The 57,671-nt window shown below is 60.3% G+C and carries 47 protein-coding genes and 1 pseudogene (2 of these 48 cut by a window edge); 33 read left to right on the top strand and 15 right to left on the bottom strand.

Annotated features, from left to right (window positions below; all coding sequences use genetic code 11):
• A protein-coding gene (gene ftrA, locus AC07ZE_RS11525; RefSeq protein WP_207264542.1) for a transcriptional regulator FtrA crosses the window boundary here: on the top strand, nucleotides 1-675 show its 3' portion. It extends 300 nt beyond the left edge of the window; only the last 675 of its 975 coding nucleotides appear in the window; its start codon lies beyond the left edge, outside the window; its stop codon occupies nucleotides 673-675.
• Between the two features lie 29 nt (nucleotides 676-704).
• On the opposite strand, the gene cobF is transcribed toward ftrA, so the two are convergent.
• Together cobF and AC07ZE_RS11515 are read right to left on the bottom strand one after the other, a co-directional pair.
• Entirely contained in the window at nucleotides 705-1,460 is a 756-nt protein-coding gene (gene cobF, locus AC07ZE_RS11520; protein WP_207264540.1) for a precorrin-6A synthase (deacetylating), read from the bottom strand.
• The gene (locus tag AC07ZE_RS11515; RefSeq protein ID WP_207264537.1) at nucleotides 1,460-2,032 is read right to left on the bottom strand and encodes a histidine phosphatase family protein; all 573 of its coding nucleotides are present in this window, start codon (nucleotides 2,030-2,032) and stop codon (nucleotides 1,460-1,462) included. The genes cobF and AC07ZE_RS11515 overlap by 1 nt, the downstream gene beginning before the upstream one ends.
• Nucleotides 2,033-2,607: 575 nt before the next feature.
• Between AC07ZE_RS11515 and AC07ZE_RS11510 the strand changes: the two genes are divergently transcribed.
• The 6 genes from AC07ZE_RS11510 to hglS all read left to right on the top strand — a co-directional run bounded on the left by AC07ZE_RS11510 (nucleotide 2,608) and on the right by hglS (nucleotide 10,350).
• Nucleotides 2,608-3,624, top strand: coding sequence for an arginine N-succinyltransferase (locus tag AC07ZE_RS11510; RefSeq protein ID WP_207264535.1), 1,017 nt, complete (start codon nucleotides 2,608-2,610; stop codon nucleotides 3,622-3,624).
• A gap of 61 nt (nucleotides 3,625-3,685) precedes the next feature.
• Nucleotides 3,686-4,720, top strand: coding sequence for an arginine N-succinyltransferase (gene astA / locus AC07ZE_RS11505; RefSeq protein WP_207264533.1), 1,035 nt, complete (start codon nucleotides 3,686-3,688; stop codon nucleotides 4,718-4,720).
• A 136-nt stretch (nucleotides 4,721-4,856) separates the two neighbouring features.
• On the top strand, nucleotides 4,857-5,726 hold the full coding sequence (locus tag AC07ZE_RS11500) for an isocitrate lyase/PEP mutase family protein (protein WP_095193476.1): 870 nt from the start codon (nucleotides 4,857-4,859) through the stop codon (nucleotides 5,724-5,726).
• Nucleotides 5,727-6,428: 702 nt separating this feature from the next.
• Nucleotides 6,429-7,880 (top strand): flavin-containing monooxygenase, encoded by a 1,452-nt coding sequence (locus tag AC07ZE_RS11495; RefSeq protein ID WP_207264530.1) that lies wholly within the window; start codon nucleotides 6,429-6,431, stop codon nucleotides 7,878-7,880.
• 22 nt (nucleotides 7,881-7,902) lie between these two features.
• Nucleotides 7,903-8,859 (top strand): alpha/beta fold hydrolase, encoded by a 957-nt coding sequence (locus AC07ZE_RS11490; protein ID WP_207264528.1) that lies wholly within the window; start codon nucleotides 7,903-7,905, stop codon nucleotides 8,857-8,859.
• A 111-nt stretch (nucleotides 8,860-8,970) separates the two neighbouring features.
• Complete coding sequence (gene hglS / locus AC07ZE_RS11485) at nucleotides 8,971-10,350, top strand: 2-oxoadipate dioxygenase/decarboxylase HglS (protein WP_207264517.1); 1,380 nt, start codon at nucleotides 8,971-8,973, stop codon at nucleotides 10,348-10,350.
• Between the two features lie 96 nt (nucleotides 10,351-10,446).
• On the opposite strand, the gene AC07ZE_RS11480 is transcribed toward hglS, so the two are convergent.
• Nucleotides 10,447-11,124 (bottom strand): type 1 glutamine amidotransferase domain-containing protein, encoded by a 678-nt coding sequence (locus AC07ZE_RS11480; RefSeq protein ID WP_207264514.1) that lies wholly within the window; start codon nucleotides 11,122-11,124, stop codon nucleotides 10,447-10,449.
• A gap of 338 nt (nucleotides 11,125-11,462) precedes the next feature.
• Here AC07ZE_RS11480 and AC07ZE_RS11475 point away from each other — a divergent pair, with 338 nt between their 5' ends.
• Nucleotides 11,463-11,981 carry an Hcp family type VI secretion system effector gene (locus AC07ZE_RS11475; RefSeq protein ID WP_207264511.1) on the top strand — a complete coding sequence of 173 codons (519 nt, stop codon included), beginning with the start codon at nucleotides 11,463-11,465 and terminating at the stop codon, nucleotides 11,979-11,981.
• Between the two features lie 377 nt (nucleotides 11,982-12,358).
• Here the strand turns inward: AC07ZE_RS11475 and AC07ZE_RS11470 are convergent, their stop codons facing one another.
• From AC07ZE_RS11470 to AC07ZE_RS11460, 3 genes are all read right to left on the bottom strand, one after another.
• On the bottom strand, nucleotides 12,359-12,943 hold the full coding sequence (locus tag AC07ZE_RS11470; RefSeq protein ID WP_207264507.1) for a hypothetical protein: 585 nt from the start codon (nucleotides 12,941-12,943) through the stop codon (nucleotides 12,359-12,361).
• An 86-nt stretch (nucleotides 12,944-13,029) separates the two neighbouring features.
• Entirely contained in the window at nucleotides 13,030-13,197 is a 168-nt protein-coding gene (locus tag AC07ZE_RS11465) for a hypothetical protein (RefSeq protein WP_207264503.1), read from the bottom strand.
• A gap of 11 nt (nucleotides 13,198-13,208) precedes the next feature.
• Nucleotides 13,209-13,451: a hypothetical protein gene (locus AC07ZE_RS11460; RefSeq protein ID WP_207264495.1), complete on the bottom strand. Its 243-nt coding sequence runs from the start codon at nucleotides 13,449-13,451 to the stop codon at nucleotides 13,209-13,211.
• Nucleotides 13,452-13,709: 258 nt separating this feature from the next.
• Here AC07ZE_RS11460 and AC07ZE_RS11455 point away from each other — a divergent pair.
• The 7 genes and pseudogenes from AC07ZE_RS11455 to AC07ZE_RS11425 form a co-directional block, all read left to right on the top strand.
• A pseudogene (locus tag AC07ZE_RS11455) lies at nucleotides 13,710-16,034 on the top strand (type VI secretion system Vgr family protein); the annotation flags it as partial.
• Nucleotides 16,035-17,095: 1,061 nt separating this feature from the next.
• On the top strand, nucleotides 17,096-17,635 hold the full coding sequence (locus tag AC07ZE_RS11450) for a hypothetical protein (protein ID WP_207264486.1): 540 nt from the start codon (nucleotides 17,096-17,098) through the stop codon (nucleotides 17,633-17,635).
• A 60-nt stretch (nucleotides 17,636-17,695) separates the two neighbouring features.
• A complete protein-coding gene (locus AC07ZE_RS11445) occupies nucleotides 17,696-19,738 on the top strand; it encodes a lipase family protein (RefSeq protein WP_207264484.1) in 2,043 nt (680 codons plus the stop codon).
• 28 nt (nucleotides 19,739-19,766) lie between these two features.
• Entirely contained in the window at nucleotides 19,767-20,801 is a 1,035-nt protein-coding gene (locus tag AC07ZE_RS11440; RefSeq protein WP_259331948.1) for a hypothetical protein, read from the top strand.
• Between the two features lie 121 nt (nucleotides 20,802-20,922).
• The gene (locus AC07ZE_RS11435; protein WP_207264482.1) at nucleotides 20,923-21,189 is read left to right on the top strand and encodes a PAAR domain-containing protein; all 267 of its coding nucleotides are present in this window, start codon (nucleotides 20,923-20,925) and stop codon (nucleotides 21,187-21,189) included.
• Nucleotides 21,190-21,192: 3 nt separating this feature from the next.
• The gene (locus AC07ZE_RS11430; protein ID WP_259331947.1) at nucleotides 21,193-22,350 is read left to right on the top strand and encodes a KPHS_23130 family T6SS system protein; all 1,158 of its coding nucleotides are present in this window, start codon (nucleotides 21,193-21,195) and stop codon (nucleotides 22,348-22,350) included.
• 299 nt (nucleotides 22,351-22,649) lie between these two features.
• A complete protein-coding gene (locus tag AC07ZE_RS11425; protein WP_259332019.1) occupies nucleotides 22,650-25,664 on the top strand; it encodes an ImcF-related family protein in 3,015 nt (1,004 codons plus the stop codon).
• A 20-nt stretch (nucleotides 25,665-25,684) separates the two neighbouring features.
• Here AC07ZE_RS11425 and AC07ZE_RS11420 read toward each other — a convergent pair whose 3' ends face one another.
• The 4 genes from AC07ZE_RS11420 to AC07ZE_RS11405 all read right to left on the bottom strand — a co-directional run bounded on the left by AC07ZE_RS11420 (nucleotide 25,685) and on the right by AC07ZE_RS11405 (nucleotide 31,725).
• Nucleotides 25,685-26,755 (bottom strand): lipocalin-like domain-containing protein, encoded by a 1,071-nt coding sequence (locus AC07ZE_RS11420; protein ID WP_207264478.1) that lies wholly within the window; start codon nucleotides 26,753-26,755, stop codon nucleotides 25,685-25,687.
• A complete protein-coding gene (locus AC07ZE_RS11415) occupies nucleotides 26,745-29,216 on the bottom strand; it encodes an FtsX-like permease family protein (RefSeq protein WP_207264475.1) in 2,472 nt (823 codons plus the stop codon). The genes AC07ZE_RS11420 and AC07ZE_RS11415 overlap by 11 nt, the downstream gene beginning before the upstream one ends.
• Before the next feature lies 1 nt (nucleotide 29,217).
• Nucleotides 29,218-29,886, bottom strand: a complete 669-nt coding sequence (locus tag AC07ZE_RS11410; protein WP_207264472.1) for an ABC transporter ATP-binding protein — start codon at nucleotides 29,884-29,886, stop codon at nucleotides 29,218-29,220.
• 141 nt (nucleotides 29,887-30,027) lie between these two features.
• Nucleotides 30,028-31,725, bottom strand: coding sequence for a sulfatase-like hydrolase/transferase (locus AC07ZE_RS11405; protein WP_207264469.1), 1,698 nt, complete (start codon nucleotides 31,723-31,725; stop codon nucleotides 30,028-30,030).
• Between the two features lie 390 nt (nucleotides 31,726-32,115).
• Here AC07ZE_RS11405 and AC07ZE_RS11400 point away from each other — a divergent pair, with 390 nt between their 5' ends.
• From AC07ZE_RS11400 to AC07ZE_RS11320, 17 genes are all read left to right on the top strand, one after another.
• Nucleotides 32,116-33,468: a UDP-glucose dehydrogenase family protein gene (locus AC07ZE_RS11400; protein ID WP_207264466.1), complete on the top strand. Its 1,353-nt coding sequence runs from the start codon at nucleotides 32,116-32,118 to the stop codon at nucleotides 33,466-33,468.
• The gene (locus tag AC07ZE_RS11395; RefSeq protein ID WP_207264464.1) at nucleotides 33,465-34,526 is read left to right on the top strand and encodes an NAD-dependent epimerase; all 1,062 of its coding nucleotides are present in this window, start codon (nucleotides 33,465-33,467) and stop codon (nucleotides 34,524-34,526) included. Before AC07ZE_RS11400 ends, AC07ZE_RS11395 begins: the two co-directional genes overlap by 4 nt.
• Entirely contained in the window at nucleotides 34,523-35,269 is a 747-nt protein-coding gene (locus tag AC07ZE_RS11390) for a sugar transferase (protein ID WP_207264461.1), read from the top strand. The genes AC07ZE_RS11395 and AC07ZE_RS11390 overlap by 4 nt, the downstream gene beginning before the upstream one ends.
• Nucleotides 35,269-35,916, top strand: a complete 648-nt coding sequence (locus AC07ZE_RS11385) for a CpsD/CapB family tyrosine-protein kinase (protein ID WP_207264457.1) — start codon at nucleotides 35,269-35,271, stop codon at nucleotides 35,914-35,916. The genes AC07ZE_RS11390 and AC07ZE_RS11385 overlap by 1 nt, the downstream gene beginning before the upstream one ends.
• A gap of 24 nt (nucleotides 35,917-35,940) precedes the next feature.
• Complete coding sequence (locus AC07ZE_RS11380) at nucleotides 35,941-36,966, top strand: polysaccharide biosynthesis/export family protein (RefSeq protein ID WP_207264454.1); 1,026 nt, start codon at nucleotides 35,941-35,943, stop codon at nucleotides 36,964-36,966.
• A gap of 17 nt (nucleotides 36,967-36,983) precedes the next feature.
• Nucleotides 36,984-38,576 (top strand): GumC family protein, encoded by a 1,593-nt coding sequence (locus AC07ZE_RS11375; protein WP_207264451.1) that lies wholly within the window; start codon nucleotides 36,984-36,986, stop codon nucleotides 38,574-38,576.
• Nucleotides 38,561-39,673, top strand: a complete 1,113-nt coding sequence (locus tag AC07ZE_RS11370) for a glycosyltransferase family 4 protein (RefSeq protein ID WP_404940865.1) — start codon at nucleotides 38,561-38,563, stop codon at nucleotides 39,671-39,673. The genes AC07ZE_RS11375 and AC07ZE_RS11370 overlap by 16 nt, the downstream gene beginning before the upstream one ends.
• Nucleotides 39,670-41,037 carry an O-antigen ligase family protein gene (locus AC07ZE_RS11365; protein WP_207264445.1) on the top strand — a complete coding sequence of 456 codons (1,368 nt, stop codon included), beginning with the start codon at nucleotides 39,670-39,672 and terminating at the stop codon, nucleotides 41,035-41,037. Before AC07ZE_RS11370 ends, AC07ZE_RS11365 begins: the two co-directional genes overlap by 4 nt.
• A complete protein-coding gene (locus tag AC07ZE_RS11360) occupies nucleotides 41,034-42,002 on the top strand; it encodes a glycosyltransferase (protein WP_207264442.1) in 969 nt (322 codons plus the stop codon). The genes AC07ZE_RS11365 and AC07ZE_RS11360 overlap by 4 nt, the downstream gene beginning before the upstream one ends.
• On the top strand, nucleotides 41,995-43,131 hold the full coding sequence (locus AC07ZE_RS11355) for a glycosyltransferase (RefSeq protein WP_207264439.1): 1,137 nt from the start codon (nucleotides 41,995-41,997) through the stop codon (nucleotides 43,129-43,131). Before AC07ZE_RS11360 ends, AC07ZE_RS11355 begins: the two co-directional genes overlap by 8 nt.
• 12 nt (nucleotides 43,132-43,143) lie before the next feature.
• Nucleotides 43,144-44,145 (top strand): polysaccharide deacetylase family protein, encoded by a 1,002-nt coding sequence (locus tag AC07ZE_RS11350; RefSeq protein WP_207264436.1) that lies wholly within the window; start codon nucleotides 43,144-43,146, stop codon nucleotides 44,143-44,145.
• Nucleotides 44,142-45,461, top strand: a complete 1,320-nt coding sequence (locus tag AC07ZE_RS11345; protein WP_207264422.1) for a lipopolysaccharide biosynthesis protein — start codon at nucleotides 44,142-44,144, stop codon at nucleotides 45,459-45,461. Before AC07ZE_RS11350 ends, AC07ZE_RS11345 begins: the two co-directional genes overlap by 4 nt.
• Nucleotides 45,458-47,377: a hypothetical protein gene (locus AC07ZE_RS11340; RefSeq protein ID WP_207264419.1), complete on the top strand. Its 1,920-nt coding sequence runs from the start codon at nucleotides 45,458-45,460 to the stop codon at nucleotides 47,375-47,377. Before AC07ZE_RS11345 ends, AC07ZE_RS11340 begins: the two co-directional genes overlap by 4 nt.
• An 89-nt stretch (nucleotides 47,378-47,466) precedes the next feature.
• A complete protein-coding gene (locus AC07ZE_RS11335; protein ID WP_207264415.1) occupies nucleotides 47,467-48,156 on the top strand; it encodes a GNAT family N-acetyltransferase in 690 nt (229 codons plus the stop codon).
• Between the two features lie 4 nt (nucleotides 48,157-48,160).
• Complete coding sequence (locus AC07ZE_RS11330; RefSeq protein WP_207264413.1) at nucleotides 48,161-49,387, top strand: GNAT family N-acetyltransferase; 1,227 nt, start codon at nucleotides 48,161-48,163, stop codon at nucleotides 49,385-49,387.
• Nucleotides 49,359-50,153, top strand: coding sequence for a ChbG/HpnK family deacetylase (locus AC07ZE_RS11325; protein WP_207264410.1), 795 nt, complete (start codon nucleotides 49,359-49,361; stop codon nucleotides 50,151-50,153). The genes AC07ZE_RS11330 and AC07ZE_RS11325 overlap by 29 nt, the downstream gene beginning before the upstream one ends.
• A gap of 204 nt (nucleotides 50,154-50,357) precedes the next feature.
• The gene (locus tag AC07ZE_RS11320; protein ID WP_207264407.1) at nucleotides 50,358-51,050 is read left to right on the top strand and encodes a GNAT family N-acetyltransferase; all 693 of its coding nucleotides are present in this window, start codon (nucleotides 50,358-50,360) and stop codon (nucleotides 51,048-51,050) included.
• 153 nt (nucleotides 51,051-51,203) lie between these two features.
• Here AC07ZE_RS11320 and AC07ZE_RS11315 read toward each other — a convergent pair whose 3' ends face one another.
• Entirely contained in the window at nucleotides 51,204-52,010 is an 807-nt protein-coding gene (locus tag AC07ZE_RS11315) for a class I SAM-dependent methyltransferase (protein WP_207264404.1), read from the bottom strand.
• 128 nt (nucleotides 52,011-52,138) lie between these two features.
• Here AC07ZE_RS11315 and AC07ZE_RS11310 point away from each other — a divergent pair, with 128 nt between their 5' ends.
• Entirely contained in the window at nucleotides 52,139-52,522 is a 384-nt protein-coding gene (locus tag AC07ZE_RS11310) for a hypothetical protein (protein WP_207264401.1), read from the top strand.
• A gap of 46 nt (nucleotides 52,523-52,568) precedes the next feature.
• Here the strand turns inward: AC07ZE_RS11310 and AC07ZE_RS11305 are convergent, their stop codons facing one another.
• From AC07ZE_RS11305 to AC07ZE_RS11290, 4 genes are all read right to left on the bottom strand, one after another.
• Complete coding sequence (locus AC07ZE_RS11305; RefSeq protein WP_207264398.1) at nucleotides 52,569-53,999, bottom strand: sigma-54-dependent transcriptional regulator; 1,431 nt, start codon at nucleotides 53,997-53,999, stop codon at nucleotides 52,569-52,571.
• Nucleotides 53,968-55,461, bottom strand: a complete 1,494-nt coding sequence (locus tag AC07ZE_RS11300) for a sensor histidine kinase (protein ID WP_207264396.1) — start codon at nucleotides 55,459-55,461, stop codon at nucleotides 53,968-53,970. The genes AC07ZE_RS11305 and AC07ZE_RS11300 overlap by 32 nt, the downstream gene beginning before the upstream one ends.
• Nucleotides 55,462-55,564: 103 nt before the next feature.
• Complete coding sequence (locus AC07ZE_RS11295; protein ID WP_207264395.1) at nucleotides 55,565-56,671, bottom strand: SCO family protein; 1,107 nt, start codon at nucleotides 56,669-56,671, stop codon at nucleotides 55,565-55,567.
• Between the two features lie 286 nt (nucleotides 56,672-56,957).
• Nucleotides 56,958-57,671, bottom strand: the end of a protein-coding gene (locus tag AC07ZE_RS11290) for an ATP-binding protein (RefSeq protein ID WP_207264385.1). The gene runs 735 nt beyond the window's last position; only the last 714 of its 1,449 coding nucleotides appear in the window; its start codon lies beyond the right edge, outside the window — the gene reads right to left on this strand; its stop codon occupies nucleotides 56,958-56,960.

Below are 57,671 nucleotides of genomic sequence, written 5' to 3'. Positions count from 1 at the left end.
CAGGGCGCGCGGTTATTGTCGATCTGCTCAGGGGTATTCGTGCTGGCTGCCACCGGCTTGCTCAATGGTCACGGCGCCACGACGCACTGGCGCTACGCCACGGAACTGGCCGAACGTTTTCCCGACATTCTGGTGGATCCGGACGTGTTGTATGTCGATTCGGGTCAGTTGATCACATCAGCCGGCAGCGCCGCCGGCATCGACGCCTGCCTGCATCTGGTGGCACGGGATTTCGGCACCCAGGTGGCCAACACCGTGGCGCGGCGACTGGTAATGTCGCCGCAACGCACCGGTGGTCAGGCGCAGTTCATTCCAACACCGGTCAGTCCTACACCGCGCAGCGATCTTTCCCGCGTCATGCAGTGGGCGCGTGAGCGCCTTCATGAACCGCTGGAAGTGCGCGACCTGGCCAGCGAAGCAGCCATGAGCGAACGCACATTTCTGCGGCGTTTCAGCGAAGCCAGTGGCCAGTCGCCCAAGACGTGGCTGCAGCACGAACGCCTGGGTCGCGCCCGCGAACTACTGGAAAGCACGAACCAGAACACCGAGCAGATTGCCCTGCGCTGCGGTTATCGGTCAGTGGAGAGCTTCCGGGTGGCATTTCGCAGTGTGGTCGGGGTGCCGCCGTCGGTCTATCGGGAGCGGTTTGGGCGTGGGGTCAAGGCCATTTATTGAGGTGGCCTATAGGCCAGACACCCCCTATCTCAAGGCTTTCGCAGCAGATAGGTATCCATGATCCAGCCATTGGCCAACCGCGCCGCCTTGCGCACCTGCTCGATCTCATCCGCTACATCCCTGAGCTTGCCGCTGATCAGGATCTCATCCGGCGTCCCCAGATAAGCGCCCCAGAAAATCTCGGTGTCCTGATCCTCTACTTGATGGTAGGCATCTTGCGCATCGAGCATTACCACCAGGCTGTCGGCATCACTCACTTGCCCCGCTGCCAGGCGCCGGCCGGTGGTGATCTCGACCGAGCGACCAATCTGATTGAGTGTCACCTTGTGCTGCGCCGCCAGTGCCTGGACGCTGGTAATACCGGGGATGACCTCGAACTCGAACACACAGGCGCCTGACGCCAGTATCGCCTGCAGGATGCGAAGGGTGCTGTCGTACAACGCCGGATCGCCCCACACCAGGAAACCGCCGCACTGGCCGTCGGATATTTCTTCGCTGATCAGCCGCTCAAAGGTGCGTTGTTTGGCCAGGTTCAGATCATCGACACTGGCGGTGTAGTCCACATCGCCACGCTCGCGCTCCGGACTTTGCGCTTCGACAAAGCGGTAGTCACCCTCAGTAATGTAGCGCTCGCAGATTTCCCGGCGCAGATCGATCAGCTTGTCCTTGCTCTGGCCCTTGTCCATGAGGAAAAACACGTCGACCCGATTCAACGCCTTCACCGCCTGCATTGTGATGTAGTCGGGGTTGCCGGCGCCGATGCCGATGACCAAGAGTTTTTTCATCACTGCATTCCTTCGGGCTCGCTGCCCGGCAAGCGTAGCCGCCAGCAACCATTGAACCTCAACTCAATGGCCGATAACGGTTCGACATCTATCAGGTTGAACGCCGAACCTTGCAACACGGTTGTCAGCGCGGCGCGGATGATGAACGGATGAGTCATGGCAACGACATGACCGGGTGTCGCCTGCAGCGTCGCCAGCCACGCGGCCACCCGCTCGATGACCTGCGTCACGGATTCTCCACCGTGGGGCGCCGACGCCGGGTCCGCGAGCCAGCGCTCCAGCTGTCCAGGCTCGTCTTTTTGCAGATCATTTATACGAAGCCCGTTCCAGCGACCGAAATCGCAGTCCCTGAGTGCTTCGACAATCTCCACGGTAGTGCCGAACAATTCGGCGGTTTGCCGGGTCCGCAGCTCCGGAGCGCACATCAGCCTTGGCGAATCCTTGTATCGGGCGCTGAGCGAACCCTTTGCCGATTGCCAATCCATCTCCAGTGGCTCATTTGTAGGAAAACGCGCCAATTTCTGTGCGATGGTTCGAGCATGGCACATCAAGGTCAAACGGGTCGCCTGCACGAAAAATCTCTCGGTCGATAAAAGGGAAAAACGGCGTCTTGCCGTGGAATATCGCGCAATTGTGCCGTAACAAGGGTGATTGGGGGTGTTTCGTTTGAACCAATGATATAGGCTCGCGCTGGCATTTCATCGCCCACAAACAGCCTTCTCCGACACTCTTATAGGCCACGCCCTACAAGGTCGATCGACATCCGCGTAGCCACCATCCCATGAGCATGCGGTCCACGACCAGGCGCTCTGAACAGCGCGAAAATTAACTAGACATGTAACGCGCCTTAAATAAATACTGGTTTCAACGGACTATCGTTCCCATCCAGCAGGAGCCCGGATGCCCTCATTCAATGACCCGATCGTCGACTCTGGTCTGGACCTTGCACCGTCCGAACGCAAATCCCTATGTCACTCGCTGCCTCTGCACCCGTTGCATGAGTCGAGTCGGGTAGCGTTATACGAATAACGACTGATAAAAAAAGAGCGGCGCCTGCCAAGGTGACCGCCGCTTCAACGCGTGGAAACCGACAGTGATAGTCAGGTCCGGTGCCAGTCAACGGGCCCTTTGATACAGGAGTGCATCCATGCTGGTCTTGCGTCCAGTGCAGTTAACCGACCTGCCCCAGTTGCAGCGACTTGCCCGCGAAAGCCTGGTGGGCGTCACGTCCTTGCCAGACGACAGTGAACGCCTGCGCGATAAAATTCTCGATTCCTGCACGTCGTTCGAGCAAGACGTGCACAGCCCCGGCCCCGAGAACTACTTCTTCGTGCTGGAAGACCTGACGACCCAGCGCCTGGCGGGGTGTTCGGAAATTCTCGCGACGGCCGGTTTCAGCGAGCCGTTCTACAGCCTGCGCAATCGCCATTTCAACAGCGTCTCGCGGGAGCTGAACATCGAACACGACGTGCCGGCGCTATCGGTGTGCCATGACCTCAGTGGCCACACCTTGCTGCGAGGGTTCCATATCGATGCTGCGTTGGAACGCACGGCATTCTCGGAACTGTTGTCCCGGGCGAGACTGCTGTTCATTGCCGCCCATGCCCGGCGTTTTTCCGATGCGGTGATTACCGAGATCGTCGGTTACAGCAGCGACGAGGGCCAATCGCCATTCTGGGATGCCGTGGGCAAACACTTCTTCGATCTGCCCTACGTCGAGGCTGAACGACTGTGCGGCCTGGAAAGCCGCACCTTTCTCGCCGAATTGATACCGCAATACCCGATCTACGTGCCGATGCTGCCAAAGGCCGCACAAGACTGCATCGGCAGAATTCATCCCGACGGCCAGGAAGCCTTCGATATCCTGGAACGCGAGGGGTTTGAAACCAACAGCTATGTCGATCTGTTCGACGGCGGCCCTACCCTGTTTGCGCGCACCGGCGGCATCCGTTCCATCGCCCGCAGCCACACTGCTTCGGCCAAACCCGGCTCATCCATCGACGCCCGTGGTTGCTATCTGGTGAGCAACGACTCGCTGGAAAACTTTCGGGCCATCGTCGCGGAACTGGATTACATCGCCGGGCAACCTGTGATTCTGGACGCCGGCATGTGCGCAGCGTTGAAGGTCAGCGAAGGCAGCCCGGTCCGGCTGATCGCCCTGTGAGCATCCAACGGCCCGGTATCCAACGACGACGCCCGATCTGGCGCGAACAAGGAGTAGCAGCATGATTGTCCGTCCGGTCCAGGTCACCGACCTGCCCGCCTTGCTCGCGCTGGTCCGGCAAGCGGGCCGCGGATTGAGCAACCTGCCGGCCAACGAGGAGCGCCTGACCCATCGTTTGCGCTGGGCGAAACGAACCTTCGCCGAACAGGTCGAGCGCGCCGATGCCGATTACCTGTTCGTCCTTGAGGACGACGATCAGCAAGTCGTCGGCGTCAGTGCCCTGACCGGAGCTGTCGGCCTGCGCGAACCCTGGTACAACTACCGGGTCGGACTGACAGTCAGCTCATCAGCGGACCTGGGCATCAGTCGGCATATTCCGACCTTGTTCCTGAACAACGAAATGACCGGCCAATCGGAACTGTGCTCGCTGTTTCTGCGCCCCGATCAACGCCTGGGCGGTCACGGTCGACTGCTCTCCCTGGCGCGCCTGTTGTTTGTCGCAGAGTTTCCGCACCTGTTCGGCGACAAGCTTATTGCCGAACTGCGCGGGCGCGCTGACGAACAAGGTTGCTCCCCCTTTTGGGACAGCGTGGGCCGTCACTTTTTCCAAATGGATTTCAGCCATGCCGATCATTTGTCGTGGCTGGGCAACAAGTCGTTCATCGCCGAACTGATGCCACGCCAACCGCTTTACACCTGCCTGCTCACCGAACAGGCCCAGGCCGTGATCGGCAAACCTCATCCGAACAGCGAACCGGCAATGAAAATCCTTACCGTCGAGGGTTTTGCCAACCAGGGTTACATCGACATCTTCGACGCCGGCCCGGTCATCGAGGCCCCGGTGTCGAATATCCGTACCGTGCGCGACAGCCAATTGCTGGAGTTGTCCATCGGCACTCCGGACAACCAGGCGCCGATATGGCTGATCCACAATCGTCGCCTGGAAAACTGCCGGATTACCACTGCCCCGGCGCGGCAGGTCGGCAATTGCCTGGTAGTCGACCGTCTCACCGCCAAACGGCTGCAACTGCAACCCGGTGACGGGGTGCGCGGGGTACCAATGCTCAAGCAACAGGCACGGGCAGTGGCGGCTTGATCGGCAGTCACCCGAACAAAAGGCAGTAATCACGTTAAATTCGTCATCATTCCTAACATGCACCCGTGATAGCCTCTAACACTTTCGGCGTTGACACTTTTGCTCAAGCCCTTCCATTTCCATTGGTGGAACTCATATGTCCAGGCTGTCTCATCAAGATTTGCGCCGCAATTTTCGTCAACTGTTCGCTTCCAACACCTGCTACCACACCGCATCGGTCTTCGATCCGATGTCGGCACGCATTGCCGCCGATCTGGGCTTTGAAGTGGGCATCCTGGGTGGTTCGGTCGCGTCGTTACAGGTACTGGGTGCCCCTGACTTTGCCTTGATCACCCTCAGCGAATTCGCCGAGCAGGCCACCCGCATCGGCCGTGTCGCCCAATTGCCAGTGATTGCCGACGCCGACCATGGCTACGGCAACGCACTCAACGTCATGCGCACCATCGTCGAGCTCGAACGAGCCGGCGTCGCGGCCCTGACCATCGAAGACACCTTGCTGCCGGCGCAATTCGGCCGCAAATCCACCGACCTGATCACTGTCGCCGAAGGCGTCGGCAAGATTCGCGCGGCACTGGAAGCCCGGTGTGATTCAGAAATGGCCATCATCGCCCGCACCCACGCAGGGATCCTGCCGGTCCAGGAAATCATCAGCCGGACCAAGCAATACCAGGCCGCCGGCGCAGACGGCATTTGCATGGTGGGCGTGAAAGATTTCGACCATCTGGAACAGATCGCCGAACACCTGAGCGTACCGCTGATGCTGGTGACCTACGGCAACCCGGCCCTGCGCGACGACAAACGCCTGGCCGAACTGGGCGTGCGCGTCACCATCGATGGCCACGGCGCCTACTTCGCCGCGATCAAGGCGACCTACGACAGCCTGCGCGAACAGCGCCAGATCTTTACCCAGGCCTCGGATTTGAACGCGACCGAACTGACGCATACCTATACCCAGCCCGAGGAATACATCCGTTGGGCGGAAGAGTTCATGAGCGTCAAGGAGTGATGGGCAGCCGGTATGGCATCGTCGCCTGACACACCGCCTTCGCCTGAATCACCTCCACCACCGCACAACCTTCGCGCATGAGCAGATGCACGGCGCGAGTCACCCGCATGATCCCCGTTGGAAGCGGACTTGCTTGCGAAGAAGGTGTGTCAGCCAATATTTATGCTGAATGAGACACCGCCTTCGCGAGCAGGCTCGCTCCCATAATGGGTCGACGTACACCCTCTGCCTTTCACCACTCATCAGGCCGAGCGTTAGCTCGCCTTCAGCTCTTGATCTTGATCCACCCGCCCCATCGGAAGGCTGAGTGGAGGCGTTCATCCGGGGATTGGCGCGCAGCGTCGTTCGACGCAGTCGAACCCATTGCATGCAGGTGCAGCGAAGCCAACCGGAGGGCGATGCCCCCGGATGAATGCCGGAGCGAAGGAACCCCGAGCCTCAGCGAGGGGCCGGACGCCGGGGCGAGCGTTTTTTGGGTTACTTTTTTTAGGCGCTTGTAAAAAAAGTGACTCGCCGTAAGGGCGAAACCGCCAGTCGCCGTTACCGAAGGAATGGATATGTACCCAGTCAACAAAAGACAGGTCGGCTATCAGACCGCCTTCGCGGGCAAGCCTCGCGCCTACAAAAGCAAAAGCAAAAAGCGCCACAAAAACGGCTATACATGAAGATAGGGTTGGCCCCATAACGGCAAACAGGAGCCCCATGCAGACCTTTCAGGTACTGATCATCGGCAGCGGCTTTGGCGGGCAGTGTGCAGCGGTCAATTTGCTCAAGGCCGGCATCACCGACTTTCGCCTGCTGGAACGACGGGATTTCTTCGGTGGCACCTGGTGCCAGAACACCTATCCCGGCGCGGCGGTCGACGTGCCCTCGCCGCTCTACTCGTTGTCCTTCGCCCCTTACCGCTGGACGCAGATGTTCGCCGAACAGGCCGAATTGCATCGCTACACCCGTTATGTGGTGGAGCGCTTCGGCCTGCGCGACCGGGTGGAATTGCACGCCAATGTCGAGTGCGTGGAATGGAACGATGAGGGCAAACGCTGGGCGGTACACACCAGCAAAGGCACGTTTCATGCGCAGTTCCTGATCAATGCCACCGGGCCGCTGAGTCAACCGGTGGTGCCACGCTTCAAGGGCCAGGAACGCTTTCAGGGCAAGACCTTTCACACCAATAACTGGGACCATTCCTACGATTACCGGCAAAAACGCGTGGCCATCGTCGGTAGCGGTGCCAGCGCGGCCCAGGTGATTCCGGCGATTGCCCCTAACGTCGGGCACTTGCATGTATTCCAACGCACACCGCATTGGGTGCTGCCCCGGGCGGACCGCACTTTCGGCCGCTTCCAGCGCTGGCTGCTCGGGCTCAAGCCAGCCTACAAGCTGCTGCGCTGGATGATCTATTGGCAATTCGAAACCCGGGTGATTGCCTTCAAATACTCGAAACCGGCGGTGCGCATGGTCCAGCATCAGGCCCTGCGCTTCATCAAACGCCAGGTACCGGACGCCGAACTGCGTCGAAAACTCACGCCGGACTACACCATTGGCTGCAAACGGGTGATTCTGTCCAGTACGCTGTATCCGGCGTTGGCTCGCCCCAACGTGACACTGCACAGCCGCGAACAAGGGATCGCCGAGATCGACGAAACCGGCATCGTCATGCAGGACGGCCAGCACATCGACCTGGACCTGATTGTCTGGTCCACCGGTTATGACGCCACCGACGGGGTGATTTCCTACCCGGTCACCGGAAAAAATGGCACACAATTGCGAAATGTCTGGGCCGAGTACCCCCGAGCCTACCTCGGCACCAGCCTGCCGGACTTTCCCAACCTGTTCATCGTTACCGGCCCGAACACCGGGATCGGCCACACATCGGCGCTGTTCATCATCGAATCGCAGATGAATTACATCCTCGACTGCATTCGCACGTTAAAAGCACGAGGTTTGCGCAGCATCGAAGTACGCCCCGAGGCAGAACATACCTACACTGAAATGATCCATAGAGAAATGGAACGCACGGTGTGGAAGTCCGGAGGCTGCCACAGTTGGTATCAAAGCAAGAGCGGTCATGTGATTGCCATGTTTCCCGGGTTCAGTTTCAGCTTTCACCGCTTGACCCGAGCCCTGAAACCCGCCGATCACATATTGTCCTGATCCAGCATAAGGAAGACGCCTGATGCTTTTACTGGTTGTCGCTATCGCGGTTTTTGCGGCCTGGAGCTGGTTGAGCTACCCGGCCATCGGGTACTGGCTGTACGACTTGAGCGTGGCCGCCGAGGCCAGGTTGTACAAGTTGCACAAGATTGTGGTGCCCATCAGCGAAATGACCGTCTCGACCTGGCAAGGCGGGCCGTACGAGGCATCCAGCAATGTGCTGATGCTTCATGGCTACAGCGCCGACAAGAATATCTGGCTGCGCTTTGCCCGGTACTTTGTCGGCAATTACCGGGTGATCATCCCCGACATTGCCGGCCACGGCGAAACCGGCTTCAAGGCCGGTGGCGGCTATGACATCCCGCTGCAGGCCAAGCGCATGATCCAACTGCTGGATGTGTGCGGGGTCGAGAAGGTCCATGTGATCGGCAACTCGATGGGCGGCTATATCGCGGCCTGGCTGGCAGCCACCTATCCGGAACGCATTGCGTCGGTCGCCCTGTTTGACCCGGCGGGCGTCGCCTCGCCCGAGCCCAGTGATCTGGAGCACCATTTATACCGGGGCCACAACCCGTTCCTGATCAACTCGCGGGAAGAATTCAAATATTTTTATGCCATGACCATGGCCGATCCGCCGTGGGTGCCACGGGTGGTGCTGGATGCCATCGCCCATCGCTATCAACAGACGCGGGACGAACTGGAAGAAATCTTCCGCGAATTCCGCGCCAGCCCGCCGATGGAGCCGAAACTTCCGTCGATCAAGGCCCCGGCACTGTTGTTGTGGGGGCGCAAGGATCGCTTGATCGATGTCAGCAGCGTCGCCATCTGGAGCAAGGGCATCGCTGATTTGCGCGTGGAAATCTGGGAAGGCATCGGCCATATGCCCATGGTCGAAGCGCCGGCCGGCTCGGCACGCCTGTATCGGGAGTTTTTGGCATCGCTGCGCTCGGAAAGCCCTCAGGATCAACGATTGCATTGAGGATGCAGTCCTTTGCAGAATGAAGTTCGTCAGAAACTTCGTTTGTCGGCATCGCTGAAGGCTGCGATCTTTTCTCCCATCCTTCACGTCATCGCGCCAGGAACCCTGTTCATGAACCACCCGAACTTCGTCAGCCCCGACCTGATCCGCCAACGCTTCTCCAAAGCGATGTCCGACATGTACCGCGAAGAGGTGCCGCTGTACGGCGCCCTGATGGAGCTGGTGGAACAGACCAATCGTCATGTCCTGGACAGCGATCCGCAAGTGGCCCGCCAGTTGAACAGCACCGGCGAAATCGAGCGCCTGGACCTGGAGCGCCATGGCGCGATCCGGGTCGGCACGGCCGCAGAACTGGCGACCCTCGCCCGTCTGTTCGCGGTGATGGGCATGCAGCCGGTGGGTTATTACGACCTGACCCCGGCCGGCGTGCCGGTGCATTCCACGGCGTTTCGCGCGGTGCATGAAGCCTCGTTGCAAGTCAGCCCGTTCCGCGTGTTCACCTCGTTGCTACGCCTGGAGCTGATCGAAGACCCGGAACTGCGGGCATTCGCCCAGTCGGTGCTGGACAAGCGGTCGATCTTCACCCCTGCTGCGCTGACGCTCATCGATCGCGCCGAAGCCCAGGGTGGCCTCAGCGAACAGGAGGCCGGGGAATTCGTCAAACAGGCGCTGGAAACCTTCCGCTGGCACCACAGCGCCACCGTCACCGCCGAGCAATACCAGACACTCAGCGCCCAGCACCGGCTGATTGCCGATGTGGTGGCGTTCAAGGGCCCGCATATCAATCACCTGACCCCGCGCACCCTGGACATCGACATCGTCCAGGCGCAAATGCCGGTGCATGGCATCACCCCCAAGGCGGTGATCGAAGGCCCGCCCCGCCGCCAGTGCCCGATCCTGCTGCGCCAGACCAGTTTCAAGGCGCTGGACGAACCGGTCGCGTTCACTGATCAAGCCGAGTCCCGTGGCAGCCACAGCGCCCGTTTCGGTGAAATCGAACAACGCGGCGCCGCCCTCACCCCCAAAGGCCGGGCGCTGTACGATCGTTTGCTCAATGCTGCCCGGGACGAACTCAAGGATTTCCCCAATGAAGCCAACGCGGCCCGTTACAACGCGTTGATGACGCAGCACTTCAGCGAATTTCCCGACACCTACGAAGGCATGCGCCAACAGGACCTGGCGTACTTTCGCTATTTCGTGACGGAAAAAGGCCTGGCGGCGGCCGAACTGAAAACCTTGCCACTCGAGGATCTGGTCAGCGGCGGCTATCTGCGGGTTGAACCCTTGGTCTACGAGGATTTCCTGCCGGTCAGCGCGGCGGGGATTTTTCAGTCAAACCTGGGCGACGCGGCGCAAACCCACTATGGCGTGCACTCCAATCAACAAGCGTTCGAAGCAGCACTGGGACGTCCGACCATTGATGAGTTGGGCTTGTATGCACAGACGCAGCGGCGTTCGATCGAGCAGTGTTTTGCTGCGCTGAATCACTAAAAATCCGCACGGCAAAAAAGATCGCAGCCTGCGCTAGCTCCTACCGGATTCACATTCTCATGTAGGAGCTGCCGCAGGCTGCGATCTTTTGCTCTTCTATTTCAATTTCGCCAACAACGCTTCAGCCGTCGCCTGCGACGACGCCGGATTCTGCCCCGTCAACAACAGGCCGTCGGTGAGCACATAGCTCGCCCAATCAGGCCCCTTGGAAAAAATCCCGCCCTTGGCCTTGAGCTCGTCTTCCACCAGGAACGGCACGACATCCGTCAGTTGCACGGCGTCTTCTTCGCTGTTGGTGAAGCCCGTGACCTTCTTGCCCTTGACCAATGGCTGACCGTCCGCGCCTTTGGCATGGCGCAACACCCCCGGCGCATGGCAGACCGCCGCGACCGGTTTTCCGGCGTTGTAGAAAGCTTCGATCAGGGCTATCGACTGCTTGTCCTCGGCCAGGTCCCAAAGCGGTCCATGGCCGCCGGGATAAAAGATTGCATCATAGTCGCCGGCCCTCACCGAGCCGAGCAAGGCAGTGGAGGCCAACGCGGACTGTGCGGCCGGGTCCTTGCGAAACCGCTCGGTGGCTTCGGTTTGCGCGTCGGGCTCGTCGCTTTTCGGGTCCAGCGGTGGCTGGCCGCCCTTGGGCGAGGCCAGGGTCAACTGCGCGCCGGCATCCTTGAAGGCGTAATAGGGTGCCGCGAACTCTTCCAGCCAGAAGCCGGTTTTCTTGCCGGTGTTACCCAATTGATCGTGGGACGTTAAAACCATCAGGATTTTCATGTCTTCACTCCATCTCGGGATTGCGGGGGGGGGGGGTGTGGCCGATAGCCGTGATGCGCAAGAAGCTGCGCGTGGATCCTGGTGTAAGACCCTGGTGCGAGGCTGATCGTTCGGTCACAAAGACCTTTCAACAAAGTGCGCCAAACGCTGCCATGAGCTGCACAACTTTCCGCGCAACTTTCGGGGGGAGCATGGGATCAACCCCTTCCAAATGTCCCTCAACCAGCCGATTTATATGACCTCTCGATTCATGGCACGGACCTTGTTAACCGTCATGGCCCCCGCCAGGTGATAAAGCCTTTCGGGCGCCTCAATTTACTCTAGCAAGGAGAGCATCCATGGCTATACCTGCGTACATGTCTGTCATTGGTAAAGATTCAGGTCTGATGACTCAAGGCGCGTTCACCGCTGAATCCGTAGGTAATACTTTTCAGGAAGGTCACGAAGATGAGGTCATGGTTCAAGCATTCAGCCATGAAGTGACTATCCCGTGTGATCCTCAGTCTGGCCAACCTACAGGGCTACGCAGACACCAACCGATGGTGGTTACCAAGGTATTCGACAAAGCTTCGCCATTACTGCTGGCGGCACTTTGTTCGGGCGAGGAAATTACGTCGGTTGAAATCAAGTGGTACCGTACCTCCGCTAATGGCAAGCAAGAGCATTACTACACCACCAAACTTGAGGACGCAAAAATCGTTCATATCAAAGACTACATGCACAATTGCCAGGATAAATCGACCGAACACTACACTCACCTGCAAGACGTACATTTCAGCTATCGTCAAATCAGTTGGTCCCATGAGTCTGCGGCTACGTCTGGTACTGATGATTGGCGCAATCAGAAATCCGGTTAAATACGAACATTGCCTTATGTGGACCCGGACCAAGGCAGTCGATGTGAAATAAAAAAGGGTGATCACATGATCACCCTTTCTTCCAAAGTACTGCTAAGCGTTCGTATTACACTACGCAAAGGAGTTCGCCCAGTGCAATGGCCTCGGCAATCCATGCACTGGTAAAGAGCCGTGACACTGGGCGAACGGGGCGTATTTTAATTGATATGGATGAATATGTCCGCGCCTGCAAACATGAAATTTACAGATACAGATCTTATCAAATGTCGATTCAAATATTATTCAGATCGATACTTGAAACTCACCAGTTCGTCCATAAAAGTGATTATTCCTATACAAGAAGCTGTACAGGAATAATCAAAAAATAGAGCTGACACTCAACTTCCGCGCTTACTCGTCACTGTCAGTATATCGGTGTAGACAACGTTAACGCTTTGCCCAACTTTCAGATCCTTCAACTTGGCTTGAACTTCCGGCCGTTCGATATCAAGGGTTTTGCTTTGCCCGGCCGGGTTCTCGAGGGTCACTTGATTTTTCTTCAGATCGATATGGGTGATTTTCAGCTGCACCTGCACCTGGCGATAGGCCTCACCTCCAGGATTGGCGCTGCCGGGGGCCGCCCGGACTTCGCCGGTGCGCTCGATGGTGCCAGGCAAGCCCTTGTCGACATCGGTGTCGAGATAAGCCGCCACGGCGCGGGTGACCTTGACGTCGACCTGGTCGCCGACTTTCAGGTTGTCGAGGTTTTTTGCCTTCTCGGTCAGTTGCACGTGCACCTGGCGACCTTCCGGCCCTTCAAGGACGACTTGACGGCTGGCAGCATCGACCGAGACGACTTTGGTGCTGATCTGATCGGCTTCCACGACGGCGGACAACGGAATATCCGCAGCAACGGCGCCGAGGCTGGCGGCAGACAATAAGGTGGCGAGAGTGATGGCTTTGGTCAGTGCATGACGTTTCATAGGCAGAACATTCCCTGTGATCAATGGCGACAAACGGCACCGAAGCAGGCTGCGATACCGAGCGTGCCAATGAGCATAGACGCGGATCAGGAATGCTTCGCGGTTTCTTGTGCGGTCGATTCGCCGCTGGCCGTACCCTTGCCGCTTTCCTTGCGCCGGGTGGGGTCAGTCGGACGCAAGGCGTCATTGTCACGCTCAACCTCTCCGGGTGGCCGTGGTTCGTCGGGGTGTTGCGTATCTGGCGCGGGTTTCATGGCGATGTTCCTCAGGCTTCGGGATCGTCGACTTCCCGAGCCACGTTGATGGCCGGCGAGTCCTTGTGGGATTGCTCCGCCCTCGTCCTCAATTCTTGCCATTGCTCAAGGTCAATGGCGCCCTGCCCCAGCAGGTCGTCGGCCAAGTCCAATAGCTGCTGGAAATGAGCGTCGGGGGACTGTTGCCAGTAGGCCTCGTCTTCGAACAGGCGCTGCCACGCATCAAGGTCGGGCGGTGTGAGGTCTTCGCGCATGGCAGGCTCCAACGGGTATTCGTACGGTAGAGGGTGCGCCGCTGTTGGAGTTCCGGTGGATTGCAATCCTCAGCAGGCACTACCGGGAGACTGTCAGAAATTGCATTCGACAGCACCGCAAAAAAGTCCTACAGAGCCGACATACGCAACTCCCCGAACGTCTCCTACGCGCATATCAGAAGCGTCCGATTTTCAACCTGCATCAGCTTCTGGAAGCTGACACGCGTTTGATCGGGGATGGAAAAGACGCCTCCTCGAATGCCCCAGGGAGGTCCTTGCTTGAACACTATTCTGCCCGTCTTCTTCGACCACAGCCGCCACAAACTCTGGGTCCGCAACCTCGAGGCGCCCCTCGACGTCCTCGCCTTCCACGGCCAGGAACGCCTCAGCCAACCCTTCACCTACACGGTGGAATTCACCAGCCCCGAACAGGACATCGCCGCCGCACACCTGCTCGGCCAGGCCGCCCGTTTCAGCCTGTACGCCGCCAGACAGCCCCCGGTCATCAAAGGCCTGCCCCTCCCTGAAATCAAACCGCTACGCACCCTGAACGGCGTGATCACCGCTTTCAAACGGCTGTCCGCCTCCGTCGACGAAGCGCGCTACGAACTGACCCTGCAACCGCGCCTGGCCCTGCTCGAGCGCGGTCGGCAATACCGCCTCTACCAGCATCAGTCGGTGCCGCAGATCGTCGAACACGTCCTGCGCAGCCGCCACGAATTCGAGGGCCACGACTTTCTGTTCCGGCTGGTGCGCGACTACCCCAAGCGCGAACAGGTGATGCAGTTCGGCGAAAGCGACCTGGCCTTCATCGCCCGATTGTTGGCCGAAGTGGGCATCTGGTATCGGTTCACCAGCGACCAGCGCCTGAATATCGACGTCGTGGAATTCTGCGATGACCAGCGCGGTTACCAGTTCGACGTCGAACTGCCGTTGCGCCCGCCCGCCGGGCTCAGCAGCGATGAAGACGGCGTCTGGCAGCTGCAATCGAGCCATCGGGTCGTGGAAAAAAACCTCCACCTGCGCGCCTACGACCCGCGTCACGCCAAGGCCTGGCTGCAGAGCGACGTCGACCAGACCCGGGGCGCGAAAACCACCTACGGCGAGGCCTACCACTACGCCGAACCCTACACCGAGCTCGGCGATCGCTATCTGCAGGACGAGGACCTGCAAAGCGAAAGCGGCTACTTCTACGCCCGCCTGCGCCACGAGCGTTACCTCAACCACCAGACCCTGCTGAGCGGCACCAGCAGCAGCGCCACCCTGGCGCCGGGTCAGGTCCTGCGCATCAGCGGTGGCGCACCCCAGGCCTTCGCCCCCCGCGCGGTGATCACCCACCTCACCACCCGCGCCGCCCGCGATGCCAGCTTCGAATGCCGCTTTGAAGCCATCCCCTACGCCGAGACCATCTGCTTTCGCCCGCCATTGCTGCCCAAGCCCCACATGGCTGGCACCATCCCGGCCCGGGTCAGCAGCTCACAGGCCCACGACCTCTACGCCGACATCAACAAGGAAGGTCGCTACCGGGTCAACTTCCTGTTCGACCGCGATACCTGGCCGCTGGGCCGCGAAAGCCTGTGGCTGCGCCTCGCGCGCCCTTACGCCGGCGACACCCATGGCCTGCACCTGCCGCTGATCGCCGGCACCGAAGTGGCCATCGCCTTCGAACAGGGCGACCCCGACCGCCCCTACATCGCCCACGCCCTGCACGACAGCGAACACCCGGACCACGTGACCCTGGCCAAACGCGACTACACCCGCAACGTGCTGCGCACCCCGGCCAACAACAAGTTGCGCATGGAAGACCGGCGCGGGCAGGAGCACGTCAAGCTCAGTACCGAGTACGGCGGCAAGAGTCAGCTGAATCTGGGGCATCTGGTGGATGCCGAAAAGCAGAAACGCGGGGAAGGCTTTGAGCTGAGGACGGATGCTTGGGGGAGCATTCGCGGGGGTAAGGGTCTGTTTATCAGTGCGGATGAACAGATCAAGGCGCAGGCTGGACAACTCGATATGAGCGCTGCCATCGTTCAGCTGGAGGCCGCACTGTCGTTGGCTCGCTCCTTGGCGCAGGCCGCCCGTAACAGCGAAGTGACGCCAGGTGACACCGAGAGTCAGAAGCGTCTGAATGAGGCGCTCAAGGGGTTGGCAGAACCCGGCGTGCTGCTGCATGCCCCGGCGGGTGTCGGCGTGCTCAGTCCGAAAACGGTCTGCGTTGCTTCAGGCACTGAGAGCGTAGGTGTCATGGCAGCACACAACGTAGACCTCAGCGCGGGGCACGACATCACCGGCACCGCCGAGGGCGGCGTCAGCCTGTTTGCGCAACAGAAGGACCTGCAGCTCAAGTCGGCTTACGGCAAGGTCGAACTGCACGCGTTGAAAGGTCTTTTGCATGCCTTGGCCAAGGCCGATGTCAAGATCGAAAGTGTCGATGGTCGCGTGGAAATCACTGCCCGGGACGAGGTGCTGCTCAGATGTGGCTCTACGTATCTGTCCCTCAAGGACACCAGGGCTGAACTGGCCGCTCCTGTCGACAGCATTTTCCTCAGGGCCATCCATGTACAAAAGCTGGGCGGGTCCAGCGTAGACAATCCGGCCACAGCGCTCCCTTCGGGTTATTCCGCTGGCTATATCCTGCACGATGAAGCACAGGCGGCGATGCCGTTCACCCGCTACCGGATCACCACTCAACAAGGGGACGTGTTTGACGGAGTGACCGATAAGGATGGGAAGACGATGAGTGTGCATACCTTGTTGCCCGGTGAACTGAAGATCGAGCTTCTAGATACGACGCTCTATGACGAACAACTTCGCATGGTCGGTCCAAACGGTGAGCTGGCAAGTAACTGTCGGTACTCAGCCACGCTGGCAGATGGCAGCAAATTTGAAGGGGAGACGGATGCGCAGGGATATACGCAGCGCTTCGTAACGCAAAAGCCGACACGGATCACCCAACTGACACTATTCCCGCCGGGAGACATGAAGCCGGTTTGCTGCGCGGCACAGAACACTTCGGCGCCGCTGGTGATTGATCTGACATCGGAAAACGTCACCACCTCTGATACGGATTTGGGCAGTTCAACCCAAAACGTCCCTCTACCTGAAGGGAAAAAACGCAGGCTGACATATGGCGAAATAGCCATGGCCAAAACCGTGTTCAAAAATTCCGTGGATTACAGCAAGGTCAAAATACATCACGGCGGATGGTGGTTGTTTTTTGGCTTTCAGAACACGGCTGTTACGCCTAATGGGGAGATGTACTTTCCGGAAAGCACCAATTACTACAAAGATGACTTTTCCAATACTGGAGATAATAGGCATAAAGCTTTGTTCATGCATGAGATGACGCATGTATGGCAATATCAACTTGGCTATCCGGTCAAGAAGTCTGGTCTAACAGTATCCCGTCGCGGCGCTGCGGCATATGAATATACATTGAGTGAACACAGCAAACTTTCCAGTTATAACATGGAGCAGCAAGGTGAGATAATATCTGATTACTACATCATCTGTATTGTGGGGGATGCTCGCGCCGTCTGGAATATAAATAATTATCGCAAAAGCCCGAAGTTGCTTGCATCAACACTTGAAAGTTTTTTGAGCAACCCTGGCAGCCAGCATAATTTACCATTTTGAGCGAGAAAAACATGGCATATTTAGTTCTGGTAATTTTTTTTGTTTTTGGATCCTTCGAGAGGGTTGTCCACGCGACATCATTTGGTCTTATGGCGGACGCCGACATTGAAAACGTTGATAATAAGCCGGCGATTTGCTTGCCGGTTAATGCAAAAGAAAAATTTCCCGTCGGCTGGATATCGTTAACGGAAAGCTATGTGCGAGACCCAGGCTCCTGGGGACTTTCACTCAAGGACGGTCAGAGCCCATTAATGCTGAAGCCGGGAGAGTGCATCGTTTTTGGCGAAATTCCAAACGGATATGAGTTGGATAATTACCAAATCAAAACCAAGCCTTTGAAGCTTGAAAACAATAAAGCCTATGTTTTTCGGCTGAATGGAGCATACGAAAAACGAGATACTTATACGGCCGTATTTTGCACCAGCAGTTATGTGAAGGAAGGGGTTGAGCATCACCAATATGCTCGTGTGATTGATGAAGTTCAAGTAATACCTGTGTGTGGCTCTCCAAGCAGTGAAGCCATAGAGACCCCTGCTGAAACAGGCAAGTAGAAAGTTGTCAGTCGTATTATTACTTGATCACTAAAAGCATACGAAAGTTCAAGGATCGAAATGAACAACACTTCTCACCGCACGGATACACTCAACCCATTCAAGATTGTCATCGGGGATAAACAGACACGGCACTGGGTCGAATTTCAGTTGTTCGATGAACAAGGCGAACCCCTGGCGAATTTGCCTTATCGCGCAACAAATGAGGCCACTCGCGAGGGCCTCTCCGACGAATACGTGGGTGTGAGTGATGCCCAAGGGGTGATCCGCCTTGATGGCCTTTATCCGATACCTGTGACCCTGAAAATTGAAGCTGACCCGCTGGCCGAGCAACTGCAGACGCGCCGTCTGCGTGCCGAACGAGCCGAACCGCGCCGCCCGGTTATTGGTGACCGCACACCACTGCATGGGCCGCAACGTTCGGGGTTTTCGCCGATTGAAAAACAGGCGCTTGTGGCCGGTCATGGCTACCACTACCTGCGCATCGGTCAGTTGTGCGATAGACGACCAACATTCACGCCTGCTTGGGAGAATCCGGATCAGCTCCCGGCTTTTCATTTTCCGGATCCGGATTTCGGTGGTTTCACCGTTAGCGATGAGCAGTTGAACCGACGTCACGTGCTCGAGGTTTGCCCGTTCCGCGCCTGGTCGTTGGTCTTGCATCATCAGGCGGAGTACAGCCTGGCCAATGCTTACAACTTGGGGTTGATGAGTATTTTGGCCTACAGCGCTCAGGACAGGAAGGAACTTGGATCCGCCGAGGAGTTTTTTGAACAGCAATGTCTCGATTTGTCACGCACGCCAAGGGTGTGGGACGACGGCCAAAATTGGCCCTGCCTGGTCATCGATGTGCCCTTCAACGATCGTTATGTGACGGCCAAACCCTTGGACACCGCCAAGGCCAAGCCGCCGGAAGGACATACCCAATTGTTCTACACCATCAGCGCATCCCAAGTGCTGGTGGCGTGGCGTGGTACCGAAATGGACGGTCTGGCCGACCTGAGTACCGATGCGACCTTTCGCCCGGTGAAACCCGAGGTGGCGGCGGTTTGTGAAGCCAAAGTGCTCTGTGATGATCTGGTTCCGGAGGGCAGTGTGCATCTGGGGTTTCGCGATGCGTTCGAAGTGGCCAGGAGAATATATGCGATAGATTTAGGCGAGACGATTCCCGAGGGGGCTATCGACAGAGACCTATACATTTGCGGTCACAGCCTCGGTGGCGCCCTCAGTCTCGTTCATGCGGCTTCACTGAAAGAACTTAATCCACTGCTCTACACCTACGGCATGCCACGCACCTTTACTCTCAAGGCCGTGAAGTCCTTGAGTGGGTTCCAGCATTTCCGACATGTCAACGATACGGATCTCATCCCCAGCGTTCCGCCCGAAGCGGCACTGGACAACTATCTGTACGACTTGTATGGCCCGTTAGGCACTACCCTGGGATTTACTTGGTCGCTCGTTCAGTTGACGGCCAGCTCTCTATTCAAACACGGCGATCCCTTCTGCCATCACGGCGAAATCGCCATGTTCTTTAAGGCTGAGCAGCACGTGAATGAACGCGGCTCTGACTACCCCGCCTATCGCAACAAAGAGGGGCTAGGCGCGCCCTATCACAGCACCATCGCCTACCGACTGCAGGAAAAGGCCAAGTTGTACCTGGTGCCCCATCTGGATCCGGAGCACGACCAGCAAGCTGAGCAGGCGCATGAACGTCTGTTCAAATCGTTAAATGCCGAGAGTCGGGCCAGATTCTTCCCGCCCCACGGCAATCCGAAGGAGGGGCGCGTAGTCGGCCTTGGTCATCACTTCATGTCGAAATACCAACCGTTCATGTACAGCCAGTTGCTGGAGTCGATCACTTCCGAGCGTGAACCCCTGCTGAAGTTGCAAAGGGAAAGATACAAATTCGAAGAGCAGATGAAAACCCATTACGGGAGGATTCCAGAGGACGAGTTATTCCGTAACCGACTCTTCCTTGAGTTGCATGGCCAGGTGGGCACCGCCCTGCGCGTTACACAGCAGATTGAGGGTGGCGTCGAGTCACTACGGCGCTTCGACGCCGTGGCCGATCCCGACACCTATTACCCGAAAACCTACGAATGAACTCGGCATCACAACCAAGGACGAGACCATGATCGCAAAGATGCCCATCGCGTTACTCACCCTGCTTTTCAGCCTGAGCGGTTGCGCCAAGGATTACGGCCTGGCGCCGCCTGGGGACAGCGAGCAGATCACCGTAACGGTGAAAGTGCCGAAAGAACTTGTAGCGGAAACCATGCAGGTGAAGTATCGCTCGACCCAGTGCACGTTCACTGATCATACCGCCGGAGGTCGACCGTACCAGCGTGATGGCTATCAGAGTCTCGACATACAACCACTGCGCCAGGGTCAAAGCGATCTTTTCGAAGCCAAGCTCGCGGTGGATGGAGGTGGAGACTGTCATTGGCGTTTGAGCAATGTGACATTTGGAGTTGCTTATGCAAATCCCGCGCATTTTGGCGAGAACGTGACTTTTGCAGGGGGCGGGGGTGTTGTAGTGATATTCGATCACAACAATTCGTCAAGAGGGGGGGCGGGTAGAGAGGTTGATGGGGACTTGATACTCAAAAAAGAATACTACCCTTGGGTCAAAGAGAACTTTATAGGGGGCTACCGTAAACGGATCAGCCTGGCTGGCGAAGGCGGTATCTATCTCAGCTATCAAGCCTTAACGGCGCGCAAAGTTTATTTCGAGCCTGTTTTACATTCAGACTTCGTTCTTTATTCATCCGGCCCGAAAGTAAAGAAAAAGGGCAACTACACCTCATTCACCTATCCCGACGGCACCACCGTTGCAGATGGTAAATGGCATCCTGACTTCCTGAGACTACAAACCATCCGCACCGGACGCCCCGCCGATTGCTTCACCGTTTGGCGCTACGCCACCTGCCCCGATCGCCGGCCACAACTATTACCCGATTGGTTGCCCGAACCCGGCAAACCTGGATACGGGCGCTACATTGTTGCGGACGAATGGGGCAATACATTGCCGTCGTACTTCTATCGACTGGTCGGCAAAGACGGCCAGGTATATCAGGACTTGAGTGAGCGCAATGGGCGCACGAAGCCCTTGCCAGAGAGTGTGCACCCAGTGCGCAAAGCTGAATTTCCCAAGAGGCCATCGTGATGTCCTGCATGCAAATTCGGCACCCGGGAGCCCGATGATGAAGACCTTTTCCGGTTCAACTTTCCAATAACAATTTGAGTGCATTACGCGTTCGAGTGCATGACACAAGGAGTTCGATCAGATGTCCCAAGGATTTGTATTGCTGGGCGACAGCATGACCCGCGGAGGAAAAGTCATTTCAGCCTCATCGACGACTTTCGTGCGCGGCAAACCCGTTGCCCTGGTAGGCGATAAAGTCCGGTGTCCGATACCGGGGCATGGGATCAATGCCATTACGGAAGGCTGCCAAGACTGGTCCGAGAACGGACGTGCGATGGTGGTCAATGGCTGTCGCAGTCAATGCGGTTGCCAAATGATCTCCAGCGCTCTCGATTGCGTGGTGGGTTGAGCCATGGGCTGGGATCGTCAGGCAGCCCCAGTGATGAACGCACCGGCGCCCATTGTCCTGGGCCGATGGGTACTGGCCGCTGTGATTGCGTTACTGGTCAGTGTGCTGTTGTTCCTGTTGCATGCCGCCGAGCGTGTGCCCCCGTTGCAGGCACTGAACATCTGGGTGTTGGCCGGCGCGCCGCTGCTTGTTTGGCTATTGACGTTCAGTGCCCGTGCCTATGGCTACGGTTCGGCACTGGATCATCACCAGTTCCTCGAGGATGAGGCTCAGTATGCGCAGGGGGCTTGGCAAGAATGGGCGCAGCGTTATCTCGCGGTACATGCCAGTTGTGTGTTGCTGCCAGAGCAAGTGTCCACCAGCGCACTCATGCAGGGGGCTGCCAACCTGCCACTTCGTACAGGACAGGCTCGACGTATTGTGGCTTTGCCGTCGGGCAAGGATCGTGCAGCGGCAGGATTGCGATTGTTGGTCACGGCATTGGCGACAACCCTTCAGGCATTGCCGGTAAAACAGGAATTGCGGGTCACGCTGTTGAGTGATGCCATGCCCGCCGAATACGACGCATTGCGTGACACCTTGAAGCAGATATGGGCCAGCGAAAACTGCCCGCAACTGACCGCGGTGACACTTTCGCATGAATTGTCCTTCCAGTGGGTCGACGAAGTGCTGAAGGCTGGGAGTGCGGCTTTTGAGGTGCTTCTGGTATTGCAAGTCAACGCCAAGGCCTCTTATTCCGATGGGTTGGCGGCGTTGCTGTTGTGTCCGGACAATGTTTCCAGCACCTGCGGTCTACCGGTGCTGGGAGCGTTGTTACGCCCAATGCCGTTGGACATCACCGACTTGCATAACGAGCTACCGCAGTTTTTCCAAACCCAGACAAATGCCCGTCTTGCGTCAGGCTTGTTGGCTGATAGCGACGACTGGCAACCGGTGATCGGCGAGATTTTCGCTAACGGCAACGCCCAAGACTCTTCGTTGAAGGTGGATCAACAGTGGGTGCAGGAAGCCCTGTGCGGGGTCGCCGGACCATTGAACCATTGGCTGACGATGGCACTGGGTACTGAGATGGTTCGGCATCGGCATCAGCCTCTTTTGCTGCTGACCAAAGAGAAATCACAGCACTGGATCAGCACCATGACCAAAAGGGAGATGTTATGAAAAATTGGAGTAACAGGTGGCGACGCGCTGGTGCGACGGCTTGGATTTTTGCGTTTTGGGCGGCATTGGGATGGGCGGTTTGGGCGTATGGCGGCCGGTTAGGTCTGGTGGAGAGCCACCACAAGCTACTGGCTTTTTTACTGATCGTTGTCATTGTCATGTTGGGTTACCTGAACCCGAGTCTGTTGATGTATCTCAAGCGTCAACATCACCGTGAGCAGGGGCTGGCAAATAAGGTTTATCCGCATGCGGATGCGAATCCAGTACTGCCCAAAGAATCGAGTTTTTCGCTCCCCAACATGTTGGAGTACCTGCGTGAAAACCACAGCTTCTTCTGGCGTCACAAAATCCGGCTGCTGTTGGTTGTCGGCGAACCCGACCAAATTGAAGCCGTCGCACCTGGCCTGGCCACAAAAAAGTGGCTCGCCGGCCACGACACCCTCCTGCTCTGGGGCGGTAGCGTGCAGAAGCCGCTGGATGAAACCTGGCATGCGCACTGGCACGGCCTGACCCGCTGGCGCCCCCTCGACGGCGTGATCTGGGCCCTGAGCCCACCGCAAACCACCGACACCCGTGCCATGGACCATGGCATCCGCCACCTGCAAGCCCTGGCGCTCAAGCTGCGCTGGCAGTTGCCGCTGCACCTGTGGCAGGTCTGCGACAGTCAATGGAAGCAAGACCAGCGCCCGACCCAGCCGGTCGGTTGCCGGCTGCCGTCACCGGCCACGCCGCAGGTTTTGGAAACCGCGCTGGACAGCCTGCTCGATCCCCTGCGTCAGGCAGGCTGGACTCAGATGCGCGACGACGTGAGCCATGATTTCCTGGTACGCCTGGCCCGCGATCTGCAGGTCGAGGGCATCGCCCGTTGGCGTCAGGCGCTGGCGCCGTTGTGGCGGGTGTTTGCCCGGGGCGTGCCGTTGCGCGGGCTGTGGTTCAGCCTGCCGTTGCCGGGCGGGGCGCCAGATGCCGGGCGTTTGTGGCATGTCACCCCGCCGTGGGACGGGGTACTCGGTGACAAGGCCGTTGAGCGTCAGCGCCTGGGCTGGGGCACCGTGCGCATCGGTTACGCCGTGGCGCTGAGTGTCGCGGCGCTGTGGGGCGCCGGCATGGTGCTGTCGTTCGCCACCCAGCGCGTGCACATCACCCAGGTGCAGACCGCCATCGGCTCGCTGCAACAGGCGCAAAGCGCCGACCAGCAACTGCGGGCCCTGCACCAGGTGGTGCTTGAACTGGGGCGCCTGAATGATCGCGCCGAACACGGCGCGCCCTGGTACCAGCGGTTTGGCCTGAACCAAAACGATAAACTGTTCGAGGTGCTGTGGCCGCGTTACGTCGAGGCCAACCAGCGCCTGCTGCGCGACCCGGTGGCGGCCCATCTGCAACAGCAACTCGACGCCCTGATCAAGCTGCCGCCCGCCAGCCCCGAACGCGCCCGCCGGGCCCAGGCGGCCTACACGCAGCTCAAGGCCTACCTGATGCTGGCGCGACCGGAAAAGGCCGACCCCACCTTCCTGAGCCAGGCCCTGAGCGAGGTGCAACCGCTGCGTGCCGACCTGTCGCCCGGGCTCTGGCAACACCTGTCGCCGAGCCTCTGGCGGTTCTACGCCGAGCAGTTGGTCGCGCATCCCGAGTGGCGCATCGAATCCGACAAGAGATTGGTGGCGCAAGTCCGCCAAGTGCTGCTCGGCCAGTTGGGCCAACGCAACGCCCAGGCCAGCCTCTATCAAAAAGTCCTCGACGACACCGGCCCTCATTACCCGGCGCTGGGCCTGCAACAGCTGGTCGGCGACACCGATGCCCGGGCGCTGTTTTCCAGCAAAAAAACCGTTGCCGGCGTGTTCACCCGCCAGGCCTGGGAAGGCCAGGTGCGTGGCGCCATCGACGCCATCGCCGAGGCCCGGCGCGAAGAAATCGACTGGGTGCTCAGCGACAACCCAACCCAAATCGCCGCCGAACTGACCCCCGACCAGTTGCGCCAACAGCTGACCGAGCGCTACTTCCGGGACTACGCCAACGCCTGGCTGGACTTCCTCAACAGCCTGCGCTGGCAGCCGGTCGACAACCTGGGCGAGGTGATCGATCAACTGGCGCTGATGAGCGACGTGCGCCAGTCGCCGTTGATCGCGCTGATGAACACCCTGGCGTATCAGGCACAGGCCGGCGCGCGCGGGCAGGCCCTGGCCGACTCGCTGGTGAAGTCGGCGCAGAAGTTGATCGGCCAGGACGCGGTACCGCTGATCGAGCAGCAGGCGCAAGGCATCGGCGGCCCGCTGGACACCGCCTTCGGGCCGTTGCTGGCGCTGCTGAGCAAAGAGGCCGAAAACAATACCGACCGCCTGAGCCTGCACGCCTTCCTCAACCGCGTCACCCGGGTGCGCCTGAAGTTGCAGCAGGTGAGCAACGCGCCCAACCCGCAGGCGATGACCCAGGCCCTGGCGCAAAGCGTGTTCCAGGGCCAGAACATCGACCTCACCGACACCCAGGCCTACGCCAGCCTGCTCGCCGCCAGCCTGGGCGCCGAGTGGGACGGCGTCGGCCAGACCCTGTTCGTACAGCCGCTGGAACAGGCCTGGCAACGGGTCCTGCAACCCTCGACCGCGGCGCTCAACAGCCAGTGGCAACGGGCGATCGTCAACGACTGGCACAGCGCTTTCGCCGGTCGCTACCCGTTCGCGGCCACCGCCGGCGACGCCTCCTTGCCGATGCTCGGGCAGATGATCCGCGCCGACGCCGGGCGCATCGAACAGTTTTTGCAACAGCAACTGGGCGGCGTGCTGCGCAAGGAAGGCAGCCGCTGGGTGGCCGATGCCCGGCACAGCCAAGGGCTGCGCTTCAACCCGCAGTTCCTCGCCGCGATCAACCAGCTCAGTCACCTGGCCGACGTGCTCTACACCGACGGCGGCCTGGGCATGAGCTTCGAGTTGCAGGGCAAACCGGTGCGCGACGTGGTGCAGACCACCTTCATCCTCAACGGCGACAAACATCACTACTTCAACCAGAAAGAGCGCTGGCAGCGCTTCAGCTGGCCGGGCTTTACCAGCCATCCGGGCACCAGCCTGACCTGGACCAGCGTGCGCGCCAACGAACGGTTGTTCGGCGACTACCAGGGCACCTGGGGCCTGATCCGCCTGCTGGAACAAGCCAGGGTCACGCCCCTGACCGACAGCGGCAGCCACTACCGCGTGCAACTGCGCGCGCCCGATGGCATCGACCTGACCTGGAACCTGCGCACCGAACTGGGGGCGGGGCCGTTGGCGTTGCTCAAGTTGAGGGACTTCAAGCTGCCGAAGCAGATCTTCATGAGCGAAGGATGAGCGGCACGGGCGCAGATCGATCAATAACCAGTCATTTCCAGATACCCCTGTCCGCCATGGCTGCCGCTCAAGCGCACAGGGCCTTCCCAGTAGGGAATGCGCAGATCCATCCAGGCATTGGGGTTGAGGGCGCTGATGACGATGTCCAGGTGTTTGTCGGGAATCTGGATCGACCAGCGTACAGGCATCGGGCGCCCGGCCACGCGGGCGGTGTCTAGAGGGGTGAGGCGAATGTCGGGGCCGTGGAGCAACTGCGTCTGGCCCCGGGCATCGATCCACGTGCCGGTGAGGTAAGGTTCACCGTCCTTTTGCCGCATGCGATAGAGCATCACCTGTTCGCCACTGTCCAGATGCAGGGAAAGCCAGTCCCAACCGGTCTGGTCAGCGGTCAAAGGCTGACTGCTCCATTCACGGTCGAGCCAGGCGGGACCGCTGACCTGATACGCCTTGCCGTCGATCTGCAGCGTGCCGCTGGCCTGGAAAAACGGCTGGCTGTAGTAATACGACGCCTGGCCTTCTTCGGATTTCTGGCTGAAGCCTTTGTCCCCTTGCAACACCAGCGGCCGGCTCGATGTCAGCCGCAGTTGATAGCTGAACGCCTTGTCGCGGGCCGTCAGTTGCAGGTCGGCCAACGGGTCTCCATCGCTCGATTGGCTGCTGAAACGCCAATCGTCGATCCACGCATTGAACGGAGTCAGGCTGACACCGGCCTGGCCGACGCCGCCGCGGGCATAGCGTTCGGCAGCATGGTGCACCGCCGCCGAGGTCACGGCCGCGTGACCGAGCCAGATCGTCTGGTTTTCCCAGCCCGCCACTTCGGGTGTGGCTTTCAAGGCGCTGCGAAACAGCGTCCATTGCGCGCCGAATTCGTTGCCCTGCTCGTCCTTCAGGTTGGCGGTGATGTACCACCATTCGATGCGGAATCCATCGTGGGGGCCGTGATCTGCCGGGAAGCTGAACACTCGACCGGGCACTACCGGCGTAAACGCCGCCGCTTGATTGCCCATCCCCGCAAAGCCTTTTTCCGCCGGCGCCGGTTGATCGCAGCCCGCCAATAACAGCGCCAACAACATGAGCGCATTAATCCTCATGGGCAAACGTCCTCAGCAGGTCCGCCGGCCGGGTGCGATACAAGGCGTACAACGGCCACGCCGAAGCCAGCAAGGTCGCCAGCAGCGCCAGCCCCATCAACTGCAGCAATTGCAGCGGGAATACCCGCAACGGCAAGCGCCAGCCGAAGGCCTGGACGTTGATCACCGTGTCCAGGCACCAGGCCAACGCGATGCCCAGCGGCAACGCCAGCACCAGCGTCAACACGGCCAGCAACCAGGTTTGGCCGAGGTTGAGCAACATCAGTTGTCGGCGCGTCACACCCAGCGCCCACAACGGCGCCAGTTGACCGAGGCGGCTCTGGCTTTGCGTCAGCAGACTGATAAACAGCGCCACGCCGGCCACGCAGAGGGTCAAGCTGTTAAGCGCTGCGGTGGCGGCGAAAGTGCGTTCGAATACCTGCGTCGACCAGCCCTTGAGCCGGGCCTGATCGACAATGCGGCTGTCCTCCAGAGCGAAGCGATCTTGCAAAGCCTTCACGAACGCCGGAATCGACGCTGGCTCGATGCGCAGGTTGAAGCGATTGGGCGTCAGTTGCGGCCAGCCGCGCAGCAAGTGATTGACGTTGACCAGCACATGACCCTTCGGGTTGCCATAGTCGGCGTAGATCCCGACGATGCGTGGCGACCATGGGCCATTGGGCGTGGCAATCGTCAGGTGATCGCCCAGCCGCACCTTCAGGCGCCGGGCCAGTTGTTCGCTGAGCATCATTGCATCGTCCGTGGCCAGGCGCTCCCAGGCTGTGTCGCCCAGTGCTTCGAGCAGCGGCCAGTGCTGGCGATAGGTTGGGTGATCAATGACGCCAAAGACGTCCGTGGGCCAGCCTTGCAGTTGGATCGACACCTGCCAGTTGGGCAGCACCGCCGTCAGTTGCGGCTGCTGCTTGAGCCAAGTGTGCAGCGCCCGGGCCTGGGTCGGATTTTGCGGATTGAGGTAAAGCTCGGCGGTCAGCCGTTGTTCGAGCCAGTTGCTGAAGGTCTGGCGGAAACCGGCGGTCATGCTGCCAGCGCCGATGTTGGCCGCCAGTGCCAACAACAGCGCCATCAACGCCAGGCTCAAGGCCGGTAGTTGCTGGCGGCAATCGGCGACGAACCACTGACCGAGCACGGACCGACTGCGACCGAGCAGCCCGTTGAGAACGGCATTGAGCACCACCGGCAATGCCAGTGCGCTGCCCAGCAACAGCGCGGCCAACAGCACGAAGCCGCTGGCCAGGCTGTCACCGCGCAGCAACGCCAGCAAGGCGATCGCCAAGGTCAGCGCCGCCACCCAGCCCTGACGGCGCAACCAGCGCGCGTGGGCCTGATGCCAGGCCTGCGGATCGGCCAGGGCCAGCAGCGGCAAACGCGCTGCCCGCCATAGACTGTTGGCGCCGGCGAGCAATGCGCCAAGCAGGCTCAGGCCGATGCCGCTGAACCACCACCACGGGCTCAGGCTCAAGCGCCCCGCCACTTCGGCGCCATACAAGCCGCGCAGGCTGGCGGCGACATCGGGCAGCAGCACGCCGGCCAGCAGGTAACCACTGACCACACCGGCCGCGCCACCGAGCAAGGCCAGCACGCCCAGTTCCACCGCCAGGCAGGCAATCAACATCCGCGCGCTGACCCCACAGGCGCGCAACGTTCTGAGCAAGCCGCGCCGCTGTTCCAACGCCAGCCCGATGGCGGCATGCACAATGAACAGGCCGACCACGAAGGACAGAAACCCCAGAGCATCGAGGTTCAGATGAAAGCTTTCGGTCAGGCGCACCAGATTGTTTTCTTCACCACTGCTCTTGAATTGCAGTTGACCCTTGAACACCTCGGGCAGGGCCGCGCTGAAATCCTTGGGCAACAACAGGCGCGACAGCTGATCGGGCAAGCCGAGCACTCGTTGGGCAAAACCGATGTCCACCAACAACACCCCCGGCGCCATGTCTGTCTGAATGTGCAACGGCGGCAAAGACTCGCCGTTCAATGCCAACGGACGATCGCCCTCCTTCAGTTCCAACGCTTGCAGGGTCTGCGGCGAAATCCACGTGCTGCCGGGGGGCGTGAAAAACTCGACCACCTGCTCGATGGCCAACGCCTGCCCGGCCACGACGCCACCGGCCGGCAGCGACACCGGTTCGATGCCCATCAGTTGCAGACGCTGATCCTCATGGCCCTTGAGCGTCAACCGGCCCTGCAATACCGGCGACACCGGCCAACCGGTACGGCGCAGGTCGACAAACCATTGCTGCGGGAAGGTCGCGGAAGTGGGGGAACTGAGGCTGGCCTGGGGTTCGCCACCGATCAGTTGACTGGCCCGGGCATAGCTGTCCCGCGCCTGGCTGTTCAGCGCCTGCACGCCGGTCAACAGGCTGGTGGCCAGCCACAGCCCGGTCAACACGCTGAAAAACTGCACCGGATGCTGACGCCAGTGACTGAGCAGTGCGCGCAGGGTTTCGCGAAAGATGCGCACCTCAGCGCCCGTCCACACCGGCCAGGCGACCACCGTGCAGCACCACTTTTTCCGCCAGCCGTGCCGCGACGCTGGGGCTGTGGGTGACCATCAACAGGGTCGTGGGGCTGTCATCAAGCAATTCCAGCAACAGCTTCAAGACCTCGTCACTGGTGACCTCATCCAGGCTGCCGGTGGGCTCGTCGGCCAGCAACAGCTTCGGTTGCGAGGCCAACGCCCGGCCCAGTGCTACCCGTTGCTGCTGACCACCGGAGAGTTGTTCGGGATAACGCCGCAGCAGATCACCCAACCCCAGGCGTTGCACCAGATGCGCCTGCCAGCGCGGATCATGGCGCCCGGCAAGCCGCGCCTGAAACGCCAGGTTGTCCTCCACCCGCAAGCTGCCGATCAGGTTGAACTGCTGGAACACCAGGCCGATTTCCGTGCGTCGCCAGTTCGCCAGTTGTCCTTCGTTCATCCGTTCCAACCGCTGCTCACCGCTGCGGATGCTGCCGCGATCGACCTTGTCCAGCCCGGCGATCAGGTGCAGCAAGGTACTCTTGCCACTGCCCGACTCACCCATCAGCGCCAGGCTGCTGCCGGGCTTGAGGCTCAGGTCGACGCCTTGCAGCACCGGCAATGGACCTTGTGGCGTTGCGTAGCTTTTGAAGACATCCCGGACTTCAAGCATGGAGGGAGGCTCGTTGAAAGCAGTGAGCCTAGGATAGCGGACGGCGGCAGCACCGCGTCATCGTTCTTCGCGAGCCGGCTCACTCGCACTTCAAATGTGGGAGCGAGCCGGCTCGCCAGGGCCGATCGGACAATCAAGTTCTCACTGTCCCACCGCCACACTCGCCGGCGCCTGCGACGGCGTGACAATGCTCTTCAAATCAATGTACTTCCATTCAGGCTTGGCCCCCAGCCGCGCATTGAACCGATAGTTGAACGTAAACTCATCCGCCGTCGGCACGCTCAGCGGTTTGCCGTACACCGCCTCCACCCCTGCCAGGTCGTAACCCATCACCTGCAGCAAGGTCGGGAAGATGTTGTAGTGACTTGAGCGGTCCTTGTTGCCGGCAAGTGCAGCCTGCCAATCGAGGGTTTTCAATCCACTGCCCTGAATCACCACCAGCGGCACCAACCCTTCCTCTTCCACCGGGTCGCCGCCGCAATGGGTGTTCAATCCGGGATTGCCCCGTTCATGCAGATCCTGTCCATGATCCGAGGTGTAGATCAGCAAGGCGTTGTTCAAATTCGCCTGGGCAAATACCCGTGAAAAAAACTCCCCGACGTTCCACAACAGCGTGTTCTTGTAGGCGTTGCGGTACAGCACCCAATCGTCCGGCTGACCATTGAAACCGTCGCGCTCGCCCGTGTCTGCCACTTCGACGAACTGCCCCCGGGGCAATGTCGGACGATAAGCCATGAACGCGTCCGGGTACTTGTCGTGCACCGGAAAATGCGCCCCGACCTTGTTGATCAGTACCAATTGAGACTTGTCGTCATTGAGCAGTTCAATCAACTTCGCCGCCGTCGCCATGTCACGGTCACGTACGCTGGTCTGGTCGAACTGCACGAACTCATCAATGTCCTTTCTCTCTGCCGCACTCATCAGGTTCTGCAAATGGCCGCCGGTGCGCTGGGCATCGATGTAGACCGTGCGCAGGCCGGCCTTTTTCGCGTACTGCCAGATCGACGGCAGTGTGCTGTTGATCCGCACGTAGTCGACGCGGGTGCCCCCATAACGCAGGGTGACGTTGGTGTCGACGCTGCAATTGGCGATCGAGGCGGCGTAGCCATAGTTGAAGATGTCGACGCCCGGACGCGGCTCCTTGAGATTGCTGTGCACACCGAACGGCGCGTTGATGTCCAGGTAGTTGCCGGAAATGCTCTCGTCGATGACCAGCACAATATCGTGACCCACCGGTTGATCGACGCGCGCCAGACTCACCGGTTCGCGCGGGCCGACGGTGTTATTCAGGGATTCATAGGCGAACAGGTTAAGGTAGGCCAGTGGCGTGTACATCACGGGCAGGCCCCGCGCGCCCTCCCCGGCGCGCAGGAACAACACGGCACTGAGCAACAGCACACCCAGCAGCGGTGCCGCCACCAACAATGCCCCCGGCACGGGCATCCGCCGGCGCGGCTTGAGGCCAATGCCGAATAACAGCAGCAAACCACCGAGCACGCCGCTGATGATCGCCCCACGGTACTGGTACAGCGCCTCTTCGATGAAGCCACCGGAATACACCAGCGAGACAAAACTGCTGTAAGTCAGGTAATCGGCGGTGACCCGCGAATAAACATCAAAGAGCACCGCCGAGCCAAACATCGCCAAAGCGAACAGATGACGAATCAGCGTCTGGCGAATATAAGCTGTCATGAATAAGGCAACTGTCAACACGACGAACACGCCGACAAACAATACGAGCGGGAAACTTAATCCGATTGCGCTGATACGACCAAAGTAATAGTCGTAATAGGTGAGCAAATAGACAGCAATCAGAATTTCTTTGAAGTATCGAATCATTATTTTGACGCCGGTTATTTATCACTATGACAAGAAGGTCGTCGGCCATTTTTTGACACTAGCATCGAGCCATCAAAGCGCAAGAAACGTCAAAAAATCAGCTGAAAGCGTCAAAAAATAATCGTCTCATTTCTGACACACTAAACGGCCTACAGCCCTTGTATTTCAAGCCTTACGACCGTTTATCGCTTTGTTGAAAATCTTCGCGATCGCTAAAAAATCCGGCTAAGCCAGCAGGGCCGAGCGTTTGATGGCAAATGGCCCCCCAAAACTGGGGGTGTATTAGCTCTTTAACATGTCAGTTTGCTGACATGTTTTCCCAAGGCTGGGCTATACCCCTTTTGACAGTCTCATTTTTGATCTTTCCACCGACTTACGAGGCACGCCAATATGGACGTGAGCGTATTTGGTACGGGCTACGTTGGCCTTATACAAGCCGCGGCACTGGCGGATGTTGGACATCGCGTCTTATGTGTCGACATTGATCCGAACAAGATCAAACAGTTGCAACAAGCTGTTCCACCAATTAGTGAACCTGGACTCTCCGGTACACTGGAAGAAAACATCAAGGCCGGCCGGTTACTCTTCTCCACCCAGGCCAGCGACGCCGTCGAACACGCCGAGTTGATCTTCATTGCCGTCGGCACGCCCGCCGATGAAGACGGCTCCGCCGACCTCAGCCATGTACTCAATGTAGCGCGGCAGATCGCCAGTTTCATGGAGGCCGATCGCACCCTGATCATCAAGTCCACCGTGCCGGTCGGCACCGCGGACCAGGTCGCGGCGACCGCCCTGCAAGAACTGCAGCGCCGGGACAAGGGTTCGCTGCAGGTGCGGGTGGTGTCCAACCCGGAGTTTCTCAAGGAGGGCAGTGCCCTGGCCGATTGCATGCGTCCGGACCGGATCATCATCGGCACCGCAGACGACACTGCCCGCAACCAGATGAGCGAGTTGTACGCCCCCTTCTGCCGCAACCATGAAAAGCTCATGTTCATGGACAACCGCAGCGCCGAGCTGACCAAGTACGCCGCCAACGCGATGCTCGCCACGCGCATCAGCTTCATGAACGAACTGGCCAACCTCACCGAACTGCTGGGGGCCGACATCGAAGCGGTACGCAAAGGCATCGGCTCGGACCCGCGCATCGGCTACCACTTCATCTATCCCGGTTGCGGCTTCGGCGGCTCGTGCTTCCCCAAGGATCTGCGCGCCCTGCTGCACACTGCCGAACACAATGGCATGCCGCTGCGTCTGTTGCGCAGTGTCACTGACGTCAACGACAGCCAGCGCCAAATCCTGTTCAGCAAACTCAAGGCGCAGTTTCCCCAAGGGCTGGCCGGCAAATCCATCGCGATCTGGGGCCTGGCCTTCAAGCCCAACACCGATGACATGCGCGAAGCGCCCAGCCGTTACCTGATGGATGCGCTGTGGGCCGAAGGCGCCAGCGTGCAGGCCTATGATCCGGAAGCCATGTCCGAATGCCGGCGCATCTATGGCTACCGCAAGGACCTGCATCTGTGTGCGACCCGCGACGACACCCTGGAAGATGCCGACGCGCTGGTGATCTGCACCGAATGGAAGAACTTCCGCGTGGTCGACTTCGACCTGCTGGCAAGCAAACTGCGTTCGCGGGTGATCATCGACGGGCGCAATCTGTACAACCCCGAACATGTGGCAGCGGCCGGCCTGCACTACAGCGGCATCGGCTTGCGCCACGTCGTGCCCGAGGCGTCGCGCCCATGAAGATTCTCGTGACCGGAGCCGCCGGATTCATTGGTGCCCATTGCGTGTTGCGGCTGTTGCGCGACGGACATCAGGTGGTCGGGCTGGACAACTTCAACGACTACTACGACCCGCAACTCAAGCACGATCGCGTGCGTTGGGTGCAGGAACAGGTCGGCCGTTTCCAGCTCACCACCATTGACCTGGCCGATGCCTCGGCCATCGAGACCCTGTTTGCCCGTGAACAACCCGAGGTGGTGATTAACCTCGCGGCCCAGGCCGGGGTGCGTTACTCCCTGGAGAACCCTCGCGCCTACCTCGACAGCAACTTGAACGGATTCCTCAACATCCTCGAAAGCTGCCGCAACCACCCGGTCAAGCATCTGATCTATGCCTCGTCCAGCTCGGTGTACGGCGCCAACCAACACACGCCGTATTCGGTGCGCGACGGCGTCGATCACCCGCTATCGCTGTACGCCGCGACCAAGAAAGCCAACGAGCTGATGGCCCACAGCTACAGCCACCTGTTCGGCATTCCCTGCACCGGCCTGCGCTTTTTCACGGTGTATGGCCCCTGGGGCCGGCCGGACATGTCGCCGATCCAGTTCGCCCGGGCGATCTCTGAAGGCAAGCCGCTGAAGTTGTTCAACTACGGCGAGCACCAACGCGACTTCACCTACATCGACGACATCATCGAGAGCATCGCCCGGTTGATCGACCAGCCACCACAGGCCAATGCCGAATGGGACCGTGAGCAACCGGACCCGGCCAGCAGCATGGCGCCGTGGCGAATCTACAACATCGGCGGCCAGCACCCGGTAGAACTCAAGGACTACCTGGCTCTGCTGGAAAAACACCTGGGACAAAAAGCCCAGGTCGAGTTGCTGCCCCTGCAACCCGGCGACGTACTCAACACCTGCGCCGATGCCAGCGACCTGGCCCGTGCCACCGGTTTCCAGCCCCGTGTCGAGCTGGATGAGGGACTCGGACGCTTCATTGCCTGGTTCCGCGACTACTACCCACTGCCTATCCCCTACGCGCCGCTTGCGGCTGAATTCCAGCGGAGGACTGCTCAATGACTGGACATGAAAAAGGTGTGCCGATCCAACTGTTGCGCCGTGACAAGCGCCTGGACCCCGAACACCGAATGCGCCTCGACGCAGCGATCCACATGCAGGGCCGCGGCTGGGTGACAGGCCGGGACGGTGGTCGGCCATGGACCCTGTCGCGAACCAACCGCGTACTCGCCTGCCTCGGTGCGCTGGTGATCCTGGTGCTGATCTCCCCGGTATTGCTGGGCCTTGCGCTGGCGATCAAGCTCACCAGTCCGGGACCGGTGATGTTCGTGCAGAAACGCACCGGCTACCGCGGCCGTATGTTCGGCATGTACAAGTTCCGCACCATGGTGGCCAACGCCGAGGAACTCAAGGAATCGCTGCGTCACCTGAACAAGCACGGTGCCGACGCCATCGATTTCAAGATCGACAAGGATCCGCGCATCACCGGCATCGGCGGCTTCCTGCGCCGTACCAGCCTCGATGAGCTGCCGAACCTGTTCAATGTAGTGACCGGCGACATGCGCCTGGTCGGTCCCCGGCCGACCTCATTCAACGCTTATCGCTACAAAGACAATCACCTTGCGCGACTGAGCATCTACCCCGGCATGACCGGACTCTGGCAGATCTCCGGACGCAGCAACATCGACTTCGACCAGCGCGTTGAGTTGGACCTCAGCTATATCGCCGAGCAGAGCCTGCTGCTTGATCTGAAGATCCTGTTGAAAACCCCCTTCAAAGTATTCAGCGGCCATGGAGCAAGCTAATGGACGGTTCAACTACCAAGAGTCTCAGCATCGCCAACCCCAGTGAGTCCAACCTGACCTCGACCGTGCTCGATCAGGATCTGCGCATCTTGTTCCTGACCGCCGCCAACCCCGGCGCGGGCACGACCACCAGCGCCCTGGTGCTGGCCACCCAGCTGGCGCAAATGAGCAGCGGCCAGGTACTGCTGGTGGACGCCAGCCAGTCGTCGACCAACCTCACGCAGCAACTGGGGTTGACCAAGGAGCGCGGTTTGCGCGACCTGCTGTTCAACCACCAGAACCCGCCGCTGTTGCAGGACTGCGTGGTGGACGTGTCGAGCATGCCCTTTCATATCCTGCCCAACGGCCGGTTTGCACGAGGCAACGAGCACCTGACACCGGAACGCCTGAGCGCATTGCTCGATGAGCTCGGCAGCCGTTATCGCTTCGTGGTGATCGACGGCGACGCCGTGTATTCGGCCGCCGACACACTGGTCATCAGCACCCAGGTAGACGGCGTGATCATGGTCGTGCGCTCCGAAGACACCCGCTGGGAAGTGGCACAGGCCGCGGTGCAGCGCCTGACCCAGGCCGGGGCAAAAATGGTCGGCAGCGTGTTCAACCGGCGCAAGTACTACATGCCCAAGTGGCTGTACAAAAACCTGTAAGCAACTGCAAAAAGGATGACGCCAATGAACGCCAAGATGCTTGTCCTGCTGTTGCTGCCGCTTGCAGGTTGCACCAGCACTTCCGAACCCCAGAACATGCCGGTGAACATTCTCACGGCCTCACCGGCCAACGCTCAGGCTACTGACATGCCCAAGGTCGAGCAAACCTTGCGCCCTCAGGATGTGCTGGATGTGATCTTTCACATCAGCACCAGCGGTTCGGATGCCTACCGCATTCAATCCGGTGACCAGGTCGGCCTGAACTTCACTGCCGCCAGCCAGCTCAACGGCAATCAACTGGTGCTGCCGGACGGCACGATTGAACTGCCGGGCGCCAACACCTCGGTGAAAATTGCCGGGTTGACCTCGGATGAAGCACGCCAGGAAATCCAGCGTGCCTACAACCGCAAACAACTGTTCCAGCCCAATCGCAATCAGCTGTCGGTGCAGATCATCAGCCCATTGACCAACGAGTCGAACCTCAAGAGCGCGCTGAACCACCCGGGCACCGGCATGAGCCGGGAGATCACCGTAGGCACCGATGGCTATGCCAGTTTCCCGGAAATCGGCGCCGTGCCGCTGCAAGGCATGACCGTCAATCAACTGGAAACCTTCCTCAACCAACGCTACGCGCAACTGCCGGGACGGATGACCGTCGACGTGCTGCTCAAGTCCACTTCGGGCAACGAAATCTACGTCCTGGGCGAAGTCGGCCAACCAGGCTCCTATCCGATCCGCCGCCCGGTCTCGGTGCTCGAAGCCCTGACCCTGGCCCGTGGCTCCAACGTCAAGGCACGCCTGGATTCGGTGATGATCATGCGCCGCAACGGTAACCAGGTAGTGGCCCACCGGTACGACGTGGAACAAGCCCTGTCCGGCGATGCCTCGCAGATTGCCTACCTGCAACCGAACGACATGCTCTACGTGCCCAAGACCAAACTGGCCAGCGCCGGTGAACTGGCGCGGCAACTGGCGGATGTGGTGCTGTTCCAGGGTGTCGGCTTCAGCTTCGGCTACCGCGTCGACAACAAAGACAGCGACAACAACTAACTCTCAGGTGACCTGACATGAATCCAAAGGAAAACTACCTGCACGAGTTCTTCAGGATCTTCTTCGCCAACAAGCAATTGGTGAAGCGCGTATTCCTGGTCTTTGCAGTGATCGCACTGGTCTTGCCGCTGGTACTCAAACAGAGCTTTGATATCACCGCCCAAGTGATCGTGCAGTCGAAAAAACTCTCACAGGGTGACGCCACCACGTCGCTGAATCAGGAAAACGCCCAATTCATTCCGCCGTCACTGGCCGACATGGAAACCGAGAGCAATATCCTGCGCTCGCCGGCGTTGATCCGGCAGACCATCAGCGAACTGCGGGACAAGGGTGAGTACACCCAGCCGCCCGGAGTGTTCAACAAACTGGTGACCCAGCCGTTCAAAACCTGGGTGAGCACACCGTTGCGCGAACGCGTGATCAACCCGATGAAAGCCGCGTTGGGCCTGGAGACCGATCCGGTGCGTGACACTGTGCTCGACGGCCTGACCCAGGAAGCCATCGACAGCCTGAAAATCGAAACCCTGCCGGGCTCCAACGTGATTTCGATCATTTACAGCTTCCCGGATCCGGCCCAGGGCACCAAGTTTGTTGCGGCGCTGCTGCAGAACTACCTGGTGAGCCGTCAGGCACTGCAATCGATCGACCTGCCACAGAGTTTCTACGAAACCAAGAAGATGCAATATCAGGTGCGTCTCAATGGCCTGGAAAGCAACCGGCAAACGTTGCTCGGAGCGGTCGGCTCGTCCGATCCGAAGGAAGAAATCACCTTCCGCCTCAACGCCATCAACACCGAGGAGCAAGCGCTCAACCTGTACCGCGATCGCCTGCTGCAAAGCCAACGCTGGCTCGACTACCTGAAAACCAGCCTGGCCGCCGCCAAGGAATCCAAGCTTAACGACTACACCTTCCCCTACACCTTCACCACCACCGTGGACAACGTCGCCTTCGAAGATCGCGAGATCAAGCAGATGGGTGAGGCGCTGACCACCCAGGTCAGCCGCTACATGAATGACCTGGCGATCTTCCAGCCAAGCAGTGAACCGATGCTGCTGACCCGCGAGCAAATCGCCCGCACCCGCCAGCAGTTCCTCAAGGTGGTGAGCAACCGGATTCAGGAACGCACCAACGACCTGGCGATTGTCAGCTCGGTGATCGACCAGAAGACCGCGCGCATTGCCGAGTTCAAGAACCGCATCCGGCAGTTGCAGGAAACCCAGAGCAAGCTGCGGCAGATGGACACCGAGATCGACGCCCTGCACGCGGCGTTCTCCACCTACGCCCAGCGTTTTGCCGAAAGCAGCACTTCCCGTTCGCTGGACAACGACCTGTCCAACGCCCGGGTCCTGAGCCCGCCGTTCGAACCGACCGAAGCGGCCTTTCCAAAACCGCTGCTGATCATCCCGTTCGGGCTGTTTACCGGCCTGTTACTGGCGATTGCCCTGGTCTACGTGCGTGAGTTCTTCGATCACCGCTTCAAGCATCCTGCGCAAATCACCCATGAACTGGGCTTGCCGGTGCTGTTGGTGATCAACGATCAGAGCGTGGAGCCGAACAACCCGCACAGGAATTGGGGCGTACCCCGCTTTGTGCATTGGGTGCGCAATTGAACGCGCCACTCCCCTCCCCTAACAGCCGGTCGCTGCCGATCATTCATTTGCTCAGCAGCGGCGGGTTCTACGGGGCCGAGCGTATGTTGCTCGACCACTGCCTGGCGACGCCGGGGCAGCATCAGGTGCTGTTTCTTGATGCACCGTACGAGCTGCTCGCGCGGTTTCGCGAGGCGGGGGTGGACTGTCGCGGCTGCACCGGTTTGGGGGCGTTGCTGGCGCACTTGCGCCAGCGGCGGGCCGAGCGGCCACTGATCAATACGCACAATTTCAAAGGGCTGTTGTTCGGCTGGGTCGGCGCAACCCTGTTGCGCCTGCCGCTGGTGATCACCCAGCACGGCTTCACACCGCGCAGCCGCAAGCAGAAGTTCTACACCTGGCTGAGCCTGCAGCTGTGCCGCACCGGATCGGTGAACCGGGTGGTGTGTGTCGCCGAAAGCATTGCCACGCTGTGCCGTCAGGCCAGCGTGCGGGCGGAGAAACTGCAAGTGATCCCCAACGGCTTGCCCGCCACCCACGATCCGCAACCGCACACTGCGCAACGGCAGCGCTGGCTGGCCGGTTACGTCGGGCGCTTGAGCAGTGAAAAGGGTCCGGACCTGTTTCTCGATGCATTGATTGCGCTGTGTCAGCAATACCCGCAACTGGATGCCGTGATGCTCGGCGACGGTCCGGAACGGGACAATCTGTTGGCGCGAATCAATGAAGCAGGGTTGCAGGAGCGCATCTCGCTGCCGGGTTATCAAACCGACATGCGCCCGTGGTGGCGGCAACTCGACGCGCTGGTGATCAGCTCACGCACCGAAGGCACGCCAATGATTCTGCTCGAAGCCATGCAGGCCGGGGTACCGGTGGTGGCGTTCGGCGTCGGCGGGATTCCCGATGTGCTGGAAGACCGGCACAACGGCATGCTGGCGCCCCCCGCCGACTGCGCCGCCCTCGCCCGCCAGATCGGCACCCTGCTGCGCGACCCGGAGCTGGCGCGCGAACTGGTCGACAACGCAAGACGTACGCAACTGGATCGCTACGACCTCAAGGCCCTGGCTGAACACTGGTCGCAGCTTTATATCCGTACCGCACGGGAGGCACGCGCGTGATTTTTCCGCTCTCGATCGTCAGTCTGCTCGGCTTGGTCAGCCTCGTTTTGCTGGCCACTCCTTATCCGTTTCTGGCACCGGGAGCGGTGTTGGGCGTAGTCGGTGTCGCGGTGCTGTACCGAAAACCGGCCTGGGGCCTGTTGGGTATCGCGGCACTGATACCCCTCGAAGGCTTCTTCAAGGACAGCGCGCTGTCCGGCACCAAACTGATCGGCGCGTCACTGGTGCTGATCCTGATGTTGCAACTGGCCATGCACCAGATTCCGTCCGAGCGCCTGCGCAGCAACATTTGGCGCTTCCTGGTCGGGTTCTTGGCGCTGTACCTGCTCAGCACGCTCACGACCGACAACATGGCGATGTCCATGGGGCACCTGCGGGAACTGAGCGTCGGCCTGATCCTGTTTGTGCTCACCCTGTTGATCGGCCGTGAAATGAACCTGGAGATGTTTGCCCGGCTGGTGACCCTCAGCGTCACCCTGACCTGCGCGCTGGCGATGTTCTCCAGCAAGTATCAGGACCAGGGCCGCGCCGCCGGCCTGCTGGAGGACCCGAACGCCTTTGCCATGCTGATCGCCTTCGCCGTGCCGCTGGCGCTGCTGCTGGTGATTCGCGGGCCGAATTGGCTGCATCGCGTTTTTTGGCTGGGTTGCTTCATTCTGCTGCTGGGCGGCATGACCAAGACCGAATCGCGTTCGGGACTGGTGGTGTTGTTCCTGAGCCTGATGATTGGCGCCTGGCACTACCGCGCGCACCTGCAGCACATTCGTCCGCGGCACCTGGGCTTTGTCATGCTCGGCCTGGCCATCGTGATTCCACTGGCGATTTATGCGATGCCGCCCGGTTACGTTGCACGTATCCAGTCTTTGAGCATTCTGAGTTCGGGTGCCAAGGCACAGGACGAATCCCTCGGCCGCCGCGCCTCGTACATCGTGGTCGGCAGCCAGATGATCCGTGAAAACCCGCTGCTGGGAACCGGTCCCGGCACATTCCCGCTGCACTACGCCACCACCGGGTACGCCAAGGCGTTTTCCGCCAACCGCAAAATCGGCGACCTGTACCGCCGCGCCCACAACACCTACCTGGAAATCTTCAGTGAACTGGGGGTTCCGGCCGGGCTGTTGTTCGTCGGCATGCTGGCCCTGGGGTTGTACAACCTGACGCGCGCCCGGCAGGCCTGGCTGCAGCGGCGTAATTGGCAACAGGCCGATCTGTTGACCCACCTGGGCATGAGTTATCTGTCGCTGACGCTGTTCCTGATGTTCCTCAGCGCACCCAATCAAAAGTACGTGTGGATCATGCTTGCCATGACCAGCGTGCTGCGTCTGAAAGCCGAAGAAAGTCCGACGCTGGAGGCCAAGGCATGAGTCGCATCAGTATCGTCATCCCGATGTACAACGAAGCACGGCACATCACCCGGACCCTGATCGCAGCGCAGCATGCCGCCGATTCCGCCGGCATCGAATGCGAGTTGATCGTGGTCGACAACGGCTCCAGCGATCAAGGCCCACAGATTGCCCGGCAGTTCGGCGCGCAGGTGCTGGACATGCCCGGCCTGTTGATCGGCGCCCTGCGCAATCGCGGAGCGGCCGTCGCCACCGGGGAATGGCTGGCGTTCATCGATGCCGATATCGAGATGCCCGAAGACTGGATCACCCTGCTGCTCAATATCCAGACCGCGGTGCAGGTCGACATCTTGGGACTGGACCTGCACACCCCCGCCGAAGCCCCGTGGTACGCCAACGCCTGGCAACGCCGCATGTTGCGCCCCAGTGCCGAAACGGTGCAGTCCGTGCGCTGGCTGCCCAGTGCCAACCTGCTGATGCGCCGTCACTGGTTCGACAAGGTCGGTGGTTTCAATGAAAACCTGCGCACCGGTGAGGACAAGGATTTCACCATGCGCCTGGCCGACGCCGGCGCACGTCTGTTGTCGGTCAATCAAAGCGTCGCCCTGCACTGGGGATACGAGGGCAGTTGGCGCGAATGGATGGGCAAGGAGTTCTGGCGCCAGGGCAGTCATCTGCAGCTGCTGCGCAGCCATGGCATGACTCTGCGCTTGCTGCGTTTCCCGATGCTGTCGATCGCCGCCTGGGTGTTGGACATCGCCGCGATGTTCGCCCTCGCCCACGGCCAGTGGCCGCTGGCGCTGATGCTGTTGTTGCTGACCAGCCTGCCGGCGCTGGTGTTGAGCCTGCGCCAGAGCCTGAAACACCGCGATTTCGGTCTGATTCTGCAACTGTGGGGCCTGCATTGGGTGCGCCTGCACCTGGCCGGCGCCGCGTTCCTTCTCAGTCTGTGTCAATGGAATGCCAGGAGGCCTGCCCGTGGCTGAATTCATTTTCTGGTCGTGCCTGTTGTTACCGGTCTACGCCTACCTCGGCTACCCGCTGCTGCTGACCTTGCTGGCGCCGTTTTTTCCGGCGCGGCGTCATGGGCCGGCAGCGCCGATGGACGTGAGCATCGTGATTGCCGCTCACAACGAAGCCCGGCACATCGAAGAAAAATTGCGTACCGTGCTGGCCCAGGATTATCAGGCGCGTTCGCTGCAGATCATCCTGGCCAGCGACGGCTCGACCGACGACACCGTGGCCTGCGCGCAAAAGGTCATCGACCCGCGCATCACCGTGCTCGACCTGCCGCGCCAGGGCAAGGCGGCGACCCTGAATGCCGGCGCGGCTCTGAGCACCGGCGACATTCTGGTGTTCACCGATGCTGACAACCAATGGTCCACCGACACCCTCGGCCACCTGCTCGCCCCGCTGGCCGATCCCAAGGTGGGCGCCTGCGCCGGGCACATGCTGATTCCCGTCACCGGTAAAGGCCTGAGCATCGGCGACAGCCTGTATCGGCATTACGAAGGCTGGCTGCGCAAGGTGGAAAACCGCACCGGTTGCATGGTGTCTGCCGATGGCGCCCTGCTCGCCCTGCGCCGCGAGTTGTTCCAGGACGTGCCGGCGGAGGTCAACGATGACTTCTTTATCAGCACCTGCGCGCCGGTGGCGTTCAAGCGGATCATTTACGTGCCGCAAGCCCGGGTGATCGACACCGGCGTGGATGAAGCCGACAAGCAATTCCGTCGCCGCCAGCGCGTGACCGTCGGCGGATTGCAAAGCCTGGCTCAGCGCCGCGAACTGCTCAATCCGCTCAAACATGGCCTGTATGCCATCGCCTTGATCAGCCACAAGTTGATCCGGCGCCTGGCGCCGATCCTGTTGCTGCCGCTGCTGCTGAGCAATCTCTGGCTGTGGGACGACCACGGTTTTTATCGCCTGAGTCTGGTCGCCCAATTGCTCGGTTACACGGTGGCCATCGCCGGTCTGCTGGATTCGCAACACCGCTTGCCCAAACCCTTTCGCCTTGCCGCATTCCTTCTGGTGACCCTCGCCGGGATGAGCATCGGTCTGTGGCAGTTCCTGCGCGGTCAGCGTTATGCGCAATGGAACCCCGAGCAAAATCGATGAGAGGAACGTGCCATGGCGATCAAACAATTATTAAAACGCACCAGCGGCTGGCTCTACCTCAATTCCTCGGTCGGACGCCAGCAACTGCATGGCGCCGGAGTAATCCTGATGCTGCACCGGGTACTGCCCAATGACCGCGCCGCCGACCTGCCCCATCGCAATGAACTGTGCGTCGGCCCCAAGGCCTTCGAGCACTTGCTGGTGTGGCTGAAAAAGCATTTCGACTGCGTGCCGCTGATGGAGATTCTGCAACCGGGCAGCTTGCGTTCGGAGCGGCCCAAAGTAACGCTGACCTTCGACGACGGCTGGCGCGATAACGCGGTGCATGCGTTCCCGCTGCTGCAAAAATACCAAGTGCCGGCAAGCATCTTTCTCTCCACCGATTTCATCGGCAGCCGCCAGCGCTTCTGGTGGGAAAGCATCGGCGAAACCCTGTGGAACAGCCACGGTGAAAAGGCCCGCCTGCATTTGATCGAATGCCTGCAGCAAATGGGTCGACCGTTGCCGGTGCTGTGCGATGACCCGGACGTACAGCGGCGCAGCCTGGCGCTCCTGCACTTTTTGCAAAACCTGAAAACCTTATCCCCTCAGGATCTCAATCGCCTGACCGAAGAGTGCCCGCAGGAATCGCTGCCACAAGCGCTGGACTGGCATCAGGTACGCTCGCTGGAAGCCTCCGGCCTGGTGCGTTTCGGTCCCCATGGTGCCAGCCATGCGATCCTCACCGGCCTCGACGATCAACGGCTGGATGAAGAGCTGAGCCGCAGTCGCCAGGCACTGTTGAACAGCTGCAACCGGCCGCTGCCGGTGTACTGCTACCCCAATGGCGACAACGATGAACGGGTGCGGCAACACGTGGCCGAGCATCACTTCCCGTTTGCCCTGGGCACCGGCACCGGAATTTATCGTGACACTTGCGATCCGCTGGCCTTGCCACGGTTCGGCGTCAGCCAGCGCACCGCGCGCAATCCTGAACTGCTGTCCTGGCGCATCTACCGCGGGGGCCGCCCATGAGCCGCAGCAGCTACCTCAAACACCTGGCCCTGAGCATGGGCACCAAACTGGCGATGATCGCCCTGCGCCTGCTGCGCAACGTGTTGCTGGCGCGGATTCTCGGGCCGAGCGAACGTGGCCTGTTCGCCCTGCTCAGCACCCTGCCCGATCTGATCAGTGCCGCCACCAGTGGCGGGCTGAATTCCGCGGTGGGTTATCAAGCGGCCAAGCAACGGCCCATGGGGCTGTTGCTGAGTCAGGTGCTGGTATTCGGTTGTCTGCTGGCCGGTTTGCTGACCTTGCTGGTGGTGGCGCTGACCCGTGAGTTCGGCAGCGAACTCGACATCACCACGCAACTCGGTCTGCTGGCCTGGCTGTTGTTGCTGGCGGTGCCGCTGACCGTGCTCAAGAGTGGGCTGCTGACGTTGCACAACGCCTCGGGCGGCGTGGTGGCGTTCAATGTCTTGCGCCTGATCGAGTCGCTGGCACCGCTGTTGCTGTTTCTCGCGTTGTTCTGGATGTGGAAAAGCGCCGCACTCGAAGCTGCGCTGATCAGCTGGCTGGCGGGTATCAGCCTGGTGGTACTGGTCGGCTGGTTGTGGCTCAAGCGCAACCAGCCGCTGACCCTGCAATGGGACCGCAGCAGCCAGAACGAACTGCTGCGCTACAGCGCCCGCAGCCATCCCGACCTGCTGTTCCAGCAAATGATCCTGCGCTCCGACTACCTGTTCATCGGCGCCCTGCTCGGCAGCACTGCGCTGGGTCATTACGCCATGGCCAGCGCCGCCGCCGAATTGTTACTGATCGTCCCGGAAGCGGTGACGACGCCCTTGATGAAGCGCCTGTTGCAACAGGAAGCAGGCATCGAAAAAGTCACACCGCTGGCCCTGCGCCTGACGGCCACGGTGATGCTCGGTGCGTGCCTGACCATGGCGGTGATCGGCGAATGGCTGATCGTCACCTTGTTCGGGGTTGACTATCAGCCGGCTTACCCAGCCTTGCTGGCGCTGCTGCCGGGGCTGCTTGGGCTGTGCTACGCGAGCATCCTGCGCCTGGATCTGCTGGGCAAGAACCGGCCCGGTTCGATTTCTCTGCTGATGGGCCTTGGCGCCTTGCTCAACCTGGCGCTGAACCTGTTGCTGATCCCCCGCTACGGCATTGTCGGTGCGGCGGCGGCTTCGTCCATCGCCTACCTGGCGGTGACCATCGCGTTGCTGGTGCTGTATTGCCGCTTGAGCCAGGTGCCGGTCTGGCAAATCCTGATCATCCTCCCCCGCGACGTGGTACCGATGCTGCAAGCTCTGCAACTTAAGTCAGCACAACGGAAGTCGGCATGAAACACTTTGCACTGGCGGTGAGCCTGGGCCTGTCCCTGGACGCGTTGGCCGCGCCTGTGCGTTGGTCCGACATCCGCGACGGCAGCCTCTACCTGCAAGCGGATCGCGCCGACACCCTGACCGTGCGCTGGGTGCCGGCGTGGCAAGCGGATGCCAACGAAGAACACCTGTATCTGCTCGACGGCCAGGGCAAGCTGGCGGGTGAACGCACGATTGCTGCCAGCGAATCCAGTGGCAGCCAGCGTTGGCCGCTGGAACCGGGCGCCGCCAGTTATCGGCTGGAGATTCCCGGCTACAGTTTCCGTCGCTACAAGGTCGAGCACGATGAGCGCACGGTAGCGTTGTTCGCCCCGGCCAAAGTGCATTTCAGCGCGGAAACCCGCGATGGCGACGAGCTGTATTTCAAGGTCGCGGCAGGTGAGCACGCGGTGCTGGCCGGCAAGTTCCATGGTGGTGTCGGCGCCCTGCAGGCCCAGCGTGTCGGCGACGGAAAACAGTTGTCGCTGGCGCTCAAGCCGTACCGCGCGTATTGGCAGTTCGATCAGGTGGCCTTGCCCGTGGCCAACGCCGATCAGGTCTGGCGCCTGCGCCTGCAAGGCAGTGGCAAAGTGGCGTTCTGGCTCGACGGCACGGCCAACCTGTTTGCCCAGAATCCGCAGCAGCTCAAACCACTGCGCGAAGATGACGGCCAGACCCGCCTGACCCTGCACGACAAAGTCCTCGGCAACACACCGAACCTGGGCATCGCCCTGCCCTACGTGATGCCGCCGCCCTCCAGCTATGCCGTGCTCGATGCGCTCAAGCCACAGGCCGCCCTCTATTACAGTTTCGTCGACATCACCGCGAAGCAACCGCACTACGAAGACCTTTTCCGCCGGCTGTACCAGGACCGCTTCGGCATCAAGCAGGACCTCACCCTGCTGGCCGGCAGCCAACGCCAGGCCGATCTGCGCGCCGACACCACCAGCAACGCCGGCCTCGACGCCTGGCTCGCCGCGACCCGCGCCCTGGGCGGCAAAGGCACTCATTACATCGGGTTTGCCGACGAGCCGAACCTCAACTATCCGGACTACGCCAGCTACCAAAGCATTTTCAACAGCATGGCCCGTCAGGTGCGCAGTAACCCTGACAACGCCAAAGCCGGCGTGCGCATCGCCATGCCTGCCAGTTCGCGGCTGGTCAATGGCCCCTTCGCCAACAACGCCGCCGACAAGCGCGGCATCGACTGGTCCAGGCGCTTGCTGGCCGAATCCGGCGACAAGGTCGATGCCCTGGCCTGGCACGAATGGATGGTCCGCGACCTGCTGGCGACCCGGGTCTATCGCGACAGCGTGCGCCGCGCCGCCGACCTGGTGGGGCTGGACGCCAACGGCCGGCCACGCAAGGCCTTGCTGCTGGACCAGACCAACATGTCCAGCGGTTCCAGCCTCAGCCCGTACGATCAGGAAACCCACTACGCCTCATTGTGGTGGGCGTCGGTGGTCATCAATTCGTCCCAGGACGGTTTGCTGGAGATGCTCAACTGGTTCCAGGCTGCCGACGAGCCCGAGTACCCCAAGGGCATGATCCGCGTCCACGGCGACGACCGTTTCGAACTCAAACCCATCGGCCTCGCCCAGCAATTCATTCAGCAGCATTGGCTGCACAGCGTGATGACCCTGGAAAACACCGCCTTTGAGGTCGACGTGCTGGCCATGGCCGAGGAGGATAAACGCAGCTTGCTGGGGGTCAACAAGGGTTCGCGCTTGCAGCGTGTGGAACTGAAAGGGGCGCGCTGCCCATTGACCCGTGGATCATTGCGTTATTTCGGCGCGGACAACCGCAGCCGCGACGCACCTGTGAAATGCAACGACGGTCTCGTGAGCTTCGAGCTGCCAGGGCAAACGCTGTTCGCCCTGACCTGGACCGCTTCATGACCGCCGCTCTACTGTTTGGCAGCGCAGCAGGCACCGAGCCGCGCGCTGGACCACTCCACTTTCGGGCCAACCCGTCAGGAGCCAACACCATGAGTGTCTTGCACAGACTCAGTAACCACATCAGACAAAAAGGCCTGCGGGCCACCTTGAAAAAAATATGGAAGCACTTCGTGTTCTCTCATGAAGAACTGATCTGGATGGAGCGCGATCTGGTCAGCCCCGTACCACCGCACAGACTCAAGCCTTACCCGCCGTTGCAGGTCGTCGCCATTACACCGCACAACACCGCAGCGTTTACCCGTCACTTCGGCGACCGTGTGGCGACAATGACCGAACTCGCCAAAGAGGGTCACACCGGCCAGATGCACCTGGACGAAAACGGTGATGCGGTAGCGTTCATCTGGGGCGCCTCACGCGACTACCACGATCGTCACTACTACGGTTGCTGGTTCCCGGTGAAGGAAGGCGAGTTTTTCGAGTTCGGCGGGGAACTGAGCCGGGGCTATTGGGGCACGAAGCTGTCGATGGACCTGCAAACGGAACTGTGGAAAGCCATGCACGCACAGGGCTGCAACAAGGTGGTGGATGTGTGCGAGTGGCACAACGTCCCGGCCCTGAAACTGCATATACGCACGGGATACACGGAACAGGGCCGAATCATGAACGTGTATGAACTGTTTGGCCGCTGGCGTTTTTATCGCGAAACCCGCTACACCGGCTCGCGCCTGGATGCCTTGCGTAAACCGGAACGACCCACCGTGAAAGCTGAGGTAGCCTGAACCCATGACAGTGCGATTTGAATGGCAGACGTCGCTGTGCGCCGCAGATTTTCCCGCAGCAGCCTATGAGGTGCTGCGCCTGCAAGTGATGGACCACACGCCGTTCAACACGCTGGCCTGGATGTCTGCATCGGAACACGCCCTGAGGGCCGGCGAACGCTTGCACGTTCTGCTCGGCTGGCAGGGCCAACAACTGGTCTTGTGCCTGCCCCTGGTGGCGTCCGTCGAACGCTTCGGCGGACTGCCGTTTCGGGTCCTGCATCACCTCGGATATCCCCTCGCCGACCGCCTCGCGCTACTCGCCAGCCTGGACGCCGAGGGCATGGGCAAAGCGTTGACGCAGATCCGTCGTCGACTCCCCCACGCCTTACTGCAACTCAATGAATTCTGTGAACCGCCAGGTGCCGCCAGCGCCCTGAGCGAATGGATGGGCCATAGCTCCACGGCTGAACGCCGCCTCAGTTGTCGCGTGCCGGTGCACCTGATCAGCGACGCCGATCATCGGGAAGTCTCCGGCGACCCGCGCTACAAACTGCGCCGGGCACGCAAACGCATTGCCGCCTGTGGCGCGCAAGTGCGGCGCATCACTCCCGACGCCACGACCATGGGTCCGTTGCTCAAGGTCATCGGCGAAGTCGAAGCGGTGAGCTGGAAAGGCGATGAAGGCGTGGGCATTTTTTCCGACGAGCGCCACCGCCGATGGATGGACCGCGCCTTTACCGCCCTCGCCGCCCAAGGGCGGGTACGCGTGGTGATGCTGGAGCTGGACGGGCGTTGCATCAGCTACCGCCTCGGCTTGCTGGAACAGGGCCGGCTGTACGATTACAACCTGGCCTTCCTGCCGCAACACGCCGACCTTGGCAGTGGTCGGGTGCTGCTCGAAGAATGGATTCGCTGGGGTCTGGAGGACCACTGGCACTGGATCGATGCGTCGCGGGTCAGCCTGGAAAACTCCAGCCATCAACTGCATGAACGCATGACCGGGCAACTGGAACACTGGCGCTGGAGCTTCTATTCCTGGCGCCCGAGCGGACTGGCCCTGGGGCTTGCCCAGCGGGTCTGGTACCGCATCAAACCCTTGTTGCAGCAATGGCGGGCCCGGCGCGCGACAGCGTCCAGCGCCCCTGTACCCGCCGCAACGCCTGCGCCTGTCCCCGGGCCCAAGCCGCCTGCAGCCACCGACAAACACCTGGAGGGTAAACATGCCACGCCAAGTCATAGTCAACGCTGATGATTTCGGCCTCAGTGCCAGTGAAAACGCGGTGATCCTGGGGGCTTTCCAGGCCGGGATCATCAGTTCCGCTACCGCCATGGCCAACATGCCGGCCTTCGAAGCGGCCTGTGCCCTGGCCCAGCATCCGTTATTGGAAGGACGCATCGGGCTGCACTTCAACCTCACCTACGGCCACCCGGTCAGCCGGCGCATTCTGACGCGCCGCACCTTCTGCGACAGTGCCGGCGTGTTCGACCTCAACCTGTCCCGCACCCGCCTCTGGCTGGGTCGCCAGGATCGCCTGGCGGTGGAGGAAGAACTCGAAGCCCAATGGCAACGCTGTGTGGATAACGGCGTACGCCCCAGCCATCTGGACTCCCATCAACACGTACATAACATCTGGCCCATCGGCGAGATCGTTGCGCGCTTTGCCGCCCGCCAGGGCGTTCCCGTGAGGCTGGCGCGCAATCTGGGGCAAAACCTGAGCCTGCCCAAGCGCATCTTCAAGGAATTGCTCAACCATCGTCTGAACAGCCTGGCCGGGGCCACCGCCGACTACGTCTGCACCCCGGTGGACTTGCGCAACGCCGCGCCACCCAGTGACGGCCTGCTGGAGATCGTCGCCCACCCCAATCAGCTCGGCGCCGATTTCGGCGATGCCTATCTGGATCAGGGCGAGTCATTGAGCGCGCTGCTGGAGCAGCGTTTGCCGGGTGTGCCGAGGGTCGCCTACGGCGCTGCAGGTCGCACTTTCGGCAGTCGCGTAGAGACGGTGATGGACTAACTCTCCAGGCACCGATTCCCCCCCAAAAAAGCCCCTCCGGAACACCCGGAGCACGGCTTTTTGACGCCGGAAAATATTTGTCAATACTGAAACACATATTGAAACAAATTGCTGGTAAAGGCGTCTCCTTGCCACGTCCAGCGTGATCTATACCCAACAGTACCTTCACCCAAAGCATGGCCAATCCCGGCCAAGGAGGGCTTCATGAGCCTGATCGACAAACTCCGCGAACGAATCAAACAAAAAGGCCTGAGCCGCACGTTCGGTACGCTGTGGAAACGCTACGTGTTCTTCCACTGGGAGTTGCTGTGGATGGAGCGTGACTTGGTCAGCCCGGTACCACCACACAAGCTGCGTCCCTACTCCGGCGTGCGCCAGGTCATCATCACCCCGGAAAACGCCACGGCGTTTGCCAAACACTTCGGTGACCGTGTGCAAACCATGGCCGAACTGGCTGCCGAAGGTCACACCGGGCACATGTATGTCGATGAAAACGGTGATGCGATCGGGTTCATCTGGGGCAGCACTCGCGACTACCACGACCGCCATTACTACGGCTGCTGGTTCCCGGTCAAACCCGGTGAATTCTTCGAGTTCGGTGGCGAAATGATCCGCGCCTACTTTGGCAGCAGCCTGTCGGTGGACGTGCAGATCGCCCTGTGGGAAACGATGGCGGCCCAGGGCTGCAACAAGGTGGTGGATGTCTGCGAAACCCACAACATCCCGGCCCTGAAACTGCATATCCGCATGGGCTATCACGAACAGGGACGCGTCACCCACGTCTACGGCCTGTTCGGCCGCTGGCGCTTCTTCCGCGAAACCCGCTACACCGGTTCACGCCTGGAACCGCTGCGCAAACCGGGGCGGCCGGTGGTGACAGCGGCGGCGCAGGCTTGAGTCAAGGTTCTATCCGAGAGACCGCGTGATTTTCTTCGCGAGCAGGCTCGCTCCCACAGTGGATCCTCGTCGCGCACAGCACTTGTGTTCGACACCGATCAACATGTGGGAGCGAGCCTGCTCGCGAAAGCGTCAGTCGAAGCAATACATTTCTCAACCCTTCTGCACCACCAACGTAAAACACATCGGCAACTGCGCCTCCCGCTGCTGGTAACGGTCGTACAGTTCCTCTCGATTGGAATGCGGGTATTCCTTGAAATGGCGGATGTTCAGACCTGCCGCGAGGGCGCCGTTGAAGATGGCGCTCAGGGTGTGGACAAACCAGTACGACGGCGCGGCCTGTTGTTCGACTTTGCCCTCGTAGACGATCGGCTCGGTCTGCACGAACGGCTCGCTGCGAAAATACGAACTGGCCAGGGCGAAGGGATCGGTGGATTCGGGGTCAAACATTTCCAGGAACGGGTGGGTTTCGTACACCACCAGCGCCCCTCCCGGCTTCAGTGCCTGAGCCACATGGCGAAAAAATTCGCCAATGTCCGGCATCCAGTTCAATACGCCGATGGTGATCAACGCCAGGTCGAAACGGCTCTGTAGCTCAAGGGGCAAACGGTGAATATCGGCCTCGACGAAGGCAGGCGCATGGGGCGAGCGTGACGCCAGTTCCCGCGCCTGGTCGAGAAACGCCGAGGACTGGTCGACACCAACCACCTGCCGGGCGCCTAGGGCAAACAGCGACAGGCTTTCGCGGCCATTGTTACAGCCCAGTTGCACCACATCCTTGCCATCGACACCGACCTCGGCCAATACAGCGGTCAGGGTGTCATCCAGGCAGGTAAAATCCGACCGGCCCACGGCGCTCAAGAGCACCTGCCAGTCAGGGCTGTCCATGTGGTGGCGTGCGGAGTCGTTCCAGGCATCGCGGTTGCTGGCGATGGCTTGTTCTTTTGTCGGCATGTCCATTGCGCATGTCCAAATCGAATGGTTGAGCCACGACTGTAGCAGCTGCAGGAGCCTGCTCGCTCCGCCAGGGGACGCTATAGTTAATGTCCTTGGGGATATGCGCGAAAACCGATGTCACAGGTGCTGCCATGAACAAGACCGAACAGATGCTGATGCTTGCCCTTTGCCTGACCGCCGCCACCTGCGCACGGGCGGACGACAGCCCGATGCAAACCGAGCAGTCGAGCAGTGAGTTCAATTATTACGGGGCCGATCAACCCTTCGCCCACCCCGCCCCTCCTTCGCTGAACACCGTGCCGCCGGGGTCGTACATTCCGACTTCGCCACAGACGTTCATCCCGGTTTCCAGCGAGCACGTGTTTTCCGACTCACGGTTGCCCACGGTGGCCGATGCCACCGTTCGCGTGTTCATCCGCACCTACGATTCAGAGCGCGGCGTCTACGTGAACCAGGAAGTGATCGACCCGAGGTGCATGCTGGCCTGCCTGAGCACGCCGGGTCCTGCTTTGTAACTGCTCTTGACTTGCAGCTTGAAGCTTGCGGCTCGCAACTGCCCTTCTACCACTGCCGTTTGTCCGGGCGCGCAAGGCCGAGCTTTTCGATCCGGTAGCGCAGCATGTCGCGGCTCAGGCCGAGCAGCCGTGCGGACTTGGTAACGTTCCAGTCGGTCTTGTCGAGCATCTTGCGCACCATGTCGCGTTCGACTTCCGGCAGGTTCATCGACTCAGTGCCGTTGTAAGCCGCGCGTGGTTCGCTGGGGGGCAGCTCGTGTTGATACGGCGGCGGTTCATCCACCAGGCTCATGCAGACATTCAGCTGATGGGCGGCGACGATGTCGCTTTGCGCCAGTAGCACGGTCTGCTCCAGCATGTTGCGCAACTCGCGCACGTTGCCCGGCCAGTTGTAGTTGAGCAGCAACTCTTCGGCCTGTTCGCTGAAACGCAAATGCGGTTTGCCATAGCGTTTGCCGTGGGTGGCCAGAAAATGCCGGGCCAGCAACAGGATGTCTTCACCGCGGGCATACAAGCGCGGCACCTTGATCGAGATGATGCGCAGGCGGAAAAACAGGTCGCGGCGAAACTTGCCCTGCTGGACCATTTGTTCGAGGTTGCAATTGGTGGCACTGATCACCCGCAGATCGACTTTGCGCTCCTTGACCGAACCGACCCGGCGGATGGTCCGGTCTTCCAGCAGCTTGAGCAGCTTGGCCTGCAACAGCAGGTCCATTTCCCCCACTTCATCGAGAAACAGCGTGCCGCCGTCAGCCGCTTCCACCAGCCCGACGCGACGATCCTTGGCGTCGGTAAAGGCCCCCTTCTCGTGACCGAACAACTCCGACTCCACCAGGTTGGAGGGAATCGAAGCGCAGTTGAATTCAATGAACGGACCTTTGGCACGCGGGCCGTCGAAATGCAGGGCACGGGCCACCAGCTCCTTGCCGGTGCCGGTCTCGCCTTCCACCAGCACCGGTGGCAGGTCGGAGTTGGACATCCGGCGCTCGGCGTCGAGCAACTGGGCGATGGTGCCTTTGAGGTAGACCATCGGCGCCGATTCGCCGATCAGCGCCTGCACCCCGGATTTCTGCGCCTCGCGCTCCTGATAGAACGACAGCGTGCGCTCCATCCTTTCGGTAGCCAGGGCCTTGTCCAGTAGCAGCTTGAGTTCCGGCAGCGCGACGGGTTTGGTCACGTAGTGAAACGCGCCTTCCTTCATCGCCACCACGGCGTCCTCGACATTGCCGTAGCCGGTCATCATGATCACTTTCAGTTCCGGTGCCCTGATGCGCAGCTTCTGGATCAGGTCGTGACCACTCATGCCGGGCAACGAGTTGTCGGTCAGCACCACGTCGGGAGCAAAGGTCCTCAATTGCTCCAGTGCGTCTTCAGCCGAGTGGCAGACTGTCACCTCGAAGTCTTTGCGCTCAAGGTACGTCTGGATATTCTCGGCGAGGAGTTCATCATCCTCGACCAGCAGTATGCTGCGTTCCATACTCCCCTCCCGTTGCCACTTTAAAATTCAGACAAACGCGGGTTCCTTCCTGCTCCTGGCTGGTCAGTTGGACCGAGCCTTCGAAACGCTCCATTATTCTTTTGACCAGCGCCAGGCCCACGCCCAGCCCACCTTGTTTGGTGGTGAAGAACGGCTTGAAGACCATTTGCTGTTGCTGCTTGGTCATGCCCTTGCCGGTGTCGTTGAGGATAACGCTCACCTGACCGGGGACCGGTGTTTCAAGATCAATGCTCAACACGCCGCCGGTGGGCATGGCCTCCAGGGCATTGGCAAACAGGCTGTTGAGAATTTGCGTGAGCAGCACCTGATGGCTGACGACCGCTGGAACGCTTTTGGGCGTGAAGCGCACCTCTACATTCGAGCGCTTGATCAGCGATTCGAAGGCCCCCAGGGCGTCTTCGATGGTCAGTACCAGGTCGACATGTTCATGGTCATCATTGACCGGTCGCAACGACACCAGCAGCTCACGGACCCAGCGCGACATGCGATCGACCTGGCTGATGATGTCGCCAATGTTTTTCTGCGCCGCCTGGCTGCCGATTTCCTGGGCCAGTTCGGCGCTGGAACGGATATTGGCCAATGGATTGCGCAGGCTGTGGGCCACCGCCGAGGACATTTCCCCCAGAGCGACGAAGGTTTCATTGGCGACCAATTGTTTCTGCTGGCTCTGCAGCAGCATGGCCGCGCGGCGCACGATCCAGAACAGGCCCAGGTAAATCGCCGCCCCGCCAAGCAGGGTCGCCAGCCAGATGGCCTTGAACCCGCGCTGAATGCGCTCCACCAGGTCCACCGGCTCCTTGTAGATTTCCACCATGGCAATCACTTTGCTTTTGTCGGCGTTGAACATCGGAATGTAGTTCTCGATGAACAGGTACTGCGGTTCACGCAGCAGGCGTTGTTCGGGGCGCTCCTCATCGATTTCGTGATAACTGGTGGACACGGCCTCTTTCATTTCGAAGGACTCGTCCAGCTCCTGATCGTCTTTGATACGCACGCCAATCAGCTCCGGGTTCGTCGACCAGACGACGGTACGATCGAGGGCGTACACCGTGGCCAGCAGAATGTCCGGCAGGTGTTCCACATGATCGAGAAACTCGACGCGCGATGACGCACGTGCCGCCGGATTGACATCCGGGTAAGCGTTTTCATCCCGTGGGTCGAGCATCTCGCCCATGGTCCGTTTCGGGGTGATCTGGGCATGGCGAATTTCCGCATCGCCGATGGCCTGTATGAATTGCGCGGTCAGCATCGAGTCGCGTTCGATGCTCTCTTCCACCACGAAGCGCGTGGAAATGTAGCCCAGTCCCAGCGCTACCGCGGCGATGATGAAAAAGCTTGCCAGGGAGAACCAGCGCACCAGATTGAACGGCGCTCGCCACTCCTTGCCTCCTGCTGCCGGGGGGGTCGGCGCAGGTACTTTTTGTTCTTCCAGTATCTGCATTGGACGGTCCTTGTTACGAGTCTTCAAGCCTTTTCAGCTGCGTTTCGGATCAGTGTAGGTGGCATTGCCCGCCTCTGAAGGTCGAGCGAGTGTTATTTCGCCACTATTGCACCCGGGTCTGCCCGGGGGTCGCTGTTGCGTGATGACGGTCAGGTACTTCATTGCCGGCCAAAGGGGTTGACGGCGGATGCTGACGATCGGTTTCCGCCTGTAAAAAGTCGATGATCGATTGCGCGGACTTCTCATCCAGGCGCAGGTTGGGCATCGCAATCTTGTCGAAGCGTTCGAACAGCTCCATGGCAATCGGGTCTTTTTCCGCGAGCATACGGTCCGGCTCACGGATCCAGCGGCTGAGCCAGGCCGGGTCGCGTTGACGGGTGACGCCAATCAGGTCCGGGCCGATGCTGCGCAGGCCGATGCCCTGCCCGTCCAACGGACCTAGGCTGTGGCACGAAGCGCAACGAGTGCGGAACAGTTCTTCGCCGTTGCTCGGCGGACGAATCTCGGGGGCGTTGGCGTAGCTTTGCGCAATGCTCGGTTGTTTCCAGTTATGCAAAGTGTTGGCCAGTTGATCGGCCAGGATCCATGGGTTCTCGAAGGGTGAGGCTTTCATCCAGCGACCGGTTTGCTGGTTGCCGACAATCAGGCTCAGGTTGTGGTCCTTGCTGCGTCCGTTGTCCACGCCTTCGATGAACAGCCCGAGCTTTTGCCGCAACTCGGTGACATCGGCGAAGTCCCCGGTGAAGAACTGCCAGCCGGGCCCGACCTGGAAGCGTTGCGAATAGGCCTTGAGCACCGCGGGGGTATCACTCAAGGGGTCGATGCTGATGGAGTAGAAAAAGATGTCCTTGCCGACCCGGTCGCCGAGCAGTTTCTGCACCTGGCGCAGGCGCGCGGTTTCCAGCGGGCAGGAATCGCTGCACGAGGTGAAGATGAAATTGATCACCACCACCTTGCCCTTGATCAGGTCATCGAAAAAATGCACCTGCCGACCGTCCTGGTCGGTCAGCAGGGTGTTGGGGAAATAGTCGCCACCCCACGGGCTGGCGGAGTCGACGATGGCTGTTTCCACAGGTGCTGATGCGGGGATGGGTGCGGGTGTCGACGGTGTCGGTTTGGCGATCAGCAGCTGGCTGACCAGCAAACCGGTAGCCAACAAGAGCACTAGGTGCATGCCCAAGGCACGTGAACGGGGTGTATGCGGATTCATGTCGACACCTCGATCCTTGGCGTCAACAACCACGTGAAGGGAGCGCGCGCTCTTCTGTCCATCACCAGCGCCTCATGTGCGTGAAGAAGGTGATGGTGCTTCTGCAAAAGCCTCGCCAGCTTGTAACTTTTTTATACAAAGATGCTAATACCCGGAAAAACAATGGCTTACCAATTCAGTCGCCATGACCGGGAACAATGATTGGGGAATAACACCCGCTAGCGGGGAAAGATCGCCCCCAGATTCAGGGGCCGGGTAGATCAGCGGGGTACACCCTCCCAGCCACTCAAGAGACCAACCTGAACGACAAACGAACACGGGTGCCCTCTCCTTCTCGACTGTCGAGGGTCACAGCGCCGCCAAAACGCTCCATGATCCGTTTGACCAGGACCAGCCCGACACCCAGCCCGCCCTGCTTGGTGGTAAAAAAGGGGCGGAACGCCATTTTTCGTTGTTCTTCGCTCATGCCTTTGCCGGTGTCGCTGACCACCGCGCACACGCCGCGGGCATCGGTCGGCTCCAGGGTGATGGCCAGCGTCCCGCCTTCGTCCATGGCCTCCAGCGCATTGGCCAGCAAGCTGTTGAGGATCTGCGTCAACTGCACCTGCTGACTCATCACCATGGGTGTCTCTTTGGGCTCGAACACCACGTTGACCCGGGCCTTGGCGATCTGTTGCTCGAAGGCCATGAGGCTGTCATGCAAGGCCGCCACCAGGTTGACCGGCTCGGCATCGTCATTGATCGGTCGCAAGGACTGCAGCAACTCCCGCACCCACTTCGACATGCGATCGACCTGCCCGATGATGTCGCTGATGTTCTTGTGCGCCGCGCCACTGTCGAACTCCAGCGCCAGTTCGGCGCTTGAACGAATGGTCGCCAATGGATTGCGCAAGCTGTGGGCCACCGCCGAAGACATCTCGCCCAAGGCAACAAAGGTTTCATTGGTGATCAGCTGCTTTTGTTGCGTCGCCAGCAGGTTCGCCGCGCGGCGCACGATCCA

This window comes from Pseudomonas sp. GW101-3H06 (genome assembly GCF_059424605.1).
Note: the sequence above shows the minus strand (reverse complement) of the source record. Positions and strands in the feature narration are given on the sequence as shown.

What these genes read in the sequence shown, in the direction of transcription:
- AC07ZE_RS11350 (WP_207264436.1), top strand. Translation starts at nt 43,144, where the DNA reads ATGGCGATCAAACAATTATTAAAACGCACCAGCGGCTGGCTCTACCTC.
- AC07ZE_RS11385 (WP_207264457.1), top strand. Translation starts at nt 35,269, where the DNA reads ATGGACGGTTCAACTACCAAGAGTCTCAGCATCGCCAACCCCAGTGAG.
- AC07ZE_RS11400 (WP_207264466.1), top strand. Translation starts at nt 32,116, where the DNA reads ATGGACGTGAGCGTATTTGGTACGGGCTACGTTGGCCTTATACAAGCC.
- AC07ZE_RS11395 (WP_207264464.1), top strand. Translation starts at nt 33,465, where the DNA reads ATGAAGATTCTCGTGACCGGAGCCGCCGGATTCATTGGTGCCCATTGC.
- AC07ZE_RS11360 (WP_207264442.1), top strand. Translation starts at nt 41,034, where the DNA reads ATGAGTCGCATCAGTATCGTCATCCCGATGTACAACGAAGCACGGCAC.
- AC07ZE_RS11445 (WP_207264484.1), top strand. Translation starts at nt 17,696, where the DNA reads ATGAACAACACTTCTCACCGCACGGATACACTCAACCCATTCAAGATT.
- AC07ZE_RS11490 (WP_207264528.1), top strand. Translation starts at nt 7,903, where the DNA reads ATGCTTTTACTGGTTGTCGCTATCGCGGTTTTTGCGGCCTGGAGCTGG.
- AC07ZE_RS11340 (WP_207264419.1), top strand. Translation starts at nt 45,458, where the DNA reads ATGAAACACTTTGCACTGGCGGTGAGCCTGGGCCTGTCCCTGGACGCG.
- AC07ZE_RS11465 (WP_207264503.1), bottom strand. Translation starts at nt 13,197, where the DNA reads ATGAAACCCGCGCCAGATACGCAACACCCCGACGAACCACGGCCACCC.
- AC07ZE_RS11470 (WP_207264507.1), bottom strand. Translation starts at nt 12,943, where the DNA reads ATGAAACGTCATGCACTGACCAAAGCCATCACTCTCGCCACCTTATTG.
- AC07ZE_RS11420 (WP_207264478.1), bottom strand. Translation starts at nt 26,755, where the DNA reads ATGAGGATTAATGCGCTCATGTTGTTGGCGCTGTTATTGGCGGGCTGC.
- AC07ZE_RS11405 (WP_207264469.1), bottom strand. Translation starts at nt 31,725, where the DNA reads ATGATTCGATACTTCAAAGAAATTCTGATTGCTGTCTATTTGCTCACC.
- AC07ZE_RS11310 (WP_207264401.1), top strand. Translation starts at nt 52,139, where the DNA reads ATGAACAAGACCGAACAGATGCTGATGCTTGCCCTTTGCCTGACCGCC.
- AC07ZE_RS11495 (WP_207264530.1), top strand. Translation starts at nt 6,429, where the DNA reads ATGCAGACCTTTCAGGTACTGATCATCGGCAGCGGCTTTGGCGGGCAG.
- AC07ZE_RS11295 (WP_207264395.1), bottom strand. Translation starts at nt 56,671, where the DNA reads ATGAATCCGCATACACCCCGTTCACGTGCCTTGGGCATGCACCTAGTG.
- AC07ZE_RS11450 (WP_207264486.1), top strand. Translation starts at nt 17,096, where the DNA reads ATGGCATATTTAGTTCTGGTAATTTTTTTTGTTTTTGGATCCTTCGAG.
- AC07ZE_RS11380 (WP_207264454.1), top strand. Translation starts at nt 35,941, where the DNA reads ATGAACGCCAAGATGCTTGTCCTGCTGTTGCTGCCGCTTGCAGGTTGC.
- AC07ZE_RS11480 (WP_207264514.1), bottom strand. Translation starts at nt 11,124, where the DNA reads ATGAAAATCCTGATGGTTTTAACGTCCCACGATCAATTGGGTAACACC.
- AC07ZE_RS11440 (WP_259331948.1), top strand. Translation starts at nt 19,767, where the DNA reads ATGATCGCAAAGATGCCCATCGCGTTACTCACCCTGCTTTTCAGCCTG.
- astA (WP_207264533.1), top strand. Translation starts at nt 3,686, where the DNA reads ATGATTGTCCGTCCGGTCCAGGTCACCGACCTGCCCGCCTTGCTCGCG.
- AC07ZE_RS11510 (WP_207264535.1), top strand. Translation starts at nt 2,608, where the DNA reads ATGCTGGTCTTGCGTCCAGTGCAGTTAACCGACCTGCCCCAGTTGCAG.
- AC07ZE_RS11500 (WP_095193476.1), top strand. Translation starts at nt 4,857, where the DNA reads ATGTCCAGGCTGTCTCATCAAGATTTGCGCCGCAATTTTCGTCAACTG.
- AC07ZE_RS11410 (WP_207264472.1), bottom strand. Translation starts at nt 29,886, where the DNA reads ATGCTTGAAGTCCGGGATGTCTTCAAAAGCTACGCAACGCCACAAGGT.
- AC07ZE_RS11335 (WP_207264415.1), top strand. Translation starts at nt 47,467, where the DNA reads ATGAGTGTCTTGCACAGACTCAGTAACCACATCAGACAAAAAGGCCTG.
- AC07ZE_RS11475 (WP_207264511.1), top strand. Translation starts at nt 11,463, where the DNA reads ATGGCTATACCTGCGTACATGTCTGTCATTGGTAAAGATTCAGGTCTG.
- cobF (WP_207264540.1), bottom strand. Translation starts at nt 1,460, where the DNA reads ATGAAAAAACTCTTGGTCATCGGCATCGGCGCCGGCAACCCCGACTAC.
- AC07ZE_RS11435 (WP_207264482.1), top strand. Translation starts at nt 20,923, where the DNA reads ATGTCCCAAGGATTTGTATTGCTGGGCGACAGCATGACCCGCGGAGGA.
- AC07ZE_RS11325 (WP_207264410.1), top strand. Translation starts at nt 49,359, where the DNA reads ATGCCACGCCAAGTCATAGTCAACGCTGATGATTTCGGCCTCAGTGCC.
- AC07ZE_RS11330 (WP_207264413.1), top strand. Translation starts at nt 48,161, where the DNA reads ATGACAGTGCGATTTGAATGGCAGACGTCGCTGTGCGCCGCAGATTTT.
- AC07ZE_RS11320 (WP_207264407.1), top strand. Translation starts at nt 50,358, where the DNA reads ATGAGCCTGATCGACAAACTCCGCGAACGAATCAAACAAAAAGGCCTG.
- AC07ZE_RS11375 (WP_207264451.1), top strand. Translation starts at nt 36,984, where the DNA reads ATGAATCCAAAGGAAAACTACCTGCACGAGTTCTTCAGGATCTTCTTC.
- AC07ZE_RS11300 (WP_207264396.1), bottom strand. Translation starts at nt 55,461, where the DNA reads ATGCAGATACTGGAAGAACAAAAAGTACCTGCGCCGACCCCCCCGGCA.
- AC07ZE_RS11305 (WP_207264398.1), bottom strand. Translation starts at nt 53,999, where the DNA reads ATGGAACGCAGCATACTGCTGGTCGAGGATGATGAACTCCTCGCCGAG.
- AC07ZE_RS11430 (WP_259331947.1), top strand. Translation starts at nt 21,193, where the DNA reads ATGGGCTGGGATCGTCAGGCAGCCCCAGTGATGAACGCACCGGCGCCC.
- AC07ZE_RS11315 (WP_207264404.1), bottom strand. Translation starts at nt 52,010, where the DNA reads ATGGACATGCCGACAAAAGAACAAGCCATCGCCAGCAACCGCGATGCC.
- AC07ZE_RS11390 (WP_207264461.1), top strand. Translation starts at nt 34,523, where the DNA reads ATGACTGGACATGAAAAAGGTGTGCCGATCCAACTGTTGCGCCGTGAC.
- hglS (WP_207264517.1), top strand. Translation starts at nt 8,971, where the DNA reads ATGAACCACCCGAACTTCGTCAGCCCCGACCTGATCCGCCAACGCTTC.
- AC07ZE_RS11345 (WP_207264422.1), top strand. Translation starts at nt 44,142, where the DNA reads ATGAGCCGCAGCAGCTACCTCAAACACCTGGCCCTGAGCATGGGCACC.
- AC07ZE_RS11425 (WP_259332019.1), top strand. Translation starts at nt 22,650, where the DNA reads ATGTTGGAGTACCTGCGTGAAAACCACAGCTTCTTCTGGCGTCACAAA.
- AC07ZE_RS11460 (WP_207264495.1), bottom strand. Translation starts at nt 13,451, where the DNA reads ATGCGCGAAGACCTCACACCGCCCGACCTTGATGCGTGGCAGCGCCTG.